Below are 55326 nucleotides of genomic sequence, written 5' to 3'. Positions count from 1 at the left end.
CCCCGCCAGCCGACCATCGACTCGGCCGGCTCCGGCGGTGGCGCCACCGACACGAACGCCCGGCGCAGCCCTTCGCCGTACAGGGAGGCGGGCAGCAGCGCGGCCAGCGCCAGCACCGGGGTGAGGTGCAGTCCGGCGTCGATCAGAGCGGCGGCGGCCCGGTCGGCGCCGAGCTGTCCGGGCAGGGTGTCGATCGCCGGGTCGGTGAGCCGCCGGATCCGGCCCGCACCGGCGAACAGACCGGTCAGCCAGATCGCCAGCAGCGCCACCGGGACGACCGCGATCGCGCCGAAGAAGGTGATCGAGGCGGCGTGCAACGACAGGTCCCGCCCGCGCAGCGGCCGGAACGCTGCCCGGACCAGCCGGCGCCCTCGGGAGACCATGTCCCTTAGCTTTCCCCACCGGGGCGGTCACCACTCCCGTACGGCGGTGGCCCGGCGTGGGGTGGCCCGTCCGGTCCGGCTGACGGTCGGCTTGCCGACATGGCCCGGTGCGCCGCCGTGGCGGGGCGGCGCGGCTAGTCTGGTCGGTGCATCATGTCCCGCGGAAAGGGGTGAGCACGTTGGCACAGCCGGCATTCGTGCCCGATCCGGAGCCGCCGCGTGAGCCGTCGTTCGACGTACTCGGCGATTTCGACGAGCCGTGGACCGCGCAGCTCGCCCTTGACCTGTTGCCGGAGACCAATGGTCCCAAGGTCGAGGTCCTCAGCGGGAGCGTGATCGTGACACCACATGCCGGGTACGACCATCAGACGATCGAGCTGGATCTGGCGTATCTGTTGAGGCAGGCAGCGCGCCGGGCGAAGCTCTGGCTGTACCACGAGGTCAACGTCGTCTCGGGCGACGACCTGTACATCCCCGACATCGTGGTGCTCCGCTCACCTGGTGGAGGACACGTCTCGATGCCGATCTCGGAAGCCGTGCTGCTCGGCGAGATCGTCTCCAAGGGCAACCGGCGCAAGGACGTGATCGACCGGCCACGGCAGTACGCCGCAGCCGGTGTGCCCTTCTTTCTCCGGGCGGACTTCCGGAACCGGGTGCCGGCGCTGGCGTTGCACGAGCTGAGCGACGGGGAGTACCGGCCGGTGGCGGCGGCCGCGGCCGGGACCACGTTCGTGATGAAGGAGCCGTTCGAGTTTTCCATCGATCCGGCCGATCTGCTCGACGAGGCCGACGACGACGCACGGTGACGCGATGTCCTGGTGACCCGGCGGCGCGCCCGGCGGCCGGGCGGCTGCGCCGCTGCGGGACAATGGGTCGGTGACTTCCTCCCCACGGGATATCGTCCTGCTCGGCTCCACCGGCTCGATCGGCACCCAGGCGGTCGACATCGTCACCCGCAACCCTGACCGGTTCCGCATCGTCGGGCTCGGCGCCGGCGGCGGCAACGTCGAGCTGCTCGCCGTACAGGCACTGCAGTTGCAGGTCGAGGTGGTGGCGGTGGCCCGGGCGTCGGCGGCGCAGGACCTGCAGCTCGCCTTCTACGCCGAGGCGTCCCGGCGTGGCTACCCGACCGGTGGGTTCCGGATCCCGAAGATCCTGGCCGGCCCGTCGGCGATGGCCGAACTCGCCGAGTGGCCGTGCGACGTGGTGCTCAACGGGGTGGACGGCTCCCGGGGGCTGGCCCCGACGTTGGCGGCGCTGCGGGCCGGTCGGACCCTGGCGCTGGCCAACAAGGAGTCGCTGATCGCCGGCGGTCCGATCGTTCGGGCCGCGATCCAACGCCCGGACCAGATCGTGCCGGTGGACTCCGAGCACTCGGCGCTCGCCCAGTGCCTGCGCTCGGGCACCGCCGACGAGGTGCGCAAACTGGTGGTGACCGCCAGCGGTGGCCCGTTCCGGGGGCGGCCGCGCGCCGAACTGACCGAGGTCACCCCGGAGCAGGCGATGGCCCACCCCACCTGGAACATGGGCCCGGTCATCACGATCAACTCGGCGACGCTGGTGAACAAGGGCCTGGAAATCATCGAGGCGCACGAACTGTTCGGCATCCCGTACCCGCGTATCGAGGTGGTGGTCCACCCGCAGTCGGTGATCCATTCGATGGTGGAGTTCGTGGACGGTTCGACGATCGCCCAGGCCAGTCCACCGGACATGCGACTGCCGATCGCGCTGGCCCTGGGCTGGCCGGCCCGGGTGCCGGCGGCGGCCGTCCCGGTCGACTGGACCCGGGCGCAGAGCTGGGAGTTCGCCCCGCTCGACGAGACGGCGTTCCCGGCGGTGGCGCTGGCCAAGCAGGCCGGCGCGGACGGCCGGTGTCGGCCGGCGGTCTACAACGCGGCGAACGAGGAGTGCGTGGCGGCGTTCGTCGCCGGCAGGCTACCGTTCCTCGGCATCGTCGACACGGTGGAGCGGGTGCTGCAGTCGGCACCGGACTTCGGCGAACCGGGTACGGTCGACGATGTGCTCACTGCGGAATCCTGGGCGCGAGCCCGGGCGCAGGAGCTGATCGGTGCGTCGGTGGAGGGAGCTTGATGGCGTACCTGCTCGGGGTGGTTCTCTTCGCCCTCGCGATTCTCATCTCGGTCAGCCTGCACGAGGCCGGTCACATGGTGACCGCGAAGAAGTTCGGGATGAAGGTGACCCGGTACTTCGTCGGTTTCGGCCCGACCATCTGGTCGTTCCGGCGCGGTGAGACCGAGTACGGACTCAAGGCCATCCCGTTGGGCGGCTTCTGCAAGATCGTCGGCATGACCCCGCAGGACGACGACGTGGCACCCGCCGACGAGTCCCGGGTGATGTGGCGCTACCCGGTGTGGAAGCGGACCGTGGTGATGTCCGCCGGGTCGGTGACCCACTTCGGGCTGGCGATCGTCGCGCTCTGGCTGGCCGCGGTCTTCATGGGCCTGCCGAACCCGGACTTCCCCGCCACCGAGGAGCAGGCCCGTCAGGAGCCGGCGGTGGTCGCGGTCATCGACTGCGTGGTCGTCGAGTACGTGGCCCGCGGCTGCGAGGCCGGCGACCCGGCCAGCCCGGCCGCGCAGGCAGGCCTGCGCGACGGCGACCGGATTCTCGCGGTGAGTGGCACCCCGGTCGACACTTGGGGTGACATGCTGGAGGCGATCCGGGGCGCCGATCCGGGGCCGGCGACCGTCCGGTACGAGCGGGACGGGACGACCGGCACGGTCGAGGCGGAGCTCGCCGCGGTGCAGCGCCCCGAGCTGGGCACCGACGAAGGCCCGCTGAGCACGGTCGCCGCGCTCGGCGTCGGCCTGCGGATCGAGAAGCCCGGCATGGTGACGTACGGGCCGATCGAGGCGTTCGGCGCGACCGGCGACTACCTGCGCCAGATGGCGGTCGGCACGGTCGAGGCGATGATGCGGATCCCGGAGAAGATCCCGGCGCTGTGGGCGTCGATCACCGGTGCGGAGCGCGACATCGACACCCCGATCAGCGTGGTCGGCGCGAGCCGGCTCGGCGGCGAGGCGGTGGCCAACGACGCCTGGGAGCTGTTCGTGCTGCTGTTCATCTCGCTGAACTTCTTCGTCGGGGTGTTCAACCTGCTGCCGCTGCTGCCGCTGGACGGCGGGCACATCGCGATCGCCTGGTTCGAGAAGGTCAGGTCCTGGCTGTACGCGGCGCTCGGCCGGCCCGATCCGGGGCGGGTCGACTATTTCAAACTGATGCCACTCACGTACGCGGTTCTGCTGATCGGTGGCGCGTTCACGCTGCTGACCATCACCGCGGACGTGGTCAACCCGATCACGCTGTTCTCGAGGTGAGTTGAAGTGACCGCAGTCAGTCTGGGCATGCCCGCGGTGCCGCCGCCGCCGTTGGCGCCGCGCCGGGTCAGCCGGCAGATCATGGTCGGTCCGGTGCCGGTGGGCGGCGGTGCGCCGGTCTCCGTACAGTCGATGACCACCACGGTGACCTCGGACGTCAACGCCACGCTGCAGCAGATCGCCGAGCTGACCGCGTCCGGCTGCCAGATCGTGCGGGTCGCCGTACCGTCGCAGGACGACGCGGACGCGCTGCCGACGATCGCCCGCAAGTCGCAGATCCCGGTGATCGCCGACATCCACTTCCAGCCGAAGTACGTCTTCGCGGCGATCGACGCCGGCTGCGCGGCGGTGCGGGTGAACCCGGGCAACATCCGGCAGTTCGACGACAAGGTGGCCGAGATCGCCAAGGCGGCGTCGGCGGCCGGGACGCCGATCCGGATCGGCGTCAACGCCGGTTCGCTGGACAAGCGGCTGCTGGCCAAGCACGGCAAGGCGACCGCCGAGGCGCTGGTGGAGTCGGCCCTGTGGGAGTGCTCGCTGTTCGAGGAGCACGACTTCCGGGACATCAAGATCTCGGTCAAGCACAACGACCCGGTGGTGATGATCCGGGCGTACCGGCTGCTGGCGCAGCAGTGCGACTACCCGCTGCACCTCGGGGTGACCGAGGCCGGCCCGGCGTTCCAGGGCACGGTCAAGTCGGCGGTGGCGTTCGGGGCGCTGCTGGCCGAGGGGATCGGTGACACCATCCGGGTGTCGCTGTCCGCGCCGCCGGTGGAGGAGATCAAGGTCGGTACGGCGATTCTGGAGTCGCTCGGGTTGCGTGAGCGGGGCCTGGAGATCGTCTCCTGCCCGTCCTGCGGCCGGGCGCAGGTGGACGTGTACACCCTGGCCGACCAGGTGACCGCCGCGCTGGACGGGTTCCCGGCGCCGCTGCGGGTGGCGGTGATGGGGTGTGTGGTGAACGGGCCGGGCGAGGCCCGGGAGGCCGATCTCGGGGTGGCGTCCGGCAACGGCAAGGGCCAGATCTTCGTCAAGGGTGAAGTGATCAAGACGGTGCCGGAGTCGCAGATCGTGGAGACCCTGGTGGAGGAGGCACTGCGGATCGCCGACGAGATGGGCGCCGAGTTGCCGGAGGAGATGCGTGAGCTTCTTCCCGGGCCGACGGTGACGGTGCACTGAGTGTGACGCGTGCCGGCCCGGGGCCGGCGGTTGGTTTCGATCCCGCTGGCGGATGTCGGTCCGCCAGCGGGATCTCTTCGTGCTGGCCAGAGGGCGTCCGCAGGTGGTGGCGGGGCGGCTGTGGCGGTTCATCGTCGGCCGTCCACATCGGCGTACGCCAATTGACAAAGTTTAGGCTCCCGACTTAGTCTGCGGCCACTTCGCTGGTGCTGGCTGTGCGTTACGACCGCCGGTGCCCGTCCCTCCGTGCCTGACCCGCAGGCACCCCACGGCGCGAGGAGCGACATGACTCAACAGACAACGACGGCTCGCCGCAGACGGTGGCGTGCCGGCCTGATCGCCGGCGGTGTGACCGCCGCACTGGTCGGCGGTAGCATCGCCGTCGCGGCCAGCGCACACGCGGCCGCCGGCTGCCGGGTGGTCTACTCGGCGCCCGCCCAGTGGCCCGGCGGCTTCACCGCCAACGTCAACGTCACCAACCTGGGTGACCCGCTCAACGGCTGGCAGCTCACCTGGGCCTTCCCGTCCGGACAGCAGGTCACCCAGGCCTGGAACGCCACCGTCACCAGCTCGGGCAGCCAGGTCACCGCGACCAACGTCAGCTACAACGCCAACCTCGGCACCAACGCGACCGTCTCGTTCGGCTTCAACGGCTCCTGGTCGGGCAGCAACACCGCGCCGACCTCGTTCGCGCTCAACGGTGTCACCTGCACCGGCAGCGTCGGACCCACTACGCCGCCACCGACCGACCCGCCGTCGCCGACGGTACCGCCGACCACCGCGCCGCCGTCCCCGACGCCGACCACGACCCCACGTCCGCCGGGCGACCCGCAGGACGTCGTCGACGCCATGCAGCCGGGCTGGAACCTGGGCAACACCCTCGACGCGACCGGCGACAACGTCGGCGGCAGCGGCGAGACCTCCTGGGGCAACCCGCTGGTCACCCGGGACCTGATCCGCACCATCAAGTCGCAGGGCTTCAACAGCATCCGGATCCCGACGACCTGGACGCACCACCATGGCGGCGCGCCCAACTACACGATCGACCCCACCCGGCTCGCCCGGGTGAAGCAGATCGTCGACTGGGCCCTCGCCGAGGACCTGTACGTGATGATCAACCTGCACCACGACTCGTGGCAGTGGATCAACACGATGCCCAGCGACCGCACCGGCGTCCTGGACCGCTACTCGGCGCTGTGGACCCAGCTGGCGAACACTTTCCGTGACTCGTCGCCGAAGCTGCACTTCGAGAGCGTCAACGAGCCGCAGTTCAGCAACAGCTCCGGCGACGCGCAGAACGCCCAGCTGCTCGACGAGCTGAACCGCAGGTTCCACCAGATCGTCCGGGACTCCGGCGGCAACAACGCCACCCGGCTGCTCATCCTGCCGACCCTGCACACCTCGTCCGACCAGGCTCGGCTCGACGAGCTCGCCAGCACCTTCACCGCGCTGGACGACCCCAACCTGATCGCGACGGTGCACTACTACGGGTACTGGCCGTTCAGCGTCAACGTCGCGGGCGGCTACCGGTTCGACGCCACCGCCCAGCAGGACGTGATCGACTCGCTCAACCGGGTGCAGAACACCTTCGTCTCCCGGGGCATCCCGGTCGTTATCGGCGAGTTCGGTCTGCTCGGCTTCGACCGGCACACCGGCACCATCCAGCAGGGCGAGAAACTGAAGTTCTTCGAGTTCTTCGGCTACCACACCCGCACCCGCGGCATCGCCACCCAGCTGTGGGACAACGGCCAGCACCTCGGCCGGACCAGTTTCCAGTGGAGTGACCCGGAGCTGATCGCCCAGATCAAGTCGGCCTGGACCACCCGCTCCGGCACCGCCGCCAGCGACATGATCTTCGTGCCGCGTACCGGCGGCGTCACCGCCAAGACCCTCGCGTTGAACCTCAACGGGCTGACCTTCCAGGGACTGCGGCAGGGCAACACCGAGCTGGTACGGGGGACCGACTACACGGTCAGCGGCAACCAGTTGACGCTGCCCGCGTCCACCGTCACCCGCCTGGTCGGCAACCGGGCGTACGGGGTGAACGCCACCCTGCACGCCCGCTTCTCGTCCGGTGTGCCGTGGCGGATCGACATCATCTCGTCCGATCCGCCGGTGCTGGCCAACGCGAGCGGCACCACCTCGTCGTTCGACATCCCGACGACCTTCCGTGGTGACCAACTGGCCACCATGGAGGCGCGGTACGCGGACGGCTCCAACGCCGGCCCGCACAACTGGACGTCGTACAAGGAATTCGACGTCACCTTCCGGCCGAACTACGCCGCGAACACCATCACCCTGACGTCGGAGTTCTTCGCCGAGGTCAACGACGGCTCCCCGGTGACGCTCACCTTCCACTTCTGGAGCGGCACGACGATCACCTACACCGTCGTGCGTAACGGCTCGGCGGTGACCGGCACCACCTCGTAACATCCCTCCGGCACCCGGTGGGTGCCGCCGACACACCCGGCGGCACCCACCGGTCCCGGTACCCACCCGGCCCCGATGGGCCGACTCGTCAGCAGCAGTCCGGCCCGCAGCAGTCCGGCTCGCAGTCGCAGCGCGTGGTCAGCTCCAGCATTGTGATCACCTCCCGTCCCCATCCGGTGGGCACCATCGGCCCGGCGCCGGTGGCGGGCAGGCCGTGGTCGGTAGCTTCTCGGCCATCGCCGCCATTTCCGCCCGTAGCGTGGTAAGCCGGGCCAGCTCCACGTCGACCTCGGCGATCCGGCGGCGCAGCAACTGCTCCGCCGGCTCACACGGGCAGACTCCGGTGTCCCGGATGGCGAGCAGATCGGCGATCTCCCGCAGCCGGAGCCCGAGCCGCTGACAGCCCCGGATGAACCGGAGCCGGTCGACCGCCGCGGTGCCGTACACCCGGTAGCCGGCGGGGGTCCGCTCCGGTGGGTGCAGCAGCCCGGCTCGTTCGTAGTAGCGGACGGTGTCCGGCGACACGCCGACGGCGGCGGCGAGGGCGGCGACCCGCAGGCCGGGCCGCTCAACCGCCGTCTCGAATGTGTCGGTCCCGGACCCACTCCCGGAGGCGTCGCCCGCCCCGGCAGCGCAGCTGGTGCGGTCGAGAATCTCGACTCTGGTGCCCGTGGCCATGACGACGACGGTAAACCTCGGAGTGCGCTCCAAGGTCAAGCCGAAATCTGCTGGCCGTGCCGGAGCGACCCGTCGATGATGGCCGACATGACGATCGACATGTTCATCGACCCGGACGCCGATCCGCGTGCCATCCCGCCCCGGCTCGGCGACGAGCGGGCCACCCTTGCCGGGTTTCTCGACTGGCACCGTCGGACCCTGGAGCTCAAGTGCGGCGGACTCGACCCGCAGCAGTTGGCCCGCCGGTCGGTGCAGCCGTCGGCGCTGTCGCTGCTCGGGCTGGTGCGGCACCTCGCCGACGTGGAACGGTACTGGTTCCGGCAGGTGATGGCCGGCGAGGACGCCCCGCCACGTTTCTACTCCCAGACCGCACCCAATGACGACTTCGACGGTTCCGTCGCCGACCCGGCTGCCGTCACCCAGGCGTGGAAGGCGTGGCGGGAGGAGATTCAGTACGCCGAACGCTTCGTCGCAGACGCCGCCGGACTGGACGTCACCGGCTCCGACCGGCGCGGCCCGATTTCGCTGCGCTGGGTGTTGACCCACATGATCGAGGAGTACGCCCGACACAACGGCCACGCCGACCTGTTGCGGGAATGCATCGACGGGGCGGTCGGCCAGTAAGACTCGGCCGGTCCACCGCTGGCAGCCCGCCGGCCGATCCGTCGAGCGTCAGCGGGTCGGCTGAGGTGGTTGAGTCCGCAGATCGCCGACCCGCAGGAACTCGACAGCTGCGGAGATCAGCCCGAACACGGTGAGCGCCGGCAGCGTGATCACGGCGGGCAGCGCGGCGGTCGGAAACGCCAGCACGATGACCGCACCACCGCTGGCGATCCGGTACCAGCTGAGTGCGTGCCAGGTCCGCCACCAGTACACCTGGTTGGCGAGCAGGTAGAACCCCACTCCCCAGTAGAAGGCGTAGTGGCCGAACCGGATACCGGTATCGTCGTGCGGCACCGCAGCTTGGTGCAGACCGTACGCGATCAGGACGATGCAGGCGACCATCGGCAGGTGCAGGTAGGTGAACGAGTCGCGGGCGAGTCTGGCCCGGTCGACGCCGGTCTGCGCCTCCAAGGCGAGGCGGGCCGAGTCGATCGTGGTGAAGTACGGCCACCAGAGGGCCCCGACGGCGACTGCCGCCGTGACGACGATGACCATGACACTGACGGAGACCGGCTGGTCCGCGACGGCCAGACCGACCGAGATGATTGCCTCGCCGAACGCGATGAGCATGATCAGCGCGTACCGGTCCACCCAGTGCCGGGTGGACCGGGGCCGCCAGGATTTCACCCCGGTCGGGTAGCTGCCGGCGAGTTGAATGGTGAGCGCCGCGACCCAGAGCAGCGTGACGGCCGGGCTCGCGGCCAGCCGGTCGGGTGACGCCAGCTCGACCACCGCGAACCCGGCGAGCAGCAGCAGCGTGGCCGTCGACGGTACGGCGTTCTGCCGCGCGAGCGCCCCCAGCACCGGCTCGGTACGCGATGCCTGCAGGATCAGCACGGTCTGCATGAGCTGGGTGGCGAGATAACTGGCGACGATGATCAGCGAACCGGGCAGACTTCCCGGGGCCGGCTCGAAGGCCTGGGGGGTGGCGATGCCGATCACCAGGATCGAGGCGGCGATACCGATCGTGGTGGTCCGGACCAGGACCGTGTCGGTGCGGACCGCGTTGGTGAGCCAGGAGAAGGAGGTCCAGGCCCACCACAGTAGCGTCAGCAGGGTCAGCCCCCGGACGATGCCCAGGGCCGAGGCGTCACGGGTCATCAGCGTGGTGACCTGAATGAACGCGAAGACGAAGACCAGGTCGAGGAAGAGTTCCCGGGGAGTGACCCCGTGCAGCCGGGACGTCTCGGATTCAGCCAGCCGGTGCAGTTGGGTGTGCCGGCGGTGGAACACGGTCCGGTCGGCGATCAGCATCGCCACGACACCGACGGCCAGCAGCGCCAACGCGCCCAGCGCCGGGACCCGGGTGGCCACCGGGAGCAGACCCAGCAGCAGCGCGATGCCGAGGATCGGGCTGCGACCGAGCAGACGTCCGGACAGCCATTCGAAGGCGACCAGCGCCAGCAGATAGAGCAGTACCCCGCCGTACAGGATGACCACGTCGACGGTGTCCCAGGGGTGCTCGGAGCTGGTGGAGGTCCAGGGATGCTCGGGGCCGCCGGCGATGGTGGCGATCGCGTGTTTGAGTCCGAGAGCGAAGAAGATCAGCCCACCGATCATCGGCAGGTGCAGGCCGCTGTACACGTCCCGGGCCATCCGGGTCTGGTCGACGCCGGCGCGGCGCGACAGGGCGTGTTCGGCGAGGATCTTGGCCAGATCGAAGTAGGTCCACCACAGTGCGGAGACGACGCAAAGGCCGAGCGTGGCGGCGGCGAGCAACGGCCAGGTGACCGAAGCGCCGGTGCCGAGTCCGCCGCCGGTGCCGATCGAGATGATCGTCTCGCCCAGTGCGATCAGGACGATCAGCGCGTGCCGCTCGGCCAGGTGCCATGGAGAGACGATCTGCCAGCTGCCCCGGCCGACCGCGGTCAGCACCACGAAGTCGATGGCCAGCGCCAGAGCGAACAGCACCAGCCGTACCAGCTCGGCGTCGAACCGGGCCGGCAGGTGCGGCGGCAGCAGTGCGGCGGCCAGCAGGACCGAGGCCGACACGGCGAGCGTCAACCAGGCGATCGCGGCCGGCCGGCGGCCGGCCGGACCTTCCGACCAGCGGGACCGGGTGAGGACTGTGAGTACGCCGACCCGGATCGCCAGGTAGCCGACCACCACGATGACCGGCCCCGGCAGTCTGCCTGGCGTGTCGACGAACGTCTCGGGCACGGAGACGCCGATCACCAGCAGGATGGTGGCGATGCCGGCCATCATCAGCGGCATGCCGCCCCGGTCCAGGTGGACCACGTTGCCGAGCCAGACGACCGGGGTCCAGCAGTGCCACAGAAGCAGGATCACCAAGACCCCGTGGAGCATGCCGACTGCGGTCAGATCGGCCGCCATCAGGGTGGTGATCTTCAGGAAAGCGAACACGAAAAACAGGTCGACGAACAGTTCCATCCAGCTGACGTCGCCGGTGACCAGCGGATTCCGGCGCACCAGGCGGAGGCCGCCAGCGGTCGGATGCGGGTGCGGGCTGTCGTCGTGCACACCCCAACTCTGGCAACCATCGCCCCGGACCGGAGCGGATCGCTGAATCCTCGGCCGCCCGGACGGGGCCGTCCGGTCAGGGCAGCCGAGGCGCGACGGTCGGGTCAGCGAAACCCGGAGCGGCCGGAGGGCGGGCCCCGACGTCGTTGTCGGGGCCCGCCCTCCGGGGCTGTCAGGGGTGAATGACGGTCCGGGTCAGGCCGCGTCGCCGGTGGAGCCCGCCGGCACGGCACGGCGGGCAGCCGGGTAACGGATGCTCTCCACCATCTCGGAGATTTCCTCCGGTGGCGGTGCCGTCATCTTCGACACGACGATCGTGACGATGAAGTTGACGATCGCACCGATGGTGCCGATGGCCTCCGGGCTGATGTCGAAGATGTGCGGATTCGCCGAGGTGCCGAATACCTCCAGGGTGTAGATCATGTAGCTGGCGGTGAAGACGAGACCGGCGATCATGCCGGATGCCGCGCCGACCGCATTACATCGCTTCCAGAAGATCCCGAGCACGATGACGGGGAAGAAGGTCGAAGCGGCGAGACCGAATGCGAACGCCACCACCTGGGCCACGAACGCCGGCGGGTTGATGCCGGCGTACACCGAGATCAGTACCGCCAGACCCATGGCGATCCGTCCGGCGAGCAGCCGCTGCTGGTCGGTCGAGTCCCGCTTCACCCGACGGAAGTACAGGTCGTGCGAGAACGACGAGGAGATGACCAGCAGCAGACCGGCGGCGGTCGACATCGCGGCCGCCATACCGCCGGCGGCCACCAGGCCGACGATCGGTGCCGGCAGGCCGGCGATCTCCGGACTGGCCAACACCAGGATGTCGTTGTTGACGATCAGGTCCGCCCCGGACGTGGAGCTGTTGCTGACCGTCTGGATCGTCTGCGCGTTCTCGTTGACCGTGACCAGCCCGGTCGCCGCCCAGTTCTCGATCCATCTGGGCAGCGAGTCCGCCGCCACGCCGTTGACGTCCTGCAGCAGGTTCAGCTTGGTGAACGCGCCCACCGCCGGAGCGGTGGTGTAGAGCAGCGCGATGAAGAACAGCGCCCAGAACGCCGAGTAGCGGGCGCCCCGAACCGTCTTCGTCGTGTAGAACCGGATGATCACGTGTGGCAGACCGGCGGTACCGATCATCAGTGACATCGTCACCAGGAACACGTCGATCTGCGGTCGGGCGGAGAACGCCTCGGTGAACTGGCTCAGCCCCATCTGGGTGCTGAGTGCGTTGAGTTCGCCGAGGATCTGCCCGAAGGTGACCTGTGGGATCGGCAGCCCGGTCATCTGCTGCGCCACCGCGATCGCCGGGATCAGGTAGGCGATGATGAGCACCGTGTACTGCGACACCTGGGTCCAGGTGATGCCCTTCATGCCACCGAGCACCGCGTACGCGAAGATGATCAGCGCCGCGACGATGACACCGCCGGTGATGTCCAGCCCGAGGAACCGGCTGAACACGATGCCACCGCCGCGCATCTGTCCGACGACGTACGTGAAGGAGATGATGATCGCGGCCACGGCGGCGATCGTCCGTACGGTCTCCGAGTAGCGGTCGCCGACGAACTCTGGGACCGTGAACTTGCCCCACTTACGCAGGTAGGGGGCGATGAGCAGAGCCAGCAGTACGTATCCGCCGGTCCAGCCCATCAGGTAGATGGACCCGTCAGAACCGAGGAACGCGATCAGACCGGCCATCGAGATGAACGACGCGGCCGACATCCAGTCGGCGGCGACGGCCGCACCGTTGGCGACGGTGGGGATTCCCTGACCGGCCACGTAGAAACCGGTTGTTTCCTTAACCCGGCTGCGCCAGGCGATACCGAGGTAGAGAGCGAAGGTGAGGATGATGAAGCCGAGCGTCCAGCCCTGGATCTGCGTCACTTCTCTCCCCCTTCCGCCGGTCGCTCACTGACACCGAACTGGTCGTCCATCCGGTCCATCATCTTGGCGTAGACCAGAATCAGAATTACAAATGTGTAGATCGATCCCTGCTGGGCGAACCAGAACCCCAGTGGGAAACCGAGAATCTCGATGTTGTTCAACGGCTGGATCAGCAGGATTCCGAAGACGAACGAGACGACGAACCAGATGGCGAGCAGGATGACCATGAGGCGCAGGTTCTTGCGCCAGTACTCCTGGCGCCAGCCGTTGTCCGGTGGCGACGTCGTCGGTGGCGGTTCCCCGCCACCGGCGTTCTTATCGGGGGTCACGTCAGTCACTGTGGGGCCTCCTAGTCGTTATGGGAACGGCAGGTGACGGGCCATGGCGGGCGACCTGCCGGTCGCCGCGCCGCAGCTGTGCCGCTGTCCGATCCGCACCTCCGCTGGTCGGTCGAGACCGCCCGACGGCTTGTGCGGTCGGTCACACCCTTAATCTGGGAAGAGAACGTGACCCGGCCCGGACAGGCAATAGTTGATCTGCCTTACGCCGGGTTGGGGCGGTGAACGGTCTACCCGGGCCTGCGAGCGGTCGGCAGGGGTGGACGAGCGGAGGATCGTCGCCCGGTTCGCGCGTTTTGTGGTGACTATCTGGCCGTCCAGCTGCCCCGCCCGACCACTCACCGATTACCGGCTGGGTCACACCAGGGATCCCGGCCTAGCATCCGGACATGGCTGACACCGCATCCACCGCCGCCGCCCCTGCCCGTCGGCGCATCCTGCACGCCGGCAGCCTCGGCATGATCGTCGGCGGCCTGCTCGCGCTGGTCGGCTCGTTGCTCCCCTGGGTGATCACCCCGTTCGGGTCGCTCTCCGGCACCGCCGGTCCCGGCCTGTGGACGCTGTCCGCCGGCTTCATCGCTGTCGCGGGTGCGCTGCTGCCGTACCGCAAGGTGGCCATCGCGCACGCCCTGCTGCCCGGGCTGGCGGTCGCCGTCATCATCGGCTGGCAGGCCGCCCGGCTGATCTACCTGAGCTCGACCACCGGCAGCTGGGGGCAGTTGATGCCCGGCATCGGGATGGTGATGGTCGCCGGTGCCGCGGTCGTCCTGCTGCGTACCGCGATCCGGCTGATCTCCATCCGCTGACGACCTGGTCGGCCGGCCACCGGCCGGCCGCTGAGCAGCGACGGAAGACCGGCGGCGGGCGACCGAACGTACGGTGTTGATCTCCGTCGGAGCTGGGAGACTGAGCCGGTGACCTACCCCAACCCCTACCAGTCGGGGCCGCAGCAGCCGATGCCGGCCTCCGGGCAGCCGTACCAGCCGGGCGGCTACGCCCCGGTTCCGGGCCAGGGCCCGGCGGTGCCGAAGTCCGCCGGCGCGGCGGTGGCTCTGGAACTGGTACCCGGCCTGTTCGGGATCTTCGGCATCGGCAACATCTACGCCGGCAAGATGGTGACCGGCATCGTGCTGATGGTCTCGTTCTGGACGTTCTTCTGGATCAACGTCCTGCTCACGTTCATCGTGATCGGCTGGATCACCCTGCCGATGACCTGGGTGGCCTATCTGGTGGCCGGCCCGGTCCTGGCGCTGCGGGCGACCGAGCGGTACAACTCGCGGCTGCTGTCCGGCCACCGCTGACCGGCGGCGGGCAACCGCCGCCGGTCAGTCGCCGGTCCGTCGCAGGCCGACCTGCCGGTCGGGCCGCCGGTCAGCGGTTCGGCATCGTCTCCGCTGCGGGCCGCAGCGGGCAGCCGCGCACCGTGTACGCCACCAGCCCGGCCAGCGCCAGCGCCGTCGCACAGACCGTGGCGGCGGTAGTCTCGGCTGGCTGGATCAGCCACGCGCTCACCTGCATCCGCAACTGTTCACTCGGCCCCATCCACGGCATGATCGCGAAGATCGTCCAGACCAGCGGAGCGATCCAGGACAGCGTGGCACCGAGCAGCACGGCACCGAGTGCGGTGAGCCCGAGCAGCCCGGCAGTGTTGCGGGCGACGACACCGAGCGGCTCGAACCGGGCGTCGGTGAGCGTGGTGACCAGCAGCAGCCCGATCACCGCGGCGGCGCAGAGCAGTAGGTGTGCGGCCCGGCGGGTCGGCCAGCTGACCGCCGCGGTGTGGTCGAGGGCGTCGTCGGCACCACTGAGCGTGGTGCCGATCGCGACGACCGCGAGCATCACGGTGACGCTGATCATCCGGGTGTTGATGGTCTGCCCGTCGGAGAAGACCGGCCAGCTGACCCAGATCAGCGCGATGACACCGACTACGACGGCGGCGGCCATCGGCACTCGACGGGCGCGTAGGTGCAGGCCCAGCCACCTCATTGGTCACCTGCCAGCAACAGCTCCTCGATCCGGTCGAAGTCGCAGTCGAGAGCCGCGTCGCGGGCCTGCCCGACGACCTGTCGCTGTTGCTCGGCCGGCAGACCTGTCAGCGCCCGGTACGACGCGTCGGCCAACTGCCGGTCCTCCGGACGCCACCAGCTCTGCGGTTGCGGCGGCTCGCCGACCAACCAGGCCACCGCGACCTCCTGCGCCAGGTACGGGGCCACCTTGAACACCAGGTGAGGCTCGTCGCCCGCGCACTCCTGTGACCACGCGGACCGCAGCAACTCCGCCTGAAAGTACCCGCTGGACAGATCGGCCCGGCCCGTCCGGCTGATGTCCGGGGTATCGAAGACCAGCACATCCGAGTCGTTGCGGACCGCCGTCTGCTCGGGTGCGGCCCAGGCGGCCAGCTGGTCGCTCTCCACCGCACGCGTCGGCGGATCCGGCAGCTTGGCCCCCAGCGCCGCGAGCGTCTCCCGGACCGGTCCGACGACGTCGGGCAGCACCGCCGCGTGCACCCTGCGGACACACACCTGCGGGCCGTCGTCGTCGCAGACCAGCTCGACGGCGGCGGGGTCGACGACAGCAGCACCGGTGTATCCGTTGGGGGGCAGCAGCGGTATCGCCACGGCGGCACCGAGGACGGTGGGCAGCACCGCCAGGGCGAGCACACCACGGCGTACCGCGCCGATCAGCAGCAGCGCGGTGCCGGCGAGCGCCGTCAACCACATCGCCTGCAGCAGACTGACCGAGGTCGGGATGGTCTGGAAATCGTCGATTCCGTTGGGCGCCGCCGGGATGAGCAGCAGCGCCGACGGGTCCGGCCGGGTCTTGACGAAGTTTTCGTCGAGGTTGGACATCGTGACGAAGTCCGGGATCAGACCGACCACGGCGAACCCGACGACCGCGAGGACCGGCGCGGTGACGACCCGGGGCACGGCCCGGCCGGCGGCCAGGCCCAACCAGCTGGCGGCGACCATCGCCAGCGCGCCGACCGCGGTGATGCCGAGGACGGTACCGGAGAAGTAGCTGGCCGTCGGTGCCACCCAGAACGCCCCGACGGCGAGGACCAGCAGGTACACCGCGATCATGGCGGCGGCGTACCCGACGGTGAGCGGTAGGGTCCGTTGCCAGCGCGGCCGGACGGTGGTGGCGAACAACTCGCCGACCCGGTGCTGCCGGTCACGCCGGCCCAGCCACGCGCCGCCGGCCAGGGCCAGCGGGAACAACAGCAGCAGCGAGCCCCGTCCGTACATCGCCAGCTGGGTCCACCGGCCGGCGAAGGACTGGACCCACGTGAGATTGACGGACGTGCCGACCACCACGAGCAGTCCGGCAAGGGCGGGTACGGCCGACCGGCGTACCTCGGTCCGCATGATCCGCCCGATCATGCCGGCACCTTCCCGCGGTGCGCGCGCAGCAGCGCCGAGTAGCCGCGCTCGGTGGCGCTGTCCCCGGCGTCGCCGGCGCTGCCCTGCGCGGCCAGTTCGCCGCTGGTGCCCTGCCAGACCAGCTGGCCCTCGCTGACCAGTACCACGTCGGTGCAGGCTGCGGCGACGTCCTCGACCAGGTGGGTGGAGACCAGCACGCAGCTGTCCGAGCCGATCTCGCGCAGCAGCTCCCGGAAGTCCAGCCGCTGCTCCGGGTCCAGACCAACGGTCGGTTCGTCGAGCAGCAGCACCTCCGGGTCGTTGACGATTGCCTGGGCGATGCCGGCCCGGCGCAGCATGCCGCCGGAGAGCGTCTTCAACTTCGAGTCGGCCCGGCTGGTCAGGCCGACCCGGTCGACGGCCCGCTGCACGGCACCGGGAACGGCGGCCTTCGGCATTTCCTTCAGCCAGGCCATGTACTCGACGAACTCCCGCACCGTGAAACGTGGGTAGAAGCCGAAGTGCTGCGGCAGGTAGCCCAGGTGCTGCCGGACCCGACGCAGGTCCGCCCGGCCGGTCACGTCCTCGCCGAGCAGGGTCAGCCGGCCGCCGGCCGGCTTCAGCACCGTCGCGAGGGCCCGCATCAGGGTCGTCTTCCCGGCGCCGTTCGGGCCGAGCAGGCCGTGTACGCCGGTGCCCAGCGCCAGGTCCAGCCCGTTGACGGCAAGGTGCCGGCCGGCCCGGACGACCAGACGCTCGGCGTGCACCGCCCACGCGTACGTGGAGGGTGCGGTCTCTGCCGCGCTGACCGCACGCATCATCAATTCCTCCTTAAGTGACACTCCTGGTGCCTGGCGAATCACTGCCAGGTGGGCAACGTGAATCGATCGGCCGTACGTGCGTACGGCCCGGTCGGTGGGTGGAGTCAGGACCGGTCGGACGAGATCCGGTCGAGGCGTAGCCGGTTGTGGTCGCTGGCCCGTACGGCCGTCACGGCTACCAACGCCACGGTGGCCAGTGCCCAGCCGGGCCAGCTGTCGGACTCCAGGATGACCGGAAGTTGCCGGCCGACCAGACTGGGCAGGATCACTCCTACCGACCAGAGGACCGTCAAGCCGAGCGCGGCCCGGTCCACTCCGACCAGCCCGCCCAGTGCCAGCGCGCCGGCGGTGAAGGCCAGACCGGGCAGCAGCCACAGCGCGGGGGACTGCCCGGTCGACCAGCCGGCCGCCGCGAGCACCGGCACGACCACGGTCAACACCGCGAGGGTGCGGCGCAGCAGCAACGGCAACCCGGTCCGGGGCATCGTCGCCATCAGCTCCCAGGCCGGGTCGGTACGGCGGCTCCACGCAGCGGCCACCGGCAGCAGGGGAGCCACCGGAGCGACCAGCAGCACCAGCGAGGGCAGGCTGGCGAAGGTGGTCTCGAACAGGACCGCGATCAGCATCAACGCGACCGCCGTTGCCAGCCAGGGGAGGATCCGGGCGGCGACCCCGGAACGCCGCAGCCGGCGACGGCGTACCGGTGCCGGGCCGGCCTCGATCCCGGCTGCGACGCCGACGGCCACCCGGTCGAGCAGTTGCCGGTCGGCCGGGCCGACGCCGTCGGACAGCTGCATCCGGCAGGGTGCGCAGGACTCCAGGTGGGCTTCGACTGCCCAGACGGTCGCGTCGTCGACCCGGGGGTCACCGGACGCGTAGCGGGAGATCAGGTTCGGGGTGGGGTGGGTGGTCATGACAACGCCTCCCGTAACGCGATCCGGGCCCGCCGCGCGTACGTCTTCACGGTTCCTTCCGGCATGCCGAGCAGTACCGATGTCTCCCGGGTGGTCAGACCGTCGAGCACCATGGCGCGCAGTACCTGCCGCAGGTTGGCCGGCAACGCCAGGAGCGCCTGCTCCAGATCGGCGTTCATCCGCCCGGCCAGCGCCTCGTCCTCAGCGGCCGGGGCGACGGTGGCGGCGGTCTGCACCGCCGGGACCCGCTCCCGGCGGGCGCGGGCACGGAACGCGTCGACCAGCCGGCGGGCGGCGATGGTCCACAGCCAGCCGACCGCGCTGCCCTTCGCCGCGTCCTGGGCCTGGCTGCCGGCCGAGCGCCATACCGCCAGGTAGGTGTCCTGCAGCACCTCGGCGACCATGTCGTCGTCGGCGCACCTGCGGCGTAGCCGCGCGGTCAACCAGGGCGACGTCCGGCGGTACAGCTCGTCGAAGGCCCGCCGATCGCCCCGGGCGATGCGGCGCAGCAGCTCACCCTCGTCGAGTGCGTCCAAGCTCCGTCTCACAACAGGCAAGACGATCCGCGCTCCCACGATGGTTTTCCATCTTGAGTGAGCTGGGTCACGTTCTGGTCATCGCTGGACCGAACGGCTCCGGGGACGGCCGTCGGCACCGATGCAGCGCTCTCGCAGCCGATGTGGCCCGGTGCGTAGAGTTTCAGGTCGCATCGCTGACGCTCCAGGGACGAGACGGGTACGGACATGACGGTGGACGACGTACGGCCGCTTGGTGAGTCGGCCCCGGCCGGGGTCGACCCGGCGCAGCTGGCGGTCTGCCTCGACGTCATCGAGGCGCTGTCGGCGCTGCCGTCCGACCATCCGGACGTGGTACGGGTGCAGCGGGCCACCGCGAAGCTGTACAAGTCGGTGAAGCGCCAGCGGCGGGCCGAGCGACGCGACGCCGTCCTGTCCGCCGACCGGGCCGTCACCGCCGCGACCGCCACCGGGGCACCTGGGCGCATCGACGACGAGACCAAGGGCATCCCGCTGGTGTCGTCGACCGTCGGCGCCACCGCCGGCATCCTGCGCCAGCCCCGCGCCTGCTACATCTGCAAGGAGCGCTACCGGGAGGTGGACGCGTTCTACCACCAGCTCTGCCCGCCGTGCGCCAAGCTCAACCACGAGCGCCGTGCCGCCCGTACCGACCTGACCGGCCGCCGGGCGCTGCTCACCGGCGGCCGGGCCAAGATCGGCATGTACATCGCGCTGCGCCTGCTGCGCGACGGCGCGCACACCACGATCACCACCCGGTTCCCGCAGGACGCCGCCCGCCGGTTCGCCGCCATGGACGACAGCGACCAGTGGCTGCACCGGCTGCGGATCGTCGGCGTCGACCTGCGCGACCCGGCCCAGGTGATCGCGGTCGCCGATGCGGTGGCCGCGCAGGGTCCGCTGGACATCCTGATCAACAACGCGGCGCAGACCGTCCGGCGCAGCTCCGGCGCGTACGCCCAGCTGGTCGCCGCGGAGTCGGCACCGCTGCCCGACGGGCCGCTGCCGGAGATCGTCAGCTTCGCCTCGGTCGGTGGCCGGGGCACCGCCGCGACGGCGGTCGCCGGGCCGTCGCAGCCGTCGGCGGTCACCCCACAGGCGCTCACCGCGTTGGCGTTGACCAGTGGCTCGGCCACCCCGGACCGGATCGCACTGGCCACCGCGATCGACGCCGGTGGGCTGGTGCCGGACCTCGACCCGGTGAACAGCTGGGTGCAGCGGGTGCACGAGGTCGACGCGGTGGAGCTGCTGGAGGTGCAGCTGTGCAACTCCGTCGCCCCGTTCATCCTGATCAGCCGGTTGCGACCGGCGATGGCCGCTGCGGCTGCCCGGCGCAAGTACGTGGTGAACGTGTCGGCGATGGAGGGAGTGTTCAGCCGCGGCTACAAAGGGCCCGGTCACCCGCACACCAACATGGCCAAGGCCGCGCTGAACATGCTGACCCGCACCAGCGCGCGGGAGATGCTGACCGACGGCATCCTGATGACCGCCGTCGACACCGGCTGGATCACCGACGAACGGCCGCACCCGACGAAGATGCGGCTGGCCGACGAGGGCTTCCACGCACCGCTGGACCTGGTCGACGGCGCGGCCCGGGTGTACGATCCGATCGTCCGTGGTGAGCAGGGCGAGGACCTGTTCGGCTGCTTCCTGAAGGACTACGCACCGGCCGCCTGGTAGGTCGGGGCAACGTGATCCTTCCGCGGCTGCCGGGCGCGGTACGAGACCGGTGCGACCGGTGCGGTGCGACCGGTGGCGGCCGACCCACTGCCACCGTCGGCCGCTGGGCTCGCCGGTTCGACCGCTGGTGGCCGTGTGCCATCTGCTCCGCTGGGACCGCTCGTGGCGACCAGGAGCCATCCCACCGCGCTGAGGCAGGCCAGCATCGCGGTCGGCAGCGTGACCCGGTCCGCTGACGCGCCCAGCCACCAGGTGATGTCCGATCTGCCGGTGACGTAAATGAGGACCAAGGTAGCCGTGTAGCCGAAGTTGAGCAGCCAGAGCCAACAGTCCGAACCGACGCCGAGTTCCGTGCGCCGATGCCGTAGGAGAAGGGTGCCGGCGACGGAACAGATGACTGCGGTGGCCGCCAGCGGACCGACGTTTCCCCAGAACGCGTCGAGGGTCGGCTGCAGCCGGGCGTTGAGGTGCGCGCCGCCCCGGGACAGGTTGCCGAGGGGCCCGGACTCCTGGATGTCCGACGTCGAACCCACCAGCCGTGACAGCACCACCCAGGCGCCTCCGGCTGCGACGGGGACCCACACCATCCACACCCTGCTGATGCGGTGCCTTTCCCGCAGCGTCACCAGGACAGCCAGGATGCCCCCGCCTACCAGACCCTCGTTCTTGGTGAGGACTGCGGCGGCGAGCAGGATCAGGGCCAGGGCGGGCTGCCGCAGCGGGTCGGGTGAGAGCAGGAGCAGGGCTGCGGCGCCGAGCAGGCTGACGGACCACAACGCGTCGGCGTAGCCGGCGGCGACGTACTCACCGCCGGTCGCCCACGTGGAGAGTCCCACCGCCAGCCCCGCCGACCAGGCGAGTACCGGCCGGGTGCGGGCGAATGCGGTGCGGACGGCGACGACCGCCATCGCAATCGCCGAGAACGTCGTCAGCGCCGACACAAGCTGAGCGGTGCGGTAACCCTGGCCGAGGAGACTCCAGACCGCGGCGACCGGGGCGGAAGCCAGTGGCGGGTAGTCCGTGTGGGAGAACGCGAACCCGGGGTCTGCCATCGCGGTCCGGGCGACCTGCCCGTCGAACAGGAAATAGCCCGCATGCAACCACCAGATCGAGTGCGCGTCCCATGCGGTCGGTGGGTGGAGAATCGGTAGGAAGGGTGCTGCCAGCACGGCGATGGTGGCGACCGCGGCCCGCCACGACATCGACATGGTGGCGATCCGTGGTCGCGTCAGCCACCAACCGGCAGCAGCCCAGCCGACGAGGTATGTCGATGCCAGCCAGAACCTGAACGGCAGGCCGATCGTCACCATGAGGACGACAGCCGCCGTGCTGATGAGCGCGGTGACCAACGGTGCCAGCAGTAATGCCACGAGCGGGGTACGGACGATCGCGTACGACAGCGGCAGGCTGCCGGCCATGACGAGTGCCGTCGTGAGGAGACAGGTGCCGATCATCGGTTGATCTCGTTGAACTCGACGTGGTACCGCGTGCCGGTGGACGTATGGCGTTCGATCAGGCGCACCTGGTAGTCGGCCTGCTGGTGATCGACGACCAGGGTGCCGCCGGTCAACGCGGTGAACTCGGCGAGTCGTTGGTGCCACAGGTGTCGCAGCGGTGGATCGATAACCACCCGACTGCCCTGTGGGACAGTCGCTACGAACGTGGCGCGGGCGGCTTCGAAGTCGCGGTGCAGGCGACGCTGCGACGCCAGGTCCTGCGGCGCCCTGACATAACCGAAGCCGGTGGTCCCGGCATCGACGGCACCCTGGACGGCCAGGCCGGCGGAGGTGAGGCCGAGCGCGATCACCAGAATCTGTGCCACGTAGCGTCGTGGACCTGTCCCGCAGACGTGCACTGCTGATCCCGTTCTCTCCGAATTGTGGCAGGCCGACACTCCGTCCGGAGGCAGCTGAGTGATCGTCGGTGGACGCCGGCTCCCAGGTGCCTCGTCGCGGTAATGATCCCTCGACAGAGGGACAGCAGTTGGACAAATCAACGTTTCCGGGTGCGCGCGCTGCGGCCTGGTGGCTCTCGGTCGGCCCCGTCGTGCCGGTCGGGTCGTTGGCAAGCGTTTCGGCAAATTTCCCTAGATTCGACGCTTGCCGGCGAACCAACGCAGAGCTGGTGCCGTCGACACCTGGACACCGGTGTATCGGACGGCAGGTGCCGCCTGCGCGATCGCCACGGTGCGGACGGAAAGGACAAGTCGGATGATGACGCGCTTCAAGAAGGTCGCCGTCGGGCTGACGGCGGTCGCCGCCCTGACGTTGGGCCTGCCGGCGAGCCCAGCGTTCGCCATCAACCAGGTCTCCTGTGGCGACCGTAACGACTTCCTGAAGCTGCACATCGATCTCGGTGGTGGCTACCGATTGGTTCGATGCTTCGCGAACGCAGGAGCGACCGGGACGAACATCAGCGGCGTCTACCGGTTCGACAGCGGCAACAACAAGGCGACCGTCAACTACGAGCGGGATGGCCGCTACTACAGCACGACTCTGGAGAAGTGGTGGGGTACCGATTTCGCGGGTGCCCGGGTCCGGGTGTACGAGGTACGGATCTGGTGATCGGCGACTGACCACCTGCCGTCGGCCTGCCCTGCCGCGTCCTGTCGTCCAGCGGCGGGCGGGCCCCACGGCGAGCGTCCCGGGCGGTCTCGACGGATCAGTCAGTGACCGGTGGGGCGGTCCGGGTCGCCTCGGCCAGGGCGGCCGCCGCGCTGGCGTACGGGTTGTGGGTGTAGGCGCGGGCCAGCCCACCGGGGACGGTGAAGTACTCGGCCGACAGCTTCGCCGGATCAGTGGCTATCTCGCCGCGGCCCGGCAGGTCGTCGCCGTCGTCCCAGCCCCAAGGGGCGTTCGCCGAGTTCGTCGAGCAGGCCCAGGTGCCCCGCCCGCAGTCGCCGGACGCGTCTCCAGCAAAGGTGCCCAGATGGGCGAAGAGCTGTGGGTTGTCACGCTGGGCCCACAGGCCACCCGGCTCGAACAGGTCGATCAGCCGGTAACGTACATCCCGGTCGTTCGGGTGCTCCGGGGTCTCGGCCACGCTGGACGACGGGTAGTAGGTCACCCCGTCGCCGACAATCTGGTACTGCGGGTGGGCCTTGAACCCGTGGCCTTTCGCCTCCTGAGCGGTCACCGGTCGCAGGAACGGGTCGTGCGGTGACGACTGCAACCGCAGCGTCCCGTCGATCGACTCGCGCCCCGTCGACCAGGTGCTGCCAGCCGGGATGTACGAGAAGTGGTCGCTGTGCGCGACGGTGACCGCCGCCCGCAGGATCCCGTACGTCGACCCGTCCCGTTCGATGGCGAGCAGCATCCCTTCGCCGTCGTTCTCGTGTTCGGTCTCGAAGAACGGGTGGTCCGTCCAGTCCCGGGGGTAGCTGATTGTTGGCGCTCCGGGCATCGATGGCGCTCTTGAGGCTGCTATGATGCTCGCGTGAACCTCAAGGAGTGGGCAGCGTCGACCGGCATCGCGTACATCACCGCTCGGCGACAGTACGCAGCCGGGACGCTGCCTGTTCCCACCTACCGGATCGGTCGACTGATCATGGTCGGTGAGCCGGTCACCGGCACGTCGGCCGAGACGGGGCAGACCGTGGTGTACGCCCGGGTGTCCTCAGCCGATCAGAAACCCGACCTGGACCGGCAAGTCGCCCGGGTCACCGTGTGGGCCACCGGGCAGAAACTCGGCGTCGACCGGGTGGTGACCGAGGTTGGATCCGCGTTGAACGGGCACCGCGAGAAGTTCCTCGCGCTGCTGCGCGACCCGAAGGTGGCGACGATCGTGGTTGAGCGTCGGGACCGGTTCGCCCGGTTCGGGGCCGAGTACGTTGAGGCGGCGCTGGCCGCGCAGGGCCGCCGACTGCTGGTGGTCGACCCGGCTGAGGTCGACGATGATCTGGTCCGCGACGTGACGGAGATCCTGACGTCGTTGTGCGCCCGCCTGTACGGGCGTCGCGCTGCCGCGAACCGTGCCCGCCGGGCGGTCGAAGCCGCCACCGAGAGTGGCCCGGCGTGAAAACGATCCAGGGGTACCGGTTCGCCCTCGACCTCACCTCGCGCCAGGAACGCGACGTCCTTGCACACGCTGGGGCCGCCCGGCTCGCCCACAACTGGGCGCTCGCGAAGGTCAAGGCGGTCATGGACCAGCGCGTCGCCGAACGCTCCTACGGCGTACCAGACGAGTTGCTGACGCCATCACTGTCCTGGTCGCTGGCCGGTCTTCGGAAGGCGTGGAACGCCGCGAAGCCCGAAGTCGCGCCGTGGTGGGGTGAGGTGTCGAAGGAGGCGTTCAACACCGGCATCGACGCGCTCGCTCGCGGGTTGAAGAACTGGACTGACTCCCGCAGCGGGAAACGCGCCGGTCGGCCGTCGGGTTTCCCCCGGTTCAAGTCCCGCCGCCGTACCACGCCCAGCGTCCGGTTCACCACCGGGGCGATCCGGGTCGAACCGGACCGGATGCACGTGGTGCTACCCCGGCTGGGCCGGTTGAAGTTGCACGAGTCCGCCCGCAAGCTCGCCCGCCGTATTGAAGCCGGCACCGCCCGGATCATGTCCGCGACAGTGCGTCGTGATGGCGGACGGTGGCATGTGTCGTTCACCGTCGAGGTCGAACGCGCCGAACGCAGCCCGGCCCGACCCGGCTCGGTGGTTGGTGTGGACGTCGGTATCCGGCATCTCGCGGTGCTGTCCACCGGCGAGTTGGTCGACAACCCGCGCCACCTCGTGGCCGCGCGGCAACGGATGCATGCGCTCGGCCGGACGCTGTCGCGCGAGCAGGGCCCGGACCGGCGTACCGGACGACGTCCCTCGAAGCGCTGGGAACGGGCCGCGAGCCGGCTCGGTCGCGCTCACGCCCGGGTCGCTCATCTGCGCCGTGACGGGCTGCACAAGCTCACTACCCGACTCGCCACGACGTACGGCACCGTTGTGGTGGAAGACCTCAACGTCACCGGCATGCTGCGCAACCGGCGGTTGGCTCGGCACGTCGCCGACGCCGGATTCGCGGAGATCCGCCGCCAGTTGGCGTACAAGACCGGATGGAACGGCGGCCGGCTTGTGGTGGCCGACCGCTGGTACCCGTCCAGCAAGACCTGCTCGGGCTGTGGCACGGTGAAAACCAAGCTGGCCCTGTCCGAGCGTGAATACCGGTGTGAGGCGTGCGGTCTAGTCATCGACCGTGACCGCAACGCCGCTGTGAACCTGGCCGCCCTTGCGGCGGCAACCGCCGGGAGTGGCCCGGTGGCAGCACGTGGAGCCGACCAGAAGACCCGCACACGCGGGCAGGTGGCCGTGAAGCGTGAACCCGGCACCGCTCAAGCGGATCAGACCGGGACCGTCCTACCGCAAGGCAGGACTACCAACCGTGCGCTCACCAAAGCCCACTGAGAGGTAACGGTGGAAGAAGAAATAGGTGACGGAACCAGTGGCTGGCTGTCTCCAGCACGCTGTAGTAGGCGTACGCGTCGAACGACACCCCGGACCGGGCGGCGTTGTCCCAGTTGTTGCGCCCGTTGAGGTCAGCGTCGAAGTCCACCCGGGTGATGTAGTCGGAGCGTCCACCGAGGGCGTGGCTGCCGGTGACGTCGACATCCTGGTGATGGATGGGCGCCCAGCGGAAGGCGAGCTCGGCCCGGCTGACCACAGCGGCAGCCGGGGTGGCGGTCGCCGTTGCCGTGAGGGCGGCGACGGTCGGAATGAGCATGGCCGCGGCGAGACCTCGGACGGCCCGACGGACGGGCCGGAGGGCGATGTGGTCGACATGGCTACCGACGAGGTGACCGTGGCGGGTGTCGGGACTGGACATGTGCGCTCCCCTGCCGAGCGGTGATCAATGTCCGTAAATGTATTGGATCGGGCCGACGTCGTGGGTGTCCGGTAGGCGAAGCGGGGCTTGCCGCTGGCTGAAACCGGCACCCGCCGTACTGGCCACTCTGGCGTCGCCGTTGCGTGCGCCGTCGTCACCGCCCCAGCGACGTCTGTGGAGACTGGGTGAGACCACTTGCTCCCGTGCCACTGGCGGCTGCCAGGTGGCGGCGTTGCTCGGCGCGCTCGGCGCGGTGGCCCTGCCGGTCGATCCGGATGACGCTCTGTTACTGCGGACTACCGAGAGGCGGTGCCTCGGCACCGGGAGGTGGGCCGAGGCACCGCTGTGCAACCGCTGGCTCGCGCGACCGGGCCAGTCGCCTGGGCGCCGACTAACCCCAGTACGCCAGTGCCTGCCGGCCGAGGGACTGCTGGCCGGCGGTGTTGGCGTGGCAGCCGTCGGAGACCTCGTTGCTGCGCAGGTGGAAGGTCCCGGGGTAGATCACGTTCTGCGTGGCGTCGGCGGCGGCCTGGCGGGCCAGGCTGTCAGTCAGCTCGGGGCCGTTGGCGCCGGCCAGGAAGCAGGTCTGGCCGGGGTCGTAGAGCGGCTGGCCGGAGATGTAGATGGTCGCGCCCGGTGCGGCGTGCTGCCGGGCGTTGGCGATGAGCTGCCGGACCTCGTTGTAGGTCGCTCCATTCTGGGCGAAGATGCAGATCTGCACCCAGACGGCGGTCGGCCGGCCGTACTGGGCGGCTTGCCGGTCGAAGGCCTGCCACGAGCTGGAGTTGGTGTTGGTCCAGGACTGGACGACCGCTCCGCCGGTGCCGTAGGGCCCCCACATGCGTTGGCCGCCGATCGCGACGTAGCCCTGGGCGACGTTCTCGGCCATCGAACAGCCGATGAAGCCCATCGATCGGGCAGGTTGCGGTCCGGGCGTGGGGCTGGTCGTCGGGCTGACGCTCGGGCCCGGGGACGGCCCGGACGTGGGGCTGATGGTCGGGGACGGCTGGGCCGTGCCGTTGCATGCGGTCCCGTTGAGCGTGAAGTTGGTCGGCGCTGGATTGCTGCCGTTCCACGAGCCGTTGAAGCCGAAACTCGTGCTGGCGTTGGTGGCGAGGCTGCCGTTCCAGCTGACGTTGCGAGCGGTCACCTGCGACCCGATCTGGGTGATGGTGGAGTTCCAGGCCTGGGTCACCTGCTGGCTGGCGCCGAACGACCAGGTCAAGGTCCAGCTGCTCAGCGGGTCGCCGATGTTGGTGAGGTTGACGTTTCCGGTGAAGCCGCCGGGCCACTGTGAGCTGACGGAGTAGGTGACGCGGCAGCCGGGGGCGGCAGCTGCCGGTGCCGCCATGGCCGCGCTGACGGCGGCGGTGACCGCTATGGACATGGTGACCGCGACAAACGGGCGGACTCCTGCTCTGTGGGGGTGCGAACGCACAGCTGGCCTCCTGAAGCTCGAACAATGGAAGTCTGTCGATGTAAGCATGTGACAGATTAATGCCGTAGGTCAATGGCTTTGTCGAATGACGCCGGGTTGGGGCGGTGCCGGTGCGGCCGCCCAGCCGGCCCGACCGGGCCGGCCATACAATCGCCCGATGCGAAGCGCTGTCGGCGGCCGCTGGATCAGCGGATCACGATTCAGGCATGACTGAACCGGCAGCGGACGACGCCACACCCGGTCCGTTCGGCAGCGCGTCCCGGGAACGGTTCGTGCTCTCCCGCCGGTACGCCGCCGGCACCGGTGGGGTCCGGGGACTGCTGATCACCGTGCTCGGCGACTACATCCGCCCGACCCGGCACGCCGCACCGACGTCGGCCTTCATCGACGTGCTGGGTCGGCTCGGCGTCGCCGAAGCCGCCTGCCGGCAGTCGCTGGTGCGGGCGGCGGCGGACGGTTGGCTGATCTCTCACCGCGATGGCCGGTACACCTGGTGGCGGCTCAGCCCGGCGTTCGCGCGGTTCCTCGACATCGGTGCCGGCCGGATCCTCGGCTTCACCGGTGCCCAGGAGGACTGGGACCGCCGCTGGCTGCTCCTGCTGGCCCGAGTACCAGAGGGCGACCGGCCGGTGCGGCACCTGTTGCACACCAGGCTCGGCTGGCTGGGCTTCGGACGGCCCGCACCCGGGGCGTGGATCAGTACGCACACCGGGCGGGTCAAGGAGGTCGAGCTCCTCCTACACGAGGCCGGTGCCTACCAGCAGGCGCAGATCTTTCTCTCCGAGCATCTCGGCGGCGGCGACCTGCCGGCTCTGGTCCGCCAGTCGTGGGACCTCGCCGGCGTCGAACGGGCCTATCAGGCGTTCATCGACGAGTTCACCGACCCGCCGGCGGACGACCCGATCGTGCGGTTCACCCGGCTCGTGCACACCTGGCGTCGGCTGCCGCTGATCGATCCGGTGCTGCCGGCGGAACTGCTGCCCGCACCGTGGATCGGCGAACGCGCCGTGCGGTTGTTCCACGATCGGCACGGCAGATGGGAACCCGCGGCGATCCGCGAGTGGGAACGGATCAGCCAGGAAGCGTCGTAGCGTTCACGGCGCTCGGCGGTCCGGGTCCCGGACAGTCGAACGGCCGGGACCCGGACCGGTGCGGCGCCGTCGGCCCGACGAAACAGTCGGACCGGTGCGGGTCAGACCTGACCGAAGACGGCCAGTGCCGGCAGCGCCCGACCGGAGTAGTCGAACACCGCCTGATTCTCCCAGCCGTTGCCCGACGACGGGTCGTCCGGATCCCAACCGGCACCAGATACCGCCGTCCAGGCCGGCTCCCAGTAGAAGACGCCCAGCCCGCGCCCGTTCGGCACCGCCTTCACCGCGTCGAAGACGGCCCGCAGCGCGTCGGCCTGGCCCTGCGGGGTCGCCGGGTATCCGCCGGCCGAGGCCAGCGAGGCGTTGAAGATGTTCGGCTCGTGGTCGTGCTGCGCGGTGGTGAACCCGTACGCGGTCTCCACCACCACGACCGGCCGCTGATAGCGCGACGCCAGGTCGTTGAGGTTGCTGCGCAGGCTGTTGATCGAGCCGTGCCAGTAGAGGTAGTGCGACACCCCGATCACGTCGAACGGCACCCCGCGCGAGGTGGCCTGGTCGAACCACCAGCGGTGCTGGCTGTTGTTGCCACCCTCGGCCAGGTGCAGCATCACCTGCGTGGAGCTGTCCACCGCCTTGACCGCCTGCGCCCCGGCGGTCAGCAACGTCGCCAGGTTGGCCCAGTTGTTGCTGCGCCCCTCCGGCCACAGCATGCCGTCGTTGATCTCGTTGCCGACCTGCACCATGTCTGCCGTGGTGCCCTGCGCCTTCAGCGAACTCAACACGTCGTACGTGTGGCTGTAGACCGCGTCGCGCAGCTGGCTGACGCCATAGTTCTCCCAGGCCCGCGGCTTGTACTGCTTGCCCGGGTCGGCCCAGGTGTCGGAGTAGTGGAAGTCGACCAGCAGCCGCATGCCCTGCGCCTTCGCCCGCGCGGCCATGGTCAGCAGCCGAGCCTTGTTGTTGTAGCCGTCGGTCGGGTTCACCCACACCTTCAGCCGGGCGTAGTTGACGCCGCTGGCGCGCAGCAACTGCACCGCGTCCCGCTGGCCGCCGGCGGCGTCGCGGTAGACCGCGCCCCGGTCCTCGTTCTTGGCCAGTGTGGAAAAGTCGGCGCCGACCATGAAACCAGCCGGTACGCCGGGACCGCCGGTCGACCCGCCGGTGAACTCCACATCGTCCACGTTGATCCAGTTCCCGGCGCGGGCGTTGGAGACGAAGCTGACCGTGCACTGCCCGCTGGTGACCGTCGTGGAGACCGAGATCTGCGTCCAGTTGCCGGTGGTCGGGATGGCGACCCGGGCCTCGGTGCCGCCGCAGTTGCGCAGCGCCATGAACGCCTCGACCTGCCCGCCGCCGGAGCGGACCCAGGCCCGTGCCGTGTAGGTGCCGTTGGCCAGCCCGGACAGGTACTGGTACGTCTCCACCTGGTAGGCACCCGACGCCCAGTGCGACAGCCGGTAGTTGCCGGAGCGTCCGCCCCATTCGGTGTAGCTTGCGGCGGTGTGCCCGGTCGACGAGTACTCGCCCCAGCCGGACGGGGTCTGGGTGCCACCGCCCGCCTCGAATCCGCCGTTGGTCAGCGTCGTGGCGGCGTGCGCGGCTCCGTGCGTACCGCCGGCCAGGCCGACACCGAACGCGGCCGCGCTGGTCGCGGCCACCGTGAGCAGCGCGAGCGCCGCGCGTCCCAGAAGTCCACGGGTACGGATGGTCATCGCTTGCCTCCCTTGTCACGTACCACGACGTCGGCGAAGACTCGTAGCCCGGGCAGCGCCCTGCCGGAGTAGTCGAACAGTGCCTGGTTCTCCCAGCCGTCGCCGGAGGTCGGGTCGGCCGGATCCCAGCCGGCACCGTCGACCGCGGTCCAGGTCGGTTCCCAGTAGAAGACGCCCAGCCCTCGGCCGCCTGGTACGGCGGCGACCACGTTGGTGATGTCGCGCAGCGCGTCGGCCTGGCCCTGCGGGGTGGCCGGGTAGCCGCCGGCCGAGGCGAGCGAGGAGTTGAAGATGTTTGTCTCGTGGTCGTACTCGTCCAGAGTGAAGCCGTACGCGGTCTCCACCACCATGACCGGCCGGTCGTAGCGGGCGGTCAGGTCGAACAGGTTGGCCTGCAGGTAACCCAGCGGCCCGTGCCAGTAGGTGTAGTGCGACACCGCGATGACGTCGAACGGCACGCCGTACGCGACGGCGTTGTCGAACCACCAGCGGTGTCCGTCGTTGTCGCCGCCCTCGGCCAGGTGCAGCGCCACTCTGGTACGGGGTGAGGCGTCGGTGACCGCCGTGGAACCGGCCGTCAGCAGAGCGGCGAGGCCGTCCCAGTTGTCCCAGCGACCGTCCGGCCACAGCATGCCGCCGTTGATCTCGTTGCCGACCTGCACCATCGCCGGTGCGGTGCCCTGCCGGCGCAGCGCGGCGACCACGTCGTAGGTGTGGTCGTAGACGGCCTGCCGCAGCTCGTCGAAGGCCAGCCCTTCCCAGGCGGCCGGCTTGAACTGCTTGCCGGGATCGGCCCAGGTGTCGGAGTAGTGGAAGTCGATCAGTAGCTGCATGCCCTGCGCTCGGGCCCGTTTCGCCTTGGCGAGCACGTCAGCTTTGTCGCTGAACCCGTCGGCCGGGTCGACCCACACCTTCAGCCGGGCGTAGTTGACGCCGTTGTCGGCCAGGATTCGCAGCGCGTCACGCGGCCGGCCCCGGCCGTCGCGGTAGACGGCACCGTTCGCCTCGTTCTTGGTCAGGTGCGACACGTCGGCGCCGCCGATCGCCACCGGCAGGCCTGCACTGCCGTCGGAGCGGGTGAAGGTGACGTCGTCGACGTTGACCCACTGGCCGGCGGCGGCGTCCGAGACGACGCTGACGGCGCAGCGGCCGGCGGTGACCGTGACGCTGAGTGCCAGCTCCACCCACCACTCGTCGCCGGTGCGCGGCAGATCGACGCGCTGCGCCGAGCCGCGGCCGCAGCCGGCCAGTTCGAGGTACGCCGAGCGTTGGCCGCCGCTGGAGCGCACCGCCGCCCGCAACGTGTAGGTGCCTCCGGCCAGCCCGGTCAACCGTTGCCGGGTCCGTACCCGGTAGTCGGTCTCGGACCAGTGGCTGAGCCGCTGGTCGCCGGTGCGTCCGCCGGGCTCCACGTAGGAGGCGTCGCGGTCACCGGTCTCGGTCCAGCCGACCGGGGCGGCCAGGTCGGTGGTGTCCTCGAAGCCCGGGTTGACGAGTGCTGGTGACGGGCGGCCGGCGGTGGACGTGCCCGGCGTGATGATGACTATGGCGGTCGCCAGGGCGACCGCGGCGGCCAGGGTTCTGCGGATGCGCATGTCTGCGCCCTCCTCGACAGGGACAAGCTCTGGGAGCGCTTACGGCGGTACCGGTCCGCTGTGGAGTGGTAATGCGCCCGATGTGAGCCCGTCACAACGATGTAATACTGGGAGCGCTCACAGAATCATCACCGCCGATCCCTGTCAAGAGGTGTCGTCACCCCCGGCGTACCACCCGCACCTGTCCGGCCGGCACCGTCACCGTCCCGGCGCAGTTCGCGCCGGTGATCAGCTCCGCCCCGGTGCCCGGCAGCTCCGCTGGGAGCGGCACCCTGGCGTCGGTGGCGGAGTGGTTGATCGCGATCAGGTAGTCGGCCGCCGGCCCGGTCCGGCGGACCAGCTCCACGCCGTCGGGGACGCCGGGCGGCGGTGCGATGCCCGCGTCGGCGTACACCTGGGTCATGACCGGGGCGAGCGTGGCGGTGTCGAGGCGGGTGGAGACGTACCAGGCGGTGCCGGCGCCGTAGGAGTGCCGGGTGACCGCCGGACCCCCGGCCGCCGGACCGTCGGTGTAGCGCAGCACCGCCTCGGCCCCGGCCAGCTCCACCGCCTCGGCCCACACATCACCGGTCAACCGGCCGTCCGGTCCGGTCCGGCCCTGCTCCTGCCCGGTCAGGCCCTCACCCAGCTCGACCGACTCGTCGGCGCGCAGCGGCAGGAACTCGTCCACGATCAACCCGAGCAGGTCCCGCAACGCCCCCGGGTACGCACCCGGGTGGACGGTGTCGGTGGCGTCCACGATGCCGGAGAAGTACGACACCAGCAGAGTCCCGCCGTCGGCGACGTAGCGGCGCAGGTTCTCCGCCGCCGCCGGGGTGGTCAGGTACAGGCTCGGCGCCACCACCAGCGGGTACTCGTCCAACGCAGCCTCGGGGTGGGCGAAGTCGACGGTCAACCGGTCGCGCCACAGCCGCTCGTAACAGGCCTCGACCCGTTCCCGGAAGTCCAGGTCGACCGAGGGACGCCACTCCAGCTCCACGGCCCACCAGGACTGCCAGTCCCACAGGATCGCCGCGTCGGCGACCACCGTCGTGCCGCGCAGCTCGTCGAGGCGGGGCAGCACCTCGGTGCCGAGCGCGACCACCTCACGCCAGATCCGGGTGCCGGTGCCGCCGTGCGGCACCATCGCCGAGTGAAACTTCTCCGCCCCGAACCGGGCGGCCCGCCACTGGAAGAACAGCACCGACTCGGCGCCGCGCGCCAGGTGGGCGAGGCTGTTGCGGGCCAGCTCGCCGGGGCGTTTGGCGATGTTGCGGGGCTGCCAGTTGACCGCCGAGGTGGAGTGCTCCATCAGCAGCCACGGCCGACCGCCGGCCACCGATCGGGTCAGGTCGGCGCACATTGCCAGCTCGACCGCGTTGTCGGCCCGCTCGGCCTGCAGGTAGTGGTCGTTGGCGACCACGTCGACCTCGTCGGCCCACCGCCAGTAGTCCAACGTCTTGCAGTTGGCCAGCATGAAGTTGGTGGTTACCGGCACGTCGGGGGTGTGCCGGCGCAGGATGTCGCGCTCGCGGCGGAAGTTGGTCAGGTGCGCGTCGGAGGAGAACCGCAGGAAGTCCAGCTGCTGGGCCGGGTTGACGGCGGTCGGCGCGGCGGTCGGTGCCTCGACCTCCGCCCAGTCGCCGTAGCGCTGCCCCCAGAAGCTGGTGCCCCACGCGGTGTTCAGCGCGGCCAGGTCGTCGCTGTAGCGCTTCCGCAGCCAGTCGCGGAACGCCTGAGTGGAGCCGGCGCAGTAGCAGAGGGCGTTGGCACCGCCGTACTCGTTGTGCACGTGCCACAGCACCAGCGCCGGGTGGGCGGCGTACCGGGCGGCGACCGCTTCGGTGATCCGGGTCGCGGCCTGCGCGTACGCCGGTGAGCTGGGGCAGAACGACTGCCTGGCACCGCCGCCGAGCACCGTGCCGGTGCGGTCGACCAGCCGGGTGTCCGGGTGCGCGCGACGCAGCCAGGCCGGCGGTACGGCGGTCGGGGTGGCCAGGTCGACGGCGATCCCGCCGTCGTGCAGCAGGTCCAGCACCTCGTCCAGCCAACCGAAGTCGAACTCGCCGGGGGCCGGCTCCAGCAGCGCCCAGGAGAAGATCCCGACGCTGACCAGGTTGACCCCGGCGGTGCGCATCAGTGCCACGTCCTCGGCCCAGACCTCGGCCGGCCACTGCTCGGGGTTGTAGTCCCCGCCGTACGCCAGCCGGTCCAGCCGGGGGATCGGTGGTCTCTGCACCATGTGACGCTCCGAAACTGTACGCGCTCCCAACACAACATCGGCATGATCTCACATGCCACAGCAGCGAAGTCAGCCCCGATGTGGCTCTTGACACAGCTACGTAGGGCACCAACACTGTGAGCGCTCCCAGATGTTTCCCCCTGATCACCAACCGATGACGGGCGAAAGACGAGAGGTGGAGATGAGACGCTCACTCGGCGCGAAGACAGTGGTCACGACACTTGCCGCCAGCATGCTCGCGGCCTGCGGTGCCGACTCCGGTGACGACGGCCCGGTCGAGTTGACCTTCTGGTCCTGGGCTCCGAACATCGAGAAGGTCGTCGACGCCTGGAACGCCGACCACCCGGAGATCCAGGTCACGTTGAGCAAGCAGGCTGGCGGCGGCGACATCGTCACCAAGCTGCTCACCGCCAACCAGGCCGGCAACCCGCCGGACCTCGCCCAGGTCGAGTATCAGTCGCTGCCCACCCTGGTCAGCAACGACGTGCTCGCCGACATCGTCGAGCTGGCCGGCGACGCGCAGAGCGCGTTCGCCGACGGCGTCTGGCAGCAGGTCACTCTCGGCACCGACGCCGTCTACGCCATCCCGCAGGACGCCGGGCCGATGATGCTCTACTACCGCGCCGACCTGTTCGAGCAGTTCGGCCTGACCGTCCCGGCCACCTGGGACGAGTTCGCCCGCACCGCGCGGGACCTGCGGACGCGGACCACCGACCACTACCTGGCCACGTTCTCGGCCAACGACCCCGGCTGGTTCGCCGGGCTGGCCCAGCAGGCCGGTGCAGCCTGGTGGGCGATCGACGGCGAGGCGTGGCGGGTCAGCGTCGACGACGCCGCCACCCGGCAGGTCGCCGAGTTCTGGGGTGGCCTGGTCGACGAGGATGTGGTCGACGACCAGCCGATGTACACCCCGGAGTGGAACCAGGCGCTCAACGACGGCACCCTGCTGGCCTGGCCGAGCGCCATCTGGGGGCCGGGTGTGCTGGCCGGCAACGCCGCCGACACCGAGGGCCTGTGGGAGATGGCCCCGCTGCCACAGTGGACCGAAGGGGCCGACGTCACCGGCAACTGGGGCGGTTCGTCCACCGGCGTCACCGAGGCATCCCCGCACCGGGAAGCCGCCGTCGAGTTCGCCACCTGGATGAACACCGACCCGGCCGCCACCGAGCTGCTGGTCCGCGAATCCGCCATCTACCCGGCCGCCCGCGACGCCCAGGCCGGCCCGGCACTGGCCGACCCGCCGGCGTTCTTCGCCAACCAGCCCGACTTCTACCCCCTCGCCCAGGAAATCGCCGACACCGCCGCCGGGTTCACCTGGGGGCCGAACGTCAACGTCACCTACCAGACGTACATGGACTCGTTCGCGGCGGCGATCACCGGCGGGACGCCGTTCGTCGACGCGGTCGCCGCGATGCAGACCGCCACCGTCGACGACATGCGCGACAACGGCTTCACGATCGCCGAATGAGCGCCGAATGAGTTCAGCGACGCCATTGGCCACCCGCGTCCGCGGCGGTGCGCCGCTGGCCGCCCGCGGCGGCGGCCGCCGGGGAAGGCGTACGGCGGTGCCGTACGTCTTCCTCACCCCGGCGGTGACGCTGTTCGTGCTGACCTTCCTGCTGCCCATCGGGTACGCCGTCCACCTGAGCCTGCACAAGGTGCAGGTCTCCGGTCTCGGTCTGGGCCGGGGCTCGCGTACCGAGGTCTTCGCCGGACTGGCGAACTACCGCGCCGCCCTGGCGGACCCGGCGCTGCTCTCCGGAGCGGCCCGGGTCCTCGGCTACGGCGCGCTGCTGGTGCCGGTGATGCTCGGCCTGGCGCTGCTGTTCGCCCTGCTGCTGGACCGCCCCCGGATCGGCCTGCAACGCTTCAGCAGGGTCGCGATCTTCCTGCCGTACGCCGTCCCGGCGGTGATCGCCAGCCTGCTCTGGGGGTTCCTCTACCTGCCCGCCACCAGCCCGCTCAACGACATGCTCGACTGGCTCGGCGGGCCGCAGCCCGACCTGCTCGGCACCGGCACGGTCTTCTACGCGGTCGTCAACATCGCGCTCTGGGGTGGCGTCGGGTTCAACATGATCGTGCTGTTCACCGCCCTGCGGGCCATCCCGCCGGAGCTGTACGAGTCGGCCCGCATCGACGGCTGCTCGGAGCTGCAGATCGCCTGGCGGATCAAAATTCCGCTGCTCACCCCGGCGCTGGTGATGACCACCGTCTTCACCATGATCGCCACCTTGCAGGTGTTCAGCGAGCCGATGACGCTGCGCCCACTGACCAACTCGATTTCGTCGACCTGGACCCCGCTGATGAAGATCTACCGGGACGCGTTCGCCACCGACGACCGGTACGCCGCCGCCGCGACCTCGGTGATCGTCGCCCTGGTCACCCTGGTGCTGTCGTTCGGCTTCCTGCGGCTGGTGCAGCGGCGGGCGTTCGGACCGGAGCGGTGATGGCCACTGCCCGAAGGCCGCAGCTGGTGCCCACCCTCGTGCTGCTGGTCGGCGCGGTCTACTGCCTGCTGCCGGTGGCCTGGGTGCTGGTCGCCGCCACCAAGAGCGGATCGAGCCTGTTCAGCACGTTCACCTTCGCCCCCGGTGACGCGCTGTTCGCCAACATCGCTGAGCTGTCGGCGTACCGGGGTGGGCAGTTCTGGCGCTGGGTGGCCAACACCGCGCTGTACGCCGGGGTCGGCGCGGCGGCCTCGGCGGCGCTGTCCGGGCTCAGCGGCTACACGCTGGCCAAGTACGACTTCGTCGGCCGGTCGGCGATCTTCAACATGCTGCTCGCCGGGGTGCTGGTGCCCGGGGTGATCCTCGCCGTGCCGCAGTACCTGCTGCTGGCCAAGGTCGGCCTGGCCGACACCTACTGGTCGGTCCTGCTGCCCAGCATCATCAGCCCGTACGGCATCTACCTGGCCCGGATCTACGCGGCGGCGGCGGTGCCCGACACGGTGATCGAGGCGGCCCGCACCGACGGCGCCGGCGAGTTCCGGATCTTCCGCCAGGTGGCGGTGCCGATGATGGTCCCCGGCCTGATCACGGTGTTCCTCTTCCAGTTCGTGGCGATCTGGAACAACTTCCTGCTGCCGTTCATCATGCTGGCCGACGACGACAAATTTCCCGTCACCCTCGGCCTGTACACCCTGCTGAACCAGGGTTCGACCACCCCGGCCCTGTACAGTCTGGTGATCACCGGATCGCTGTTGTCGATCATCCCGTTGGTGGCGCTCTTCCTCTCCCTGCAGCGGTACTGGCGGATCGACCTGCTGTCCGGATCGATCAAGGCCTAAGGAAGACAATGTGACCGTGGCCGGAACCGAGCGTAACCGGGCCCGCCCCGAGCGGGCCCGCCCCACCATGGACGACGTCGCCGCGGTCGCCGGGGTGTCCCGGGGCACCGTGTCGCGGTGGCTCAACGGCGGGCACAACGTCAGCGGCCCGGCCGCCGAGGCCGTCGAACGGGCCGTCCGCAAGACCGGGTACGTGGTCAACCAGCACGCCCGCAGCCTGGTCACCCAGCGGTCCGACTCGGTGGCGTTCATCCTGTCCGAGCCGCAGGACCGGCTCTTCGAGGACCCGAACTTCAACGCCCTGCTGCGCGGCTGCACCCAGGCGCTGGCCGAGCGGGACATCACCCTGCTGCTGACCATCGCCGGCACCTCCGAGGACCGCAAACGGGTCGGCCGCTATGTCACCGCCGGCCACGTCGACGGCGCACTACTGGTCTCCACCCACGCCGGCAGCCCGCTGATCGACGAACTGAAGGGGCGGGGCCTGCCGTTCGTGGTCTGCGGCAAACCGCTCGGTCACGGCCGCGACGTCAGCTACGTCGCCGCCGACGACCGCGACGGCGCCCGGCAGATGGTTTCCTATCTGCGCTCCCGGGGGCACCGGACGATCGCCACCATCACCGGCCCGTTGGACACCCCGGGCGGGGTCGAGCGCCTCGCCGGCTACCACGACGTGCTCGGTGACACCGACCCGCGGCTGGTGGTCGCCGGCGACTACACCCGGTCCGGGGGAGAGGCGGCGATGGAGCAGTTGCTGCGCCAGGCCCCCGACCTGGACGCCGTCTTCGTCAGCTCCGACCTGATGGCCGCCGGGGCGATCGCCGCGCTGCACCGGGCCGGCCGCCGGGTGCCGCAGGACGTCGCGGTCGGCGGTTTCGACGACTCCGAGGTGGCCACCGCGTCGCTGCCGCCGCTGACCACCATCCGCCAGCCGCTGGGGCGGATCAGCGCCGAAATGGTCCGGCTGCTGCTCGGCCACCTGGCCGGCGACTCACACGCCGCAGTGATCCTGCCGACCGAGCTGGTGGTACGCGGCAGCGCCTGACCCCGGTGCCCGGATCGGGTCTGCCGGGCGGCATCGGATCTGGCAGGCTGGTAACTGTGCTGACGGTGCCGGTGCGGCAGCTCGGGGAGACCGAGCGTGGGGCGGTGGAGCGGATTCTCGACCTCGACCCCTATGCGGCGCCGCAGGTCGCGGAGCGGATCGCCGCGCGCGGACTGGCGTGGTGGCGCTCGGACGGGCGGGTCTTCGGCTACGGGCCGCGCCGGCAGCTCGAGTCGCTGTGCTGGCTCGGCGGGCATCTGACCCCGGTGCACGCCTCGCCGGCTGCGGTCGCGGCGTTCGCCGACCGGCTCGCCATCGAGGAGCGGGTCTGTTCGTCGATCGTCGGCCGGGCCGACGCCGTGCTCGGGCTGTGGGAGCGGCTCGGCGGGCAGTGGGGTCCGGCCCGGGAGATCCGGGCCGACCAGCCGCTGCTGATCGCCGACCGGCCGCCGGCGGTGCCGGCCGATCCGGGGGTACGCCTGGTCCGGCCCGACGAGATCGACCTGCTCTTCCCAGCGGCGGTGGCCATGTACACAGAGGAGGTCGGCGTCTCCCCGGTCGCCGAGGACGCCGGGCGCGGCTACCGGCGGCGGGTCGCCGAGCTGGTCCGGGCCCGTCGCACGTACGCCCGGATCGTCGACGGCACGGTGGTCTTCAAGGCCGAACTGGCCGTCGTCACCCGGCACACCGCGCAGGTCCAAGGGGTCTGGGTCGATCCGATGTGGCGCGGCCGGGGGCTGGCCACCCCGGCGATGGCGGCGGTGGTCCGCGACGCGCTGCGCCGGGTCGCGCCGACCGTCAGTCTGTACGTCAACGACTACAACACCGCGGCCCGTCGGGTCTACGACCGGTGCAGTTTCCGCCGGGTCGGCTCCTTCGCCACCGTGCTGTTCTGAGCCCTGCCGTCGGCTACGAACAGATTCACCTGCTCGACTCCCTGCCCGACCTCGGCTGCCGGGTGATCGGTTGGTCGCGACCCGGCTACCTGCGCACCCCACTCGATGTCGGACGAACGTTCGCCGAGCAGGCTTACGCCGCCAAGGCACTACTCGACGAACTCGGAGTCGGCACAGTAGTCGTCTACGGCATCAGCGGTGGCGGACCGATCGCCATCGAATTCGCCCGCCGCTATCCCGAACAGGCCGAGGCGCTCATCCTCGAATCCGCCGTCACCCGCCACTACGCACCCGCCATATCGCCCATCGCCAAGACGATCTACCTGAGCCCGCTCGGCACCTGGCTGACCGCCCAACTCGTCCAACGCCTCCCCCGCGCAGCCCTGCACGACTTCGTCCGCCAGGAGTCCACCCTCGACCGGCAGGCCCGCCGCGCGACCGTCGACTGGATCCTCGCCGACGACCAGCGTCTGGCATACGCCAAAGCCGTCATGGCGGCGCTCACCCCGTTCGAGGACCGCGCCGCCGGGCTGGACAACGACCTTCGGCAATGGGCCAGGCTGGACGACTCAACCACCGCCGGCATCACCTGTCCGACCCTGATCCTGCACGGCACCCACGACGGCGACGCCGACCCGGCCCACGCCCGCCACGCCGCCACGACCATCCCGCAGGCCACCCTGTATCTGGTCCCCAGCGGCTGGCACCTGCTGCCTCTGTCGATCAACGGCGCGACCACACGACAAGCCAGGTCCACGTTCCTAGCCGAGTGACACCTGGTAGAGCCGGCCCGCCGTGGCACACGGATCCGGGGTCACCCGGGCGGCGGTGGCGAGCAACGAGCGTGGCTCGTCGTGTCGCCGGACGGTCCGCGGATCGGCGTCCGCCGGCAGCGGCAGCAGGTAGAGCTGGTCGACTCCCCAGGTGGCGATCCAGTCGCGCCGTTGCGCGACCGGGATGTCGGCGAAGTTGTCCGGGAAGAACGCCGTCCGCCGGCCGGTCAGGGCGCTGTGCCGGCCGACCTCCGTGCTGGTGACGATGGTCAGCGTCCCGTCGCTGCGGCAGCGCCGCAGCTCCTGCTCGACCACGCCGCCGGTGAGACTGTCCGGGTCCGGCGCCACGGTGGTGAGCTGGTATCCGAGCGCCCAGCCGGCCGGCAGCATCAGCAGCAGCACGCCGACGGCATGCCCGGTCCGCCGCCCGGTCAGCCGGGCCGGGACCGGGGCCCGCAGGATCAGCACGACTGCGGTCAGCAGCGTCAGCAGCACGGCCAGGCTGAGATAGCGTCGGCTCAGGTATCCGGTGCTGATCTCGGAGAAGGCGACCTGTGCGGTGAATGCGGCCAGCGCGGCCAGGCCGACCAGCAGCCATCGCGGCCCGTGGCGCAGCGGGATGCGGCCGCAGCGAAGCTGCAGTCTGCGGCTGCGGCGGAGCAGCAGGCCGGCGGCGACAGTGGTGGTCACGACGGTGGGTGCCCAGACCGCGGCCTTGGCCGCCTGCAGGGCAGCCGCCGGCGCGTTGCCGGCGAGCCGGGCCAGCCAGCCGATCGGGTCGTCGGCGGCGGTCGGAAGCTGGTCGACGTCGATCACGTCGGTGACGTACAGCTGCGGCACGGCCAGCGCGATGATGCGGTTGTCCGCCGGGAACGGCGTACCGAAGTGAACCAGCCCGTAGACCGCCCACGGCGATATCACGAGGGTGAAGACCAGGCCGGCCGGCAGCAGCCAGCGCCAGTCCCGGCGGCGGATCACGACCAGCAGCACCGCCAGGAGCAGCACAGCCGGCAGGGTGTCCGGTCGGGTGAGCACCAGGCCGCCGGCGGCGGCCCCGGCCGCCGGCCAGGCCAGCGCCGCTCGCCGATCGGTGCTGACCAGCGCGAGGAGCAAGAGGCTGAGCAGCAGCCCGGCCAGCGGGAAGGTCCGCGCGGTGAGCATCTCGTCGAGGAACGGCACGAAGCCGAGCAGGCCCACGGTGACGACCGGCCCGAGTCCGGGTACGCCGACGCGTCGGCCGATCACCGACAGCACCGCCGCCATGGCCAGCACGCAGCCTGCGGCGGCCAGCAGCCCGGCCTGCGGGCCGGTGCCGCTCAGCGCGGCGGTGACCCCGACCAGAATCGGCCAGAGCGGACCACAGCCCATCGAGTACGGCTCGGGCGACTGGTAGCTGTGCCGGGAGGCGATTCGGAAGAAGTCGCCGCCGAGGGTCTGGGACAGCTCGTAGTAGCGCCACGAGTCCGGGTTGTACGGCGGGCCGTCCCAGTAGTAGAGCAGCAGGACGGCCAGTACGCCGACGAGCGTCGCCCAGCCGGCGGCGGGCAGCCAGCCGGGCACCGACAGGGTCCGCCGGGCGTCGACCGGGTCGCTGGTCGGGTCCTCGGTCGGTCGCCCGGTGAGCCGGGTGAGCGTGCTCATGCCCCCGCCCCGATCGTCGCCGCAAGGTCGTCCGATGCGGCCGGGCGGTCGTCCGGTGCGCCGGTCACCTGATCGTGCAGGTACGGCCCTGGTGGTCCGGCGGTACGCCCTGGTGCCTCGGCCGGTTGGCAGACCACCACGTCGCGGACCGCGTACATCGGCCGGGCCCGCACCTCGACCAGGATCCGGGCCAGGTACTCACCGAGCACCCCGAGGATCAGGAACAGACCGGTGAATCCGCCGGACACCAGGATCGCCAGGGTGGTCCACCCTTCGATGGGGTCGGACTTGACGAGGAACACCGCGACCGCGTACGCGATGCCGGCGAGCGACAGGGCGCCGAACATCAGGGACAGCCGGTGTGCCACCCGTGGCCCGAAGTCGGAGAACGACAGCAGAATGTCGAAGGCCAGGCTCGACGTCTCCCGGTCCAGCCGCCGGCGCGCGGCGGTGTCCACCGTGGTCCGAGTGTACCGCAGGTGTTCGTGCCGGTGCCCGAGGATCGCGTACAGGGCCTTGCGGTAGCGGACCTTCTCCCGCATGGCGAGCATCGCGGCCAGCGTGCGTCGGGAGGTCAGTCTCAGACGCTCGGTACGCAGCGGGGTGTCGAGGTCGCTGTACCGGTTGACCAGGCGGTAGAACATCCGGCTGCGCAGCGGCCCGTCGTCGCCGCTGGCGGTGACGATGTCGCAGCCGCCGGTGGTGGCGCGTTCGTACATCCGGGCGAGGACGTTCAACGGGAAGTCCACTGTCGGGCTTTCCAGTTCGAAGACCCAGTCGCCCATCGCCCGGTCCAGCCCGGCCTTCATCCCGGCCTCCACGCCGTGCCGTCGGGCCAGCCGGACCATCACCGCGTTGAGCTGGTACCGGTCCGCGTACTCGCGCACCAACGGGGTGGGGTCGACGGTGGAGTTGTCGTCGACCATCACCAGTTCGTGCAGGTCGAAGTGCTCGCTGAGCCAGGGCCCCAGCTGCGCCAGGAAGCGGTCCAGATCCGGGTCGTCGCGGCAGTAGAGCACGAAGCTCACGAAGGTCTGGTACGGCACAGCGCCTCATCCAGGTCGTAGATCGTGTTGACTTTCCCGCTGAACAACGTGATGAACGGAGGGTGCACGCTCTCGGTCCGGATCAGGGTCGGACGGGAGTCGTCGACCTCCGCCGTCCGCAGCACGGTCTTGACCGTGCACAGGCTCTCGACCTGGCGTAGCTGTCCGGCTGTCGGCAGGAACCGACGGGTCAGGGTGTGCATGTACGGGTAGCCGCTGGCCGGCCGGGCGGGGCAGGTCCCGCAGTTGGCCAGGGCGCCCGGCGCGCAGCCCGGCGTCCGGCGCTGGCAGGGAAAGGTCGGTAGGGTGTCGGTGCTGGTCAGCCGGGGGGTGTAGGCCACCGCGCTGAGGCTGTGCCAGGGGGTGTGCCCGAACGGCATCAACGAGAAGAACGGACCGTCCAGCACGGTGACCGCCGCGTCCCGGTGGGCCGGGGCGTCGACCAGCACCATCTCGCACAGTTCGTACTTGAGCCGCACCGGCGGCAGGCCGAACGTGGCGAGCAGGGCGTTGGTGCCGGCGTAGGTCGCGTTGACGACCGCGCCGGCTTCCACCCGGGTGCCGGACCGCAGGGTCGCCCGCCAGACCGTACCGTCGCGTCCGGCCTCGACCACGGTGTCGCCGAGGAACCACCGCAGCCGGTCCGCGTGGGCGTCGAGGCGGGCCAGCAGTGCGGTGCGCAGCGCCGGTGCGTCGAAGCTGAACTCGTCGGTCTCGTACGCCGCCTCGACGGTGCCGGCCAGGAAGAACTCGGCCGGGTCGATCCGGCTGGCCGGCACCCCGACGGTGGCGCAGAACTTCTCGAAGTAGGCGGCGTCCACGAAGGAACCCTCCGCCGCGATCGCGTACACGCTGCGGAAGCGGTGGTTGACCGCGGTGGGGAAGTCGCGCAGGAACCGTTCGTAGTAGCTGGCTGACCGCAGCGCCGTGTACACGCTGCGCGGGTAGTGGTAGCCGTTGTGGCCGCGGGCCTGGTTGATCAGGCTGGCCCGGACCAGCGGGCGCCGGTCGATGTCGACCACCGCGACGGACCCGCCGTCGGCGAGTTGCCCCCGGGCGGCCCACAGCCCGAAGACTCCTGCGCCCAATATGAGCGTATCAACAGAAATGCCCCCTCTACCCACGGCAAAAAGCTAGCATCCATCTTGTCCCGATTTGTCGCTTAGTGAGAGGTGAGTCATGCTCACAGGTTTGGTCGGCCACACCGGCTTCGTCGGCGGCAACCTGGCCCGACAACGCGCCTACGACCTCAAGGTCAACCGGGCCACCGTCGCGGCCATCGACGGGCAGCGGTTCACCCGGCTCGTCATCAGCGCCGCCCCCGGCGTCAAATGGCGGGCGAACGCCGACCCGGACGCCGACCGCGCCGCGATCGACGCCCTGACCAGCCACCTGCGCACCACGACGGCCGACGAAGCCGTCCTCATCTCCACCATCGACGTCTATCAGCGGCCGCAGGGCGTCGACGAGGCGACGTCCGTCGAACCGGCCGACCACCCGCAGGCGTACGGCCGCAACCGGATCCGGCTGGAACGCTTCGTCCAACGGCACTACCCGCGCAGCCTGGTGGTCCGGTTGCCGGCCCTGTTCGGGCCGGACCTGCGCAAGAACCTCGTCTACGACCTGGCGACCGGGCGCACCGAGGAGTTCTGCCACCGCGACTCGACGTTCCAGTTCTACGACCTGCGGCGACTCACCGCCGACCTGGACCGGGCCGTCGCCGCCGGGCTGAGCCTGGTCAACCTGGCGACCGAGCCACTCGCCGCGCAGACCGTGGCACAGCAGGTCTTCGGACGCACGCTGACCTGCGACACGGTGGCCCGGGTCGACTACGACATGCGAACCCGGCACGCTTCGGTGTTCGGCGCCGACGGGCCGTACGTCAGTGGCCGCGACGAGACGATCACCCGGCTGCGGGAGTTCGCCGACGACCGGGCGGCAGGTGCGCGCCCGGCCGGAGAAGGCGTGCGTCCGGCCGGAGAGCGGGTGGCGGTCTGATGTCCGAGCCGACCATCAAAGTGGCGGTGAGCAACATCGCCTGGCAGCCCGCCGACGACGAGAAGGTCGCCGACCTGCTGCGCCACGCGGGAGTCGCCGGCGTCGAGGTGGCGCCCACGAAGATCTGGCCGGACCTGACCGAGGTCTCCCTCGACCAGGCACGCGCGTACGGGCGGACCTGGGCCCGCGCCGGGCTGCCGGTGGTCGCCGCCCAGTCGCTGCTGTACGGACGCCCCGAGCTGACGGTGTTCGGGCCGCGCCGAGAGGATCTCGTCGCGTACCTGTGCCGGGTGATCGACCTGTGCGCCGCGATGGGCGCCACCGCGCTGGTCTTCGGCAGCCCGCGCAACCGCCGACGCAACGGCCTGCCGGACGAGACGGCGGACCGGATCGCCGCCGACGTCTTCGGCCGGCTGGCCCGCCGGGCACACGCCGCCGGGACGAGCCTGTGCCTGGAGGCCAACCCCGCCGAGTACGGCGCCGACTACCTGGTCCGGGCGGAGGAGGCGGCGCGGCTGGTGGCCGCCGTCGACTCACCTGGGCTGCGGCTGCACCTGGACACCGCCTGCATGGCGCTGGCCGGTGACGACGCGGCGGCCTGCGCCCACAGTTTCGCCCCGCTGCTGCGCCACGCCCATCTCAGCGAGCCCGACCTGGCGGCGGTCGGCACCCCGGACCGCGCCCACGCCGACTTCGTCGCCGCACTGCGGGCCGTCGGCTACGACCGGTACCTGAGTGTGGAGATGCGCCCGTCGGACGGCGATCCGGTCGCCGCCGTCGATCGCGCCGCCCGGTACGCCGTGGCACTGTGCGGTGAGCGGCCATGACCGGCACCCGACAGCTCGACGTCCCAGGCGACCAGGTACCGGGCGACCAGGTTCCACCGCTGGCCCGAGACCACGACCGGCGGATCCCGCGCCACGACCGACGCGACTTCGCCCCCCGGCGCAGCCGGTACGCGGTGGTGGTGCCGGTGCTCAACGAGGGCGACCGGCTGTGGGCGCAGCTGCGCCGGATGCACGACCACGGACACGGCCTGGACGTGCTGATCGCCGACGGAGGCAGCACGGACGGCTCCCTCGCCGACAACTTCCTGGCCGCCCACGGCGTACGGTCGGTGCTGGTCAAACGCGGTCCGGGCCGGCTCAGCGCGCAGCTGCGGATGGCCTTCGCCGCTGCTCTGGACGACGGCTACCACGGGGTGGTCACCGTGGACGGCAACGGCAAGGACGGCGTCGAGGCGATCGGCCGGTTCCGGGACCGGCTGGATGACGGGTACGACTACGTGCAGGGTTCCCGGTTCGTCCCGGGCGGCGTGGCGGTCAACACGCCCTGGTCCCGGTACCTCGGCATCCGGCTGCTGCACGCACCGATGCTGTCGGCCGGCGCGCGGACCTGGTACACCGACACCACCAACGGCTTCCGGGGCCACTCGGCCCGGCTGCTCGCCGACCCCCGGGTCGGCGTGTTCCGCGACGTGTTCGACGCGTACGAGCTGCTGGCGTACCTGCCGGTGCGGGCGGCCCGGCTGGGGCTGCGGGTCTGCGAGGTGCCGGTGACCCGCGCCTACCCGGCGGGAGCGGTGCCGACCAAGATCAAAGGCCTGTCCGGGAACCTGGACCTGCTGGCCGTCGCCGCCCGCGCCGCCACCGGCCGCTACGACCCGGCACCCTGACCGGCCGCCACGACCCGGCACCCGACCAACCCAGCGGCGGATCGCCCGGCGGAGCTCAGGCCAGTAGCAGGGTCAGAGTGAGCACGACGGCGGTGACGGTGACGGTGGCCACCAGCCCGGTCCAGCGCAGCCACGGCCGGCCGGACCCGGTCACCGGCAGCCGTCGCCAGCGCAGCGCACCGGCCGCGACCCCACCGACGGCGAGTCCGGCGGCCACCGCCCACCAGCCGGCCCACACGTCGTGCCAGGCACCGGCGAGGTACCCGATCAGCAGGTAGAGCAGCGCGGTCGACGCCGAGCCGATCACCTTGAGCCGGTCGGTGACCGGCAGCCACCGACGCCGGCCGCCGAACGCGGTAGCCGCCGGGGTGACCGCGGCGGCGAGCAGCAACACCACGGTGACGCCGATCAGCAGCGGCCCGGCCCCGGCGGCGTCGCTGTCGCTGGCCACCCCGAGCAGCGCCAGCCCGATCGGTTCGACACCCTTGTCGGTGTTGCCGAGCACCACCACGCCGTCGCCGGTTGCCGGGTCGAAGCCTACGTACGAGCGGAAACCGCCGGTCCCGCCGTCGTGCCAGGTGATCGCCCGACCGTCGTACGTGGTGGTGAACCAGCCGTAGCCGATCCGGCGGGTGTCGTCGTCGGCGGTGAACCGGGGCTGGGTGGCGTCCGCGCCGGGCGCGGAGCCGTCGAGCAACGCGGTGACCAGCCGGGCCAGGTCCGGGGCGGTGGACCACAGGCCGATGCCGGCGCCGGCCAGCCCGGAGCCTTGCCACGGGTCGGCCGTGCGGCCGCCGGCGGTGGATCCGGTCGCCGCACCGGCTGGCGGGTCGGCCCCGTCGAGGGCGTGGCCGGTGTCGCCCATGCCGAGCGGGCCGAGCAGCCGCCGCTCGACCAGCGCCGGGTAGGAGCCGGCATCGGCCGGGTCGGCACTCCCGGTGTGCTCGGCCTGGTCAGCCTGCTCGGCCAGCGCGATGCCGAGCAGCGCCGCACCGAAGTTGGAGTAGTGCACCTCGCCCCGGCCGTCGCTGACCCGGGCCCGGGTCAGCGACGCGCGGATCCGGTCGACGTCCAGGCTGGCGTACGGGTCGGTGCCGCGCAGCGCCGCCAGTGTCATGGTGAGCGTGGCGGTCGGCCCGGCTGTCGGCAGCCGGGGCAGCCCGGACCGGTGGCTGGCCAGCTCCGTCAGGGTGATCTCACCGACCGCCGGGTCGGCGAACTTCTGACCGGGCAGCGCTTCGGCGAGCGTGGTGTCGGCGTCGACCTGCCCGGCGGCGATCTGGTCGGCGAGCAGCATCCCGGTCAGCGTCTTGCCGATCGAGCCGATCTCGAACGGGGTGTCCGGCCGCACCGGCTGGCCGTCGCGGCCGACCAGACCGGAGGTACGGTCGCCGAGTCCGGCGACCCGTACCTGCCCGTCGGCGATCCGGGCCACCGCGAGACCCCGGTAGCCACCGGGGTCGTCGATCACCGCGCGGACCTCGGCGGCGAGCGCGAGGTCACCGCTGTCGGCGTCGCCGAGGCGGGCCGGCCAGGGCGCGATCAGCGCGGCGAGCAGCCCGCCGACGACGGCGACGGCCGCCGCGACGATCAGCGCGCGGGTACGCGTCGGGGTCACCGGTGCGCTCCGGAGAGGACGATCAGCAGGGGGACGACCCGCTCCGGCGGTACGGCGTACTGCCCCCGGGTTGACGAGCGCAGCCAGCCGGCGCTGACCAGTTGCCGCAGGTGGTGGTAGAGCTGACCGGTGGTGCCGAGCCCGTCGACCTCGGCCAGGGCGGCGACGGTCCGGGTGCCGGCCAGGATGCGCCGGACCAGCAGCAGCCGCACCGGGTGGGCGAGCGCGGTGAGGGTGTCGGCGTACCCGGTCCAGTCGGCGTCGAGCAGGTCGTCGACGGTGTGCCCGTACTGCCAGTCGTAGTGCTCGCCGGTCGGCAGGGTGACTGTGCCGGTGTAGAGCACCGCCCCGGCGGTGCCGCCGACCTGGGCCTTGAGTCCGTCGAGCGCCCAGAACGGGTTGCCGGTGTCCGGTCCGACGGCGTTCGGTCCGGTCGACGCGTCGCTGATGGCTCGGTCGGCGTCGACGGCTCGGTCGGCGTCGATGCGCGCGACGAGGTCCTGCACGGTCCGCTCCAGGGCGTTGACCCGCTCGGCCAGCTCCGGCTCAGTCATCACCCCACTATTACGTAGTTACGTAACTTCTGCAATCGGAGTAGGTCGGCTCGCGGGCCACCTGCCCCGCAGTCGCCACGCACCACGCCACGATCAGCAGCAACAGCAGCCGCTCCAACGTGCCGACCAGCAGGCTGCCACCGATCAGCAGCATGCCCAGCCCGACCGCGGCGGACAGCGGCAGCGCGGCGGCGGCCCCGAGCAGCGCCAGCCGACGCAGCGGGCAGGTCGACACCGGCGACCAGAACACGGCGATCATCGCGAAGACGCAGCAGGCGACGGCGACGATGCTGGCCCCGCCGTGCACCAGGTCGGTCGCGGTGACCGGGTCGTGCGGCGGCAGTGGGCAGCCGTCCCGGCAGGAGACGGTCGCCGAGACCGTCGTCGCGCCGGCCGCCGCGACCAGCAGCCAGGCGGCGGCGCGGACCGGGCGCAGCGCCCCGGCGAGCAGCAGCAGGCTCACCGCCAGGGCGAGCAGTCCCGACTGGTACGCCACTACGTAGCCGCCGTCGCCGACCCCGGACTCGCTGACGTACCCGCGCAGTCCCGGACCGGGACCGGCGACCACCGCGACCGTCACGGTCACCGCCCCGCCGACCGCGCCGGCCGCTGCCCCGACCGCCCACCACCTGGTACGCCTCACCCGCCTACGGTGTCACGTGGTCCCGGCTCACATGGCTGCGGTGTCACGTGCGCCGGTTCGGATCGGCGTCCCCGCCCGCCGGATGTGTCGGTGGTGCCGGCCGGTGGTGCCGGACCGGTCGGATCACCGCCCCCGGCCGCAGCAGCGCCACCAGCCGGGCCTGGACGTGTCGGGTGACGCCGTCCCGGCCGTCGTAGTTGATCTGCGCGCCGATCAGTTGCACCCATCGAATCCCGTCTTCGATCGACACGTCGCCCACGTGCTGCACCCGCAGCCGGAGCGCGCCGATCCCGTACCGGTAATCGGTTTCCGATATCTTGATCACGTCGCCGACCTCGACCGGAAGCTCACTGTTGCTCATTGTCGTCCATCCTTTCCGGCACCATTTCCGGTGGTTGCAGGCCGTGTAGTTGCAGTACCGCGCGGACCCTTCTGGCCGCCGGGTCCCGGTGCCGGTCGAGGTAGGCCAGCGCCTTGCGGAACGGCCGGCAGTACACCTGCCCGCACGGCAGGCAGCCGTCGTTGCGGCGGGGCATGTGCCGGGTGACCAGCCGTCGGGCGTGGGTGATCACGTCATCGTGTGCGGTGGTGTGCTGCGGGCCCGCGTTGGTGGGCAGCCGGCGTAGTTGTCGCGGTAGTCCGCCGATCCCGTCGTTTCTTGGCATCCGTTGACCTCCCGAGTGGAGTGTCGAGTCGAATTTCCCTCCACTCCACCCTGGACTTCTCCAGCCGGTCAGCGGAAGATAGGTCAGCGGCAATCCGCACCCATCTACCGGACAATCACCTGTATCCGAAAGGTGTGCACCGTGAATACACTTCCGGAAATCCTCCGTCAGCTGCGCAGCGAGCGCTCCGTCACCCAGGATCAGGTCGGTGAGGCGATCCTGGTCTCCGGTTCGCTGATCGCCGCCTTCGAGCAGGGCCGGCTGGTCCCGCAACCGGACACCGCCGCGCGGCTGGACGAGTTCTTCGGCTCGGGCGACCGGGTCCGCAAGTCGGCGGCCGAGGCAGCCGAGGCCCGTGAGCTGGAGCGGGAGCGGCGCCGGATGGCCCAGGCGGTCTGGTTCCGCCCGTGGGGCCAGCTGGAGGAGTCCGCCACCGCCCTGCGGTACTACGAAGCGTCTCTCGTCCCTGGCCTGCTGCAGACCGAGGAGTACGCCCGATCGGTGCTGGACAGCGGCCTGCGCAGTCAGCGCGAGGTCGACGAACTGCTCGCCGTCCGGATGGAGCGCCAGTCCGTCGTGCTGGGCCGCGAGGATCCGGCGATCTGCGTGTTCATGATGGACATGGCGGCGCTGCGCTCGGCGCACCCGGCGATGGCCAAGGCGCAGTTGGAGCGGCTGTTGGCCGAGTCGGAGCGCCACCGGACCTTCGTGCACGTGGTGCCGGACGGGGTCGGCATGCACATCGGCCGGTCGGTGTCGTTCGTGCTCGCCTCGCTCGACAACGGTGCACTCGCTGGATACATGGAGGATATTTTCGAGGGCCGGCTTGTCACCGAGCCGGCGCGGGTGACCGGGCTCGATCGGGCGTGGCACACTGTCAACGCGCTCGCCCTGAACGCGGCCCAGTCCCGGGATCTGATCCGGCAGATGGTGAGGGAGCTATGACCACCGAGCCGATGTGGCGCACGTCCCGCCGCTCGAACGCCTCCGGCGGCAACTGTGTCGAGGTCGCCGACAACCTGCCCGGCCGGGTGCTGGTCCGCGACTCCAAGGACCGCACCGGCGGCACCCTGGCCTTCGACCCGCCCGCCTGGTCCGCCTTCGTCTCCACCGTCAAACGCTGAGCCGCATCAGTCGCTGTAGTGGTACCGGGCCTTAATAATCTTCACCTCCTTCTCGTCGGCCCGGTACACGAGGCGGTGTTCGTCATCGATCCGCCGCGACCAGTAGCCGGACAGGTCGCCTTTCAGAGGCTCCGGCTTGCCGACGCCGGTGAACGGGTCGCGCTGGATCTCGCCGACCAGGCGGGTGATCCGGCGCGCCTTCTTCCGATCCGAGGCGAGCCAGAAGAGCAGGTCCTCCCATGCGTCGGGATCGAAGTCGACCCCCCTCACTCCTCGCCCCCGGCCATCTCCCGTAGCTCATCCATGGTCCTGGCGATCGAGGGGCCGCCCGCTCGGTCCCGGGCGACGGCCTCCATGAGCCGCCTCGCGTTCGCGGGAGACCGCAGCAGGTACACGGTCTCTTGCCAGGCGTCGTAGTCCTCCGCCGACATGAGCACCACGTCCCCGCTGCGCGAGCTGATGCGTACCGGGTCGTGGTCGTCGTTGACCTGCGCGATGAGGGGGAACAGGCGCTGCCGTGCTTCGCTTGCGCTGATGGACATGGTTGCGCTCCTTCCAGCAGCCGGTACAGGAATACCGTACCGATTATGGTACCTAAAACCTGTACGACTTTGGTCGCTGAATGGCGAAGCGCGCGGCGGATGCCGGGCTGGCGTCGAGGATGCGTACGAGGCGGCGCTTCAGGCACCAAACCCGGCGATAGCGCAGCGTGATGGTTAGCCAACCGAGCGACGTGCTTGCGTCGTCGAGGGTCAGTTGCCGGTGCCGAGGTTGGCCATCATCGCGGCCGGGTAGCGGTCGCCCCGTGCCGAGCCGGCCGGCACGGCCTTCTCGATCTCGGCCAGGTCGTCCGCGGAAAGTGCCAGGTGGGCGGCGGGCAGGGCCTCGGCCAACCGATTGCGGGTACGGGCGCCGACGAGCGGGACGATGTCGCCGCCCTGGGCTGCCACCCACCCGATCGCCAGCTGGGCCACGGTGCAGCCCTTCTCCTCGGCCACCCGCCGCAGCGCCGCCACCAGGGCCAGGTTGTGTTCGACGTTGTCGCCCGAGAACCGTGGCATCCGGCTGCGGTGGTCACCCGGTCGCGCTTCGGTGTTCTGCCAGTGGCCCGAGATAAGGCCTCGGCTCAGGACTCCGTACGCGGTCATCCCGACGCCCAGTTCCCGCAGCGTCGGCAGCACGTCGGCCTCCACCCCGCGCGAGATCAGCGAGTACTCGATCTGCAGGTCGGCGATCGGGTGCACGGCGTGCGCCCGGCGGATCGTCTCGGCGCCCACCTCGGACAGTCCCACATGCCGCACGTACCCGGCTTCGACATGTCTTTGATCACGCCCACCGTCTCCTCGATCGGCACGTCCGGGTCCAGCCGTGCCGGCCGGTAGATGTCGACGTAGTCGACACCCAGCCGGGTCATCGCGTTGACGAAGACGAGGAGCATGATCCTGATCCGCTGCGAGAAGTCGCGCGGCCGGGTAGGACCCGCGAAGCAGGCGCCAGATGACCCGGCCGGCAGGGCCGCACGAGGTCTGTCTGCAGCCCGGCCAGCCTCGATCAGTAGATCAGTTGAGAGGTCTGAATATATCGATAATTGCCGGTAAGGTCGTGCTTGCATGTCCTTCCCGAGATGGGAGCATCTGTGAGTAAGATCAGAAGCATCCTGGTAGGGGGCGTCATCGTCGCGTTGGTCGCAGCCGTGCCTGCGTCAGCCTCTGCAGAGCCTGGGAAGTCGGAGGTGTCTGACATCGCGCCGGCGATAGAACCGGCCACAGACGAAGCGCACAAGTACGCCCAGCTCTTCGCTCGCCAGGAGAAACTCAACGATGCGGCTGACGCCATCCGGGTGGCAGCCGGTGACCTGGCTCTGTCGGGTTTCGCTGGTGACCGAGTTGATCCCGCCGCCAACACCCTGACTGTTTACTGGCACGGTGAGCTGACAACGGCGGTCGAGATCGTTATCGCGAAGGTGCGCCGGGCTGGAATTGACGTCGAGGTGCGGGCCGCAGCCTACTCGCTGCATACCCTTGAAAAGGAGGCTGACCGTCTCGCGGGACAACAGTTCTCGTCTGGCAACGTCGTGCTCGTCGGCCCGGCCCCGGACGGCAACAGCCTTGAAGTCGGTGTCAAACTGGCCGACGGCGACAGGCGCGCATCTACCGATCTGCGCCAGGTGTCTGATGAGCTAACCGGTAGCGTGAAACTGGACGTGTCGCTCGAGTCGCCCGCCGAGTTTACGACCCGGTTCGCGGACACCCAGCCCTACTGGGGTGGCGCGCTCATCCTGAATGGTGGTGCCTGTACCTCAGGCTTCGGTGTGCGAGGCAACAACGGCGCAGCCCGCTACCTGCTCACTGCGGCGCATTGCGGTGCTGGGCAATGGCGAACGGGCAACGGCACCGTGATCGGCAACACCCTTTCCAACACGACGGTCGAGTACGACGGCATGCTGATCCTCACCAACGCTGGCTACAGCGTGTACGAGGGCCCATCCTTCGCCAGCGGCGACACCAACACGGGTCGCAACATCAGCGCTGCGTCCACCAACCACGTCGGCAACCTCGTCTGTTCCGGTGGATCCTTCTCCGGCTCCGCCTGCGGCTGGACCGTCCAAGCGCTCAACCAGACCCTCACGCCCATCGGTGGACCCACGATCCGAGGCCTGGTCCGAGCTGAGGGCGCGAACCGCGTCGCCGCTGTCGGCAACGGCGATAGCGGCGGCCCGGTCTATGTGCAGTCCGGCAACAGCGGCACGGCCCGCGGCATCATTAGCCTACGCTCGGCGAACCGCGACGAAATTGTGCCCTGCAGCGGAGTACCCAGCGGAGACATCAACGATCCCAACTCCCGGCAATGCTCGTGGAAGTGGTGGTACGTCGACATCAACGAGCAACTTTCCCGGCTCAGCGTGAACTTCCTCACCCCCTGACATTGTTGTTCAGCTACTGGTCGGTCCGGACGGAATTCCGTCCGGACCGACGGAGAAGGGCGCGAACTCAGCCGAGCCCCGTTCCACCACGATCGGCTTCCGATAATGGTCAGATAGTCTCTCCGCCTCACCTGCTGCCCCATCCGCCGTCATCACCAGCACAGCTGAGCCGTCGGGCGACGGACCCGCGCCAGAAACAGCGATACCTTCGCTGCGCCAGTACTCCACATCGGCCATGACCCGCTCGGTCAACACCAGCATCTCCTGCTCCGAGAGCCGGGCGTCCGCGAATCGGATGTCGACGTTGGCGAACCGATTCCGGACCACCACGTCGAGATCGCTGCCCGGCTTACTATAGACGGTCATCGTCCCGGCGGGCTCATCCAGTATGATACCCGCATACCATCGTGCGTACCTCGTGCGCAGCAAATCCTCTACCTGCTCCGCAGCTTGGTCAGGCCTGGCCCCACCAACGTCGTCTCCCACGGCGCACCCAGAAACGGCCAGCACCACGGCGACAACCAAGGCCAAGATTCTAGTCTTGCTGGGCACTACGCTTCTCCTCACTACACGAGTACTACCTTTCGCATTCGACGTTGCACGGGCTGCCCGGGTTCCCGTCCTGCTGCATCCCATGGGTCCTCGCATGGGGACGGTGAGCGCGCGGTGGGTCGGCGGATTGAAGCAGGCACAGATTGTCTTTGTCGACCATCACCGTTGGCGTCACGTCGTCGGACACACCCTGGGCTCCCGGGGGCCGGCACGGACACTTCGCTGACGGCCTGAGCCGTAGGTCCGGTGGTCGGCGTCACCGCAGATCGAGCTGCATGAGCACCTGAGAGGGTGTTTGCGATAGGTGTCAGTCGGGCCAGTCGTAGGCGCGGCGTTGTTGTCGGCGG

General features: G+C 70.2%; 53 protein-coding genes and 2 pseudogenes (1 of these 55 only partly in view). 25 read left to right on the top strand and 30 right to left on the bottom strand.

From position 1 onward, the window contains the following. Window positions 1–383 (bottom strand): annotated as a pseudogene (locus ACFHWT_RS10810) (YhjD/YihY/BrkB family envelope integrity protein); its annotated part reaches 436 nt to the left of the window's first position; the annotation flags it as partial. A 179-nt stretch (window positions 384–562) separates the two neighbouring features. Between ACFHWT_RS10810 and ACFHWT_RS10805 the strand changes: the two are divergent. From ACFHWT_RS10805 to ACFHWT_RS10785, 5 genes are all read left to right on the top strand, one after another. Further along, on the top strand, window positions 563–1189 hold the full coding sequence (locus tag ACFHWT_RS10805) for a Uma2 family endonuclease (RefSeq protein WP_416594470.1): 627 nt from the start codon (window positions 563–565) through the stop codon (window positions 1187–1189). 91 nt (window positions 1190–1280) lie between these two features. Beyond that, window positions 1281–2474 (top strand): 1-deoxy-D-xylulose-5-phosphate reductoisomerase, encoded by a 1194-nt coding sequence (gene dxr, locus ACFHWT_RS10800; protein ID WP_416594528.1) that lies wholly within the window; start codon window positions 1281–1283, stop codon window positions 2472–2474. Further along, a complete protein-coding gene (locus tag ACFHWT_RS10795; protein ID WP_416594469.1) occupies window positions 2474–3721 on the top strand; it encodes a M50 family metallopeptidase in 1248 nt (415 codons plus the stop codon). Before dxr ends, ACFHWT_RS10795 begins: the two co-directional genes overlap by 1 nt. A 6-nt stretch (window positions 3722–3727) precedes the next feature. Continuing rightward, the gene (gene ispG, locus ACFHWT_RS10790; RefSeq protein ID WP_416594468.1) at window positions 3728–4900 is read left to right on the top strand and encodes a flavodoxin-dependent (E)-4-hydroxy-3-methylbut-2-enyl-diphosphate synthase; all 1173 of its coding nucleotides are present in this window, start codon (window positions 3728–3730) and stop codon (window positions 4898–4900) included. A gap of 285 nt (window positions 4901–5185) precedes the next feature. Then, window positions 5186–7330 (top strand): cellulase family glycosylhydrolase, encoded by a 2145-nt coding sequence (locus tag ACFHWT_RS10785; protein WP_416594467.1) that lies wholly within the window; start codon window positions 5186–5188, stop codon window positions 7328–7330. Window positions 7331–7486: 156 nt separating this feature from the next. Here ACFHWT_RS10785 and ACFHWT_RS10780 read toward each other — a convergent pair whose 3' ends face one another. Further along, window positions 7487–8008 carry a MerR family transcriptional regulator gene (locus tag ACFHWT_RS10780; RefSeq protein ID WP_416594466.1) on the bottom strand — a complete coding sequence of 174 codons (522 nt, stop codon included), beginning with the start codon at window positions 8006–8008 and terminating at the stop codon, window positions 7487–7489. 87 nt (window positions 8009–8095) lie between these two features. Here ACFHWT_RS10780 and ACFHWT_RS10775 point away from each other — a divergent pair, with 87 nt between their 5' ends. Beyond that, entirely contained in the window at window positions 8096–8632 is a 537-nt protein-coding gene (locus tag ACFHWT_RS10775; protein ID WP_416594465.1) for a DinB family protein, read from the top strand. 48 nt (window positions 8633–8680) lie between these two features. Here the strand turns inward: ACFHWT_RS10775 and ACFHWT_RS10770 are convergent, their stop codons facing one another. From ACFHWT_RS10770 to ACFHWT_RS10760, 3 genes are all read right to left on the bottom strand, one after another. Further along, window positions 8681–11152, bottom strand: a complete 2472-nt coding sequence (locus ACFHWT_RS10770) for a low temperature requirement protein A (RefSeq protein WP_416594464.1) — start codon at window positions 11150–11152, stop codon at window positions 8681–8683. A 195-nt stretch (window positions 11153–11347) separates the two neighbouring features. Continuing rightward, complete coding sequence (locus ACFHWT_RS10765) at window positions 11348–13033, bottom strand: sodium:solute symporter family protein (protein WP_416594463.1); 1686 nt, start codon at window positions 13031–13033, stop codon at window positions 11348–11350. Then, entirely contained in the window at window positions 13030–13362 is a 333-nt protein-coding gene (locus ACFHWT_RS10760; protein ID WP_416594462.1) for a DUF4212 domain-containing protein, read from the bottom strand. The genes ACFHWT_RS10765 and ACFHWT_RS10760 overlap by 4 nt, the downstream gene beginning before the upstream one ends. A gap of 398 nt (window positions 13363–13760) precedes the next feature. On the opposite strand from ACFHWT_RS10760, the gene ACFHWT_RS10755 reads away from it, so the two are divergent. Next, window positions 13761–14177 carry a hypothetical protein gene (locus ACFHWT_RS10755; protein WP_416594461.1) on the top strand — a complete coding sequence of 139 codons (417 nt, stop codon included), beginning with the start codon at window positions 13761–13763 and terminating at the stop codon, window positions 14175–14177. Window positions 14178–14285: 108 nt separating this feature from the next. Beyond that, window positions 14286–14672: a hypothetical protein gene (locus tag ACFHWT_RS10750; RefSeq protein WP_416594460.1), complete on the top strand. Its 387-nt coding sequence runs from the start codon at window positions 14286–14288 to the stop codon at window positions 14670–14672. A 70-nt stretch (window positions 14673–14742) separates the two neighbouring features. Here ACFHWT_RS10750 and ACFHWT_RS10745 read toward each other — a convergent pair whose 3' ends face one another. From ACFHWT_RS10745 to ACFHWT_RS10725, 5 genes are all read right to left on the bottom strand, one after another. Further along, window positions 14743–15357 carry a hypothetical protein gene (locus ACFHWT_RS10745; protein ID WP_416594459.1) on the bottom strand — a complete coding sequence of 205 codons (615 nt, stop codon included), beginning with the start codon at window positions 15355–15357 and terminating at the stop codon, window positions 14743–14745. Further along, on the bottom strand, window positions 15354–16751 hold the full coding sequence (locus tag ACFHWT_RS10740) for a hypothetical protein (protein ID WP_416594458.1): 1398 nt from the start codon (window positions 16749–16751) through the stop codon (window positions 15354–15356). The genes ACFHWT_RS10745 and ACFHWT_RS10740 overlap by 4 nt, the downstream gene beginning before the upstream one ends. Then, window positions 16748–17551, bottom strand: a complete 804-nt coding sequence (locus ACFHWT_RS10735; protein WP_416594457.1) for an ABC transporter ATP-binding protein — start codon at window positions 17549–17551, stop codon at window positions 16748–16750. The genes ACFHWT_RS10740 and ACFHWT_RS10735 overlap by 4 nt, the downstream gene beginning before the upstream one ends. A 104-nt stretch (window positions 17552–17655) precedes the next feature. Then, entirely contained in the window at window positions 17656–18465 is an 810-nt protein-coding gene (locus tag ACFHWT_RS10730) for a zf-HC2 domain-containing protein (protein WP_416594456.1), read from the bottom strand. Next, the gene (locus tag ACFHWT_RS10725; protein WP_123600531.1) at window positions 18462–19001 is read right to left on the bottom strand and encodes an RNA polymerase sigma factor; all 540 of its coding nucleotides are present in this window, start codon (window positions 18999–19001) and stop codon (window positions 18462–18464) included. The genes ACFHWT_RS10730 and ACFHWT_RS10725 overlap by 4 nt, the downstream gene beginning before the upstream one ends. A 207-nt stretch (window positions 19002–19208) precedes the next feature. Here ACFHWT_RS10725 and ACFHWT_RS10720 point away from each other — a divergent pair, with 207 nt between their 5' ends. Continuing rightward, window positions 19209–20678 carry an SDR family NAD(P)-dependent oxidoreductase gene (locus ACFHWT_RS10720; RefSeq protein WP_416594455.1) on the top strand — a complete coding sequence of 490 codons (1470 nt, stop codon included), beginning with the start codon at window positions 19209–19211 and terminating at the stop codon, window positions 20676–20678. On the opposite strand, the gene ACFHWT_RS10715 is transcribed toward ACFHWT_RS10720, so the two are convergent. Both ACFHWT_RS10715 and ACFHWT_RS10710 read right to left on the bottom strand, forming a co-directional pair. Next, window positions 20657–22132, bottom strand: coding sequence for a hypothetical protein (locus tag ACFHWT_RS10715; RefSeq protein ID WP_282229851.1), 1476 nt, complete (start codon window positions 22130–22132; stop codon window positions 20657–20659). The two genes, ACFHWT_RS10720 and ACFHWT_RS10715, sit on opposite strands and share 22 nt — an antisense overlap. Further along, entirely contained in the window at window positions 22129–22500 is a 372-nt protein-coding gene (locus tag ACFHWT_RS10710; RefSeq protein ID WP_416594454.1) for a hypothetical protein, read from the bottom strand. The genes ACFHWT_RS10715 and ACFHWT_RS10710 overlap by 4 nt, the downstream gene beginning before the upstream one ends. A gap of 388 nt (window positions 22501–22888) precedes the next feature. Between ACFHWT_RS10710 and ACFHWT_RS10705 the strand changes: the two genes are divergently transcribed. Continuing rightward, window positions 22889–23242, top strand: a complete 354-nt coding sequence (locus ACFHWT_RS10705; protein WP_282229853.1) for a beta/gamma crystallin domain-containing protein — start codon at window positions 22889–22891, stop codon at window positions 23240–23242. 97 nt (window positions 23243–23339) lie between these two features. On the opposite strand, the gene ACFHWT_RS10700 is transcribed toward ACFHWT_RS10705, so the two are convergent. Beyond that, window positions 23340–24080, bottom strand: a complete 741-nt coding sequence (locus ACFHWT_RS10700) for a hypothetical protein (protein ID WP_416594453.1) — start codon at window positions 24078–24080, stop codon at window positions 23340–23342. A 33-nt stretch (window positions 24081–24113) separates the two neighbouring features. Here ACFHWT_RS10700 and ACFHWT_RS10695 point away from each other — a divergent pair, with 33 nt between their 5' ends. Together ACFHWT_RS10695 and tnpB are read left to right on the top strand one after the other, a co-directional pair. Further along, window positions 24114–24695, top strand: coding sequence for an IS607 family transposase (locus ACFHWT_RS10695; protein ID WP_282229855.1), 582 nt, complete (start codon window positions 24114–24116; stop codon window positions 24693–24695). Then, window positions 24692–26065: an IS607 family element RNA-guided endonuclease TnpB gene (tnpB, locus tag ACFHWT_RS10690; RefSeq protein ID WP_416594452.1), complete on the top strand. Its 1374-nt coding sequence runs from the start codon at window positions 24692–24694 to the stop codon at window positions 26063–26065. The genes ACFHWT_RS10695 and tnpB overlap by 4 nt, the downstream gene beginning before the upstream one ends. On the opposite strand, the gene ACFHWT_RS10685 is transcribed toward tnpB, so the two are convergent. Together ACFHWT_RS10685 and ACFHWT_RS10680 are read right to left on the bottom strand one after the other, a co-directional pair. Beyond that, complete coding sequence (locus tag ACFHWT_RS10685; protein ID WP_416594451.1) at window positions 26049–26483, bottom strand: hypothetical protein; 435 nt, start codon at window positions 26481–26483, stop codon at window positions 26049–26051. The genes tnpB and ACFHWT_RS10685 overlap by 17 nt on opposite strands. Window positions 26484–26874: 391 nt before the next feature. Continuing rightward, window positions 26875–27921: a cellulose binding domain-containing protein gene (locus ACFHWT_RS10680; RefSeq protein ID WP_416594450.1), complete on the bottom strand. Its 1047-nt coding sequence runs from the start codon at window positions 27919–27921 to the stop codon at window positions 26875–26877. 206 nt (window positions 27922–28127) lie between these two features. Here ACFHWT_RS10680 and ACFHWT_RS10675 point away from each other — a divergent pair, with 206 nt between their 5' ends. Further along, window positions 28128–29012: a PaaX family transcriptional regulator C-terminal domain-containing protein gene (locus ACFHWT_RS10675; RefSeq protein ID WP_416594449.1), complete on the top strand. Its 885-nt coding sequence runs from the start codon at window positions 28128–28130 to the stop codon at window positions 29010–29012. Between the two features lie 101 nt (window positions 29013–29113). On the opposite strand, the gene ACFHWT_RS10670 is transcribed toward ACFHWT_RS10675, so the two are convergent. The 3 genes from ACFHWT_RS10670 to ACFHWT_RS10660 all read right to left on the bottom strand — a co-directional run bounded on the left by ACFHWT_RS10670 (window position 29114) and on the right by ACFHWT_RS10660 (window position 34540). Beyond that, complete coding sequence (locus ACFHWT_RS10670; RefSeq protein WP_282229860.1) at window positions 29114–30724, bottom strand: glycoside hydrolase family 53 protein; 1611 nt, start codon at window positions 30722–30724, stop codon at window positions 29114–29116. Further along, window positions 30721–32319: a glycosyl hydrolase 53 family protein gene (locus tag ACFHWT_RS10665; protein WP_282229861.1), complete on the bottom strand. Its 1599-nt coding sequence runs from the start codon at window positions 32317–32319 to the stop codon at window positions 30721–30723. The genes ACFHWT_RS10670 and ACFHWT_RS10665 overlap by 4 nt, the downstream gene beginning before the upstream one ends. Before the next feature lie 157 nt (window positions 32320–32476). After that, on the bottom strand, window positions 32477–34540 hold the full coding sequence (locus ACFHWT_RS10660) for a beta-galactosidase (RefSeq protein ID WP_416594448.1): 2064 nt from the start codon (window positions 34538–34540) through the stop codon (window positions 32477–32479). 181 nt (window positions 34541–34721) lie between these two features. On the opposite strand from ACFHWT_RS10660, the gene ACFHWT_RS10655 reads away from it, so the two are divergent. The 6 genes from ACFHWT_RS10655 to ACFHWT_RS10630 are packed head-to-tail and all read left to right on the top strand — an operon-like array spanning window position 34722 to window position 40540. Further along, window positions 34722–36008, top strand: coding sequence for an ABC transporter substrate-binding protein (locus tag ACFHWT_RS10655; protein ID WP_416594447.1), 1287 nt, complete (start codon window positions 34722–34724; stop codon window positions 36006–36008). A gap of 7 nt (window positions 36009–36015) precedes the next feature. Then, window positions 36016–36987, top strand: a complete 972-nt coding sequence (locus tag ACFHWT_RS10650; RefSeq protein ID WP_416594446.1) for a carbohydrate ABC transporter permease — start codon at window positions 36016–36018, stop codon at window positions 36985–36987. Beyond that, window positions 36987–37826: a carbohydrate ABC transporter permease gene (locus ACFHWT_RS10645; RefSeq protein ID WP_416594445.1), complete on the top strand. Its 840-nt coding sequence runs from the start codon at window positions 36987–36989 to the stop codon at window positions 37824–37826. Before ACFHWT_RS10650 ends, ACFHWT_RS10645 begins: the two co-directional genes overlap by 1 nt. A 16-nt stretch (window positions 37827–37842) precedes the next feature. After that, window positions 37843–38871 (top strand): LacI family DNA-binding transcriptional regulator, encoded by a 1029-nt coding sequence (locus tag ACFHWT_RS10640; protein ID WP_416594444.1) that lies wholly within the window; start codon window positions 37843–37845, stop codon window positions 38869–38871. 56 nt (window positions 38872–38927) lie between these two features. Beyond that, complete coding sequence (locus tag ACFHWT_RS10635; protein ID WP_416594443.1) at window positions 38928–39767, top strand: GNAT family N-acetyltransferase; 840 nt, start codon at window positions 38928–38930, stop codon at window positions 39765–39767. After that, complete coding sequence (locus ACFHWT_RS10630) at window positions 39722–40540, top strand: alpha/beta fold hydrolase (protein WP_416594442.1); 819 nt, start codon at window positions 39722–39724, stop codon at window positions 40538–40540. The genes ACFHWT_RS10635 and ACFHWT_RS10630 overlap by 46 nt, the downstream gene beginning before the upstream one ends. Here ACFHWT_RS10630 and ACFHWT_RS10625 read toward each other — a convergent pair. Genes ACFHWT_RS10625 through ACFHWT_RS10615 form a run of 3 tightly spaced genes read right to left on the bottom strand, consistent with a single transcriptional unit; the run spans window position 40529 to window position 44315 of the window. Further along, complete coding sequence (locus ACFHWT_RS10625; RefSeq protein WP_416594441.1) at window positions 40529–42181, bottom strand: hypothetical protein; 1653 nt, start codon at window positions 42179–42181, stop codon at window positions 40529–40531. The two genes, ACFHWT_RS10630 and ACFHWT_RS10625, sit on opposite strands and share 12 nt — an antisense overlap. Then, entirely contained in the window at window positions 42178–43227 is a 1050-nt protein-coding gene (locus tag ACFHWT_RS10620; protein ID WP_416594440.1) for a glycosyltransferase, read from the bottom strand. Before ACFHWT_RS10620 ends, ACFHWT_RS10625 begins: the two co-directional genes overlap by 4 nt. Beyond that, window positions 43206–44315 carry an FAD-dependent oxidoreductase gene (locus ACFHWT_RS10615; RefSeq protein ID WP_416594439.1) on the bottom strand — a complete coding sequence of 370 codons (1110 nt, stop codon included), beginning with the start codon at window positions 44313–44315 and terminating at the stop codon, window positions 43206–43208. The genes ACFHWT_RS10620 and ACFHWT_RS10615 overlap by 22 nt, the downstream gene beginning before the upstream one ends. A gap of 91 nt (window positions 44316–44406) precedes the next feature. On the opposite strand from ACFHWT_RS10615, the gene ACFHWT_RS10610 reads away from it, so the two are divergent. Genes ACFHWT_RS10610 through ACFHWT_RS10600 form a run of 3 tightly spaced genes read left to right on the top strand, consistent with a single transcriptional unit; the run spans window position 44407 to window position 46900 of the window. Continuing rightward, complete coding sequence (locus ACFHWT_RS10610) at window positions 44407–45225, top strand: hypothetical protein (protein ID WP_416594438.1); 819 nt, start codon at window positions 44407–44409, stop codon at window positions 45223–45225. Then, window positions 45225–46052, top strand: a complete 828-nt coding sequence (locus ACFHWT_RS10605; RefSeq protein ID WP_416594437.1) for a sugar phosphate isomerase/epimerase family protein — start codon at window positions 45225–45227, stop codon at window positions 46050–46052. The genes ACFHWT_RS10610 and ACFHWT_RS10605 overlap by 1 nt, the downstream gene beginning before the upstream one ends. Further along, complete coding sequence (locus ACFHWT_RS10600) at window positions 46049–46900, top strand: glycosyltransferase family 2 protein (RefSeq protein WP_416594436.1); 852 nt, start codon at window positions 46049–46051, stop codon at window positions 46898–46900. The genes ACFHWT_RS10605 and ACFHWT_RS10600 overlap by 4 nt, the downstream gene beginning before the upstream one ends. A gap of 55 nt (window positions 46901–46955) precedes the next feature. Here ACFHWT_RS10600 and ACFHWT_RS10595 read toward each other — a convergent pair whose 3' ends face one another. Genes ACFHWT_RS10595 through ACFHWT_RS10575 form a run of 5 tightly spaced genes read right to left on the bottom strand, consistent with a single transcriptional unit; the run spans window position 46956 to window position 50380 of the window. Continuing rightward, entirely contained in the window at window positions 46956–48518 is a 1563-nt protein-coding gene (locus ACFHWT_RS10595) for a serine hydrolase domain-containing protein (RefSeq protein ID WP_416594435.1), read from the bottom strand. After that, window positions 48515–49072, bottom strand: a complete 558-nt coding sequence (locus ACFHWT_RS10590) for an ArsR/SmtB family transcription factor (protein WP_416594434.1) — start codon at window positions 49070–49072, stop codon at window positions 48515–48517. Before ACFHWT_RS10590 ends, ACFHWT_RS10595 begins: the two co-directional genes overlap by 4 nt. Before the next feature lie 10 nt (window positions 49073–49082). Next, on the bottom strand, window positions 49083–49715 hold the full coding sequence (locus tag ACFHWT_RS10585) for a DUF998 domain-containing protein (RefSeq protein ID WP_416594433.1): 633 nt from the start codon (window positions 49713–49715) through the stop codon (window positions 49083–49085). Window positions 49716–49758: 43 nt separating this feature from the next. Next, window positions 49759–50076: a hypothetical protein gene (locus tag ACFHWT_RS10580; RefSeq protein ID WP_416594432.1), complete on the bottom strand. Its 318-nt coding sequence runs from the start codon at window positions 50074–50076 to the stop codon at window positions 49759–49761. Continuing rightward, window positions 50063–50380, bottom strand: a complete 318-nt coding sequence (locus ACFHWT_RS10575; RefSeq protein ID WP_281553933.1) for a hypothetical protein — start codon at window positions 50378–50380, stop codon at window positions 50063–50065. Before ACFHWT_RS10575 ends, ACFHWT_RS10580 begins: the two co-directional genes overlap by 14 nt. 141 nt (window positions 50381–50521) lie before the next feature. Here ACFHWT_RS10575 and ACFHWT_RS10570 point away from each other — a divergent pair, with 141 nt between their 5' ends. Next, complete coding sequence (locus ACFHWT_RS10570) at window positions 50522–51325, top strand: Scr1 family TA system antitoxin-like transcriptional regulator (RefSeq protein WP_416594431.1); 804 nt, start codon at window positions 50522–50524, stop codon at window positions 51323–51325. Next, complete coding sequence (locus tag ACFHWT_RS10565; RefSeq protein ID WP_416594430.1) at window positions 51322–51504, top strand: DUF397 domain-containing protein; 183 nt, start codon at window positions 51322–51324, stop codon at window positions 51502–51504. Before ACFHWT_RS10570 ends, ACFHWT_RS10565 begins: the two co-directional genes overlap by 4 nt. A gap of 6 nt (window positions 51505–51510) precedes the next feature. Here ACFHWT_RS10565 and ACFHWT_RS10560 read toward each other — a convergent pair whose 3' ends face one another. The 3 genes and pseudogenes from ACFHWT_RS10560 to ACFHWT_RS10550 all read right to left on the bottom strand — a co-directional run bounded on the left by ACFHWT_RS10560 (window position 51511) and on the right by ACFHWT_RS10550 (window position 52918). Beyond that, entirely contained in the window at window positions 51511–51774 is a 264-nt protein-coding gene (locus ACFHWT_RS10560) for a Txe/YoeB family addiction module toxin (RefSeq protein WP_416594429.1), read from the bottom strand. After that, complete coding sequence (locus tag ACFHWT_RS10555; RefSeq protein WP_416594428.1) at window positions 51771–52046, bottom strand: type II toxin-antitoxin system Phd/YefM family antitoxin; 276 nt, start codon at window positions 52044–52046, stop codon at window positions 51771–51773. The genes ACFHWT_RS10560 and ACFHWT_RS10555 overlap by 4 nt, the downstream gene beginning before the upstream one ends. Window positions 52047–52256: 210 nt before the next feature. Next, window positions 52257–52918 (bottom strand): annotated as a pseudogene (locus ACFHWT_RS10550) (aldo/keto reductase). A 318-nt stretch (window positions 52919–53236) separates the two neighbouring features. Here ACFHWT_RS10550 and ACFHWT_RS10545 point away from each other — a divergent pair. Further along, a complete protein-coding gene (locus tag ACFHWT_RS10545) occupies window positions 53237–54427 on the top strand; it encodes a S1 family peptidase (protein ID WP_416594427.1) in 1191 nt (396 codons plus the stop codon). Window positions 54428–54436: 9 nt separating this feature from the next. On the opposite strand, the gene ACFHWT_RS10540 is transcribed toward ACFHWT_RS10545, so the two are convergent. Continuing rightward, window positions 54437–54979, bottom strand: coding sequence for a hypothetical protein (locus ACFHWT_RS10540; RefSeq protein ID WP_416594426.1), 543 nt, complete (start codon window positions 54977–54979; stop codon window positions 54437–54439). Between the last annotated feature and the right edge of the window lie 347 nt (window positions 54980–55326).

The organism is Micromonospora sp. LOL_021 (genome assembly GCF_048060215.1).
GTDB lineage: Bacteria > Actinomycetota > Actinomycetes > Mycobacteriales > Micromonosporaceae > Micromonospora_E.
The sequence above is the reverse complement of the archived record's forward strand: the minus strand, read 5'-3'. Positions and strand labels throughout refer to the sequence as shown.

What these genes read in the sequence shown, in the direction of transcription:
- ACFHWT_RS10755 (WP_416594461.1), top strand. Translation starts at nt 13,761, where the DNA reads ATGGCTGACACCGCATCCACCGCCGCCGCCCCTGCCCGTCGGCGCATC.
- ACFHWT_RS10610 (WP_416594438.1), top strand. Translation starts at nt 44,407, where the DNA reads ATGCTCACAGGTTTGGTCGGCCACACCGGCTTCGTCGGCGGCAACCTG.
- ACFHWT_RS10705 (WP_282229853.1), top strand. Translation starts at nt 22,889, where the DNA reads ATGATGACGCGCTTCAAGAAGGTCGCCGTCGGGCTGACGGCGGTCGCC.
- ACFHWT_RS10715 (WP_282229851.1), bottom strand. Translation starts at nt 22,132, where the DNA reads ATGATCGGCACCTGTCTCCTCACGACGGCACTCGTCATGGCCGGCAGC.
- ACFHWT_RS10780 (WP_416594466.1), bottom strand. Translation starts at nt 8,008, where the DNA reads ATGGCCACGGGCACCAGAGTCGAGATTCTCGACCGCACCAGCTGCGCT.
- ACFHWT_RS10685 (WP_416594451.1), bottom strand. Translation starts at nt 26,483, where the DNA reads ATGTCCAGTCCCGACACCCGCCACGGTCACCTCGTCGGTAGCCATGTC.
- ACFHWT_RS10700 (WP_416594453.1), bottom strand. Translation starts at nt 24,080, where the DNA reads ATGCCCGGAGCGCCAACAATCAGCTACCCCCGGGACTGGACGGACCAC.
- ACFHWT_RS10655 (WP_416594447.1), top strand. Translation starts at nt 34,722, where the DNA reads ATGAGACGCTCACTCGGCGCGAAGACAGTGGTCACGACACTTGCCGCC.
- ACFHWT_RS10740 (WP_416594458.1), bottom strand. Translation starts at nt 16,751, where the DNA reads ATGATCGGGCGGATCATGCGGACCGAGGTACGCCGGTCGGCCGTACCC.
- ACFHWT_RS10785 (WP_416594467.1), top strand. Translation starts at nt 5,186, where the DNA reads ATGACTCAACAGACAACGACGGCTCGCCGCAGACGGTGGCGTGCCGGC.
- ACFHWT_RS10670 (WP_282229860.1), bottom strand. Translation starts at nt 30,724, where the DNA reads ATGACCATCCGTACCCGTGGACTTCTGGGACGCGCGGCGCTCGCGCTG.
- ACFHWT_RS10580 (WP_416594432.1), bottom strand. Translation starts at nt 50,076, where the DNA reads ATGAGCAACAGTGAGCTTCCGGTCGAGGTCGGCGACGTGATCAAGATA.
- ACFHWT_RS10745 (WP_416594459.1), bottom strand. Translation starts at nt 15,357, where the DNA reads ATGAGGTGGCTGGGCCTGCACCTACGCGCCCGTCGAGTGCCGATGGCC.
- ACFHWT_RS10650 (WP_416594446.1), top strand. Translation starts at nt 36,016, where the DNA reads ATGAGTTCAGCGACGCCATTGGCCACCCGCGTCCGCGGCGGTGCGCCG.
- ACFHWT_RS10795 (WP_416594469.1), top strand. Translation starts at nt 2,474, where the DNA reads ATGGCGTACCTGCTCGGGGTGGTTCTCTTCGCCCTCGCGATTCTCATC.
- ACFHWT_RS10590 (WP_416594434.1), bottom strand. Translation starts at nt 49,072, where the DNA reads ATGACTGAGCCGGAGCTGGCCGAGCGGGTCAACGCCCTGGAGCGGACC.
- ACFHWT_RS10645 (WP_416594445.1), top strand. Translation starts at nt 36,987, where the DNA reads ATGGCCACTGCCCGAAGGCCGCAGCTGGTGCCCACCCTCGTGCTGCTG.
- ACFHWT_RS10555 (WP_416594428.1), bottom strand. Translation starts at nt 52,046, where the DNA reads ATGTCCATCAGCGCAAGCGAAGCACGGCAGCGCCTGTTCCCCCTCATC.
- ACFHWT_RS10565 (WP_416594430.1), top strand. Translation starts at nt 51,322, where the DNA reads ATGACCACCGAGCCGATGTGGCGCACGTCCCGCCGCTCGAACGCCTCC.
- ACFHWT_RS10660 (WP_416594448.1), bottom strand. Translation starts at nt 34,540, where the DNA reads ATGGTGCAGAGACCACCGATCCCCCGGCTGGACCGGCTGGCGTACGGC.
- ACFHWT_RS10775 (WP_416594465.1), top strand. Translation starts at nt 8,096, where the DNA reads ATGACGATCGACATGTTCATCGACCCGGACGCCGATCCGCGTGCCATC.
- ACFHWT_RS10720 (WP_416594455.1), top strand. Translation starts at nt 19,209, where the DNA reads ATGACGGTGGACGACGTACGGCCGCTTGGTGAGTCGGCCCCGGCCGGG.
- ACFHWT_RS10625 (WP_416594441.1), bottom strand. Translation starts at nt 42,181, where the DNA reads ATGAGCACGCTCACCCGGCTCACCGGGCGACCGACCGAGGACCCGACC.
- ACFHWT_RS10675 (WP_416594449.1), top strand. Translation starts at nt 28,128, where the DNA reads ATGACTGAACCGGCAGCGGACGACGCCACACCCGGTCCGTTCGGCAGC.
- ACFHWT_RS10575 (WP_281553933.1), bottom strand. Translation starts at nt 50,380, where the DNA reads ATGCCAAGAAACGACGGGATCGGCGGACTACCGCGACAACTACGCCGG.
- ACFHWT_RS10600 (WP_416594436.1), top strand. Translation starts at nt 46,049, where the DNA reads ATGACCGGCACCCGACAGCTCGACGTCCCAGGCGACCAGGTACCGGGC.
- ACFHWT_RS10665 (WP_282229861.1), bottom strand. Translation starts at nt 32,319, where the DNA reads ATGCGCATCCGCAGAACCCTGGCCGCCGCGGTCGCCCTGGCGACCGCC.
- ACFHWT_RS10735 (WP_416594457.1), bottom strand. Translation starts at nt 17,551, where the DNA reads ATGATGCGTGCGGTCAGCGCGGCAGAGACCGCACCCTCCACGTACGCG.
- ACFHWT_RS10605 (WP_416594437.1), top strand. Translation starts at nt 45,225, where the DNA reads ATGTCCGAGCCGACCATCAAAGTGGCGGTGAGCAACATCGCCTGGCAG.
- ACFHWT_RS10730 (WP_416594456.1), bottom strand. Translation starts at nt 18,465, where the DNA reads ATGACCACCCACCCCACCCCGAACCTGATCTCCCGCTACGCGTCCGGT.